We start from the raw sequence: 57,671 nt of genomic DNA, 5'->3' as shown, positions 1-57,671 counted from the left end.
ATGGCCAGAGCGGTGCCCTGGCTCTGAGTTTCGCGGCACTGGAGACCTATTACCAGGACCAGGGCCGTGACTGGGAGCGCTATGCCATGGTCAAGGCCCGTGTGGTGGCTGGCGACCAGAGGGCCGGCCAGGTTCTGATGGAGAGCCTGCGTCCTTTTGTCTATCGCAAGTACATCGATTTCAGCGCCTTCGAGTCCCTCCGTAGCATGAAAGCCATGATCGGTCGGGAGGTGCGCCGAAAGGGACTCGAAAATAACATCAAGCTTGGTAGCGGCGGTATCCGCGAAATTGAGTTTGTGGTACAGGCATTCCAGCTCATTCGTGGTGGGCGGGATCGGGAGCTTCAGCAGCGGGAACTGCTGGTCATCCTGAAGGAACTCGAGGAATTGGAGCTGTTGCCTTCATCGGTGGTGCGTGAGCTGCGCGAAGCCTATGTGTTCCTGAGGAACCTGGAGCATGCGCTTCAGGGTATGGAAGACAAGCAGACCCAACTTCTGCCGGAGGATGAGCTGTCCAGGGCACGGGTTGCCACAATCATGGGGTTCGAGACCTGGCAGGCGTGTGAGCAAAGTCTCACCGAGCACAGGGCACGCGTGGCCACCCATTTTGCCAATATCATCGCCACCGAGGATGAAGAGGATGACGGTGAGAAGTCGCTTGAAGAAGGCTGGTTCGAACTCTGGCTCGCTGAAATGGAAGAGGGCGCAGCCGCCGACTGGCTGAAATCCCGTGGCTATGAAGCCCCCGAGAATACGTTGGCGGAACTGGCGGAACTACGCGACAACCGGACCGTACAGAACCTTCAAACCCAGGGGAGAAGACGGCTCAATCAGTTCATGCCGATGCTGCTTGAGGCGCTCACCCAGGTCGATAACCCCTCCGAAACTCTGTCGAGGGTGTTGCAGCTGGTCGAGGCCATCCTCCGTCGAACCGCCTATATGGTGTTGCTGATTGAGAACCCGGGCGCCTGTACCCAGTTGGTCCGGTTGTGCAGTGAGAGCCCCTGGATCGCCCGGCAGCTGGCAGAAACGCCGCTGTTGCTGGATGAACTCCTTAACGCCGAGAGCCTTTACAGTCCGCCTGCAAAGGCAGAGTTGCAGGATGATCTGCGCCAGCAGATGCTGCGGATTCCGTTTGAGGATCTGGAAGAGCAGATGGAGTCGCTGCGGCATTTCAAGAAGGCCCACATTTTGCGGGTGGCGGCATCAGAGCTAAAAGGCACGTTGCCGTTGATGAAGGTCAGTGATTATCTGACCTGGATCGCAGAGGTTGTTCTGGACCACGTCGTGGACGTGGCCTTCGCCAATCTGGTCAGCCGCCATGGCTATCCAAGAAGGAAAGATGGTTCTGCCTGTGAGACCGATTTCGCCATCATTGGTTATGGCAAGTTGGGTGGGATTGAGCTTGGCTACACCTCCGACCTTGATCTGGTATTTGTGCATCAGGCTGATCCGGAGCTGGCGACCGATGGCGAAAAGCCCATCGATAACGCGGTCTTCTACACCCGGTTGGGTCAACGGATTGTTCACATCCTCAATACTCAGACTCCGTCAGGCCAACTCTACGAGGTTGATATGCGCTTGCGGCCCTCTGGCAACTCGGGGCTTCTGGTAAGCACATTACAGGCGTTTGAAAAATATCAGCGGGAAGATGCCTGGACCTGGGAGCATCAGGCGCTGGCACGCGCCCGGGGTGTCGCCGGCTGCAGTGAAACTCTCGAAGCCTTTGAATCCATCCGCCACGATATTCTTTGCCAATCCCGCGACCGTGAAAAGCTTCGCAAAGAGGTGGTCGACATGCGTGAGAAAATGCGCGCCAGCCTCGCCACACCCGAAAACCGGCAGGCCGAGGTGTTCCATATCAAGCACGATACTGGTGGTATCGTCGATATCGAGTTCATGGTCCAGTATATGATGCTGGCCTGGTGTGCCGAGCATCCGGAGCTGACCCAGTGGTCCGACAATATTCGCCAGATGGAAGAGCTCGGCCGTGCGGGTGTGATGGCTGTGGACGATGCCGAGAAGCTCCGGGAAACCTTCATCGCGCTTCGCTCGACCATCCATCGGAGGGCGCTTCAGAATCTCAATAGCCAGGTGGAAGGCGATGCCTTTACAGAGGAGCGTGACTACATCCGCGCCATGTGGAAAAAAGTGATGATTGATGCCTGAGGCAAATTCAATTCCGGCAGATTTTCCTGCTAGAATGCCGGTTCCCCCGAAAAACGCTTTTTTAGGAGCAATGAAGAATGTCGATGGCTGATCGCGATGGCGTTATCTGGCTGGATGGTGAAATGGTTCCCTGGCGGGAAGCCAAGACGCACGTCCTGACTCACACCCTGCATTACGGCCTTGGCTGTTTTGAAGGTGTGCGGGCCTACAATACCGCGAACGGTCCGGCTATTTTTCGCCTGAAAGAGCATACTGATCGACTGTTCCGTTCGGCTCACATTCTGAACATGAAAATGCCGTTCAGTAAGGACGAGCTGAACGCCGCCCAGTGTGCGGCAGTGCGGGAGAACAACCTGGATGAAGCCTATCTCCGCCCGATGGCGTTTCTGGGTTCCGAGGGCATGGGGCTGCGGGCCGATAACCTGAAAGTGCACGTGATGGTTGCAGCCTGGAGCTGGCCCTCCTACATGTCCCCGGAAGCAAAAGAAATGGGCATCAAGGTGCGCACATCGTCTTACACGCGCCACCATGTGAATATCACCATGTGTAAGGCCAAGGCCAACGGCAACTACATCAATTCCATGCTGGCGCTGAATGAGGCCATTTCCGGCGGGGCCGAGGAAGCGCTGCTGCTGGACAACGAAGGCTACGTTGCCGAGGGCTCCGGGGAAAACATCTTTATCATGCGTGATGGTGTGCTGCACACGCCGGAGCTCACCTCTTGCCTGGAAGGTATCACCCGCGCCACCATCCTGGACTTCGCCCGCGAGCTGAACATTCCGGTCAAGGAGCGCAGGATCACCCGTGATGAGGTCTATATCGCAGACGAAGCCTTCTTTACGGGCACCGCGGCCGAGGTATTGCCGATCCGCGAGCTGGATGGCCGAGTGATCGGCGCCGGCAAACGTGGCCCGGTGACCGAGAAGCTGCAGGGCATGTACTTTGATGCGGTCAAGGGCAAGCTGGCTGAGCACAGTGGCTGGCTGACTCACGTAAAAGGCTGATTCCAGAAAAAGTCGCAAGCCGCCGTTGACTGTTTCAGCCCGGCGGCTTTGTTATTTAACACACCCTGTTTACTGGCGGGACGAGCACATGGCAGACGTTATCAAGGTACCGGTGTCTTTCGGCGAGGTGCTGGACAAAATCACCATCCTCGAAATCAAATCCGAGCGCATCAAGGATGAAGCGAAGGTCAAGAACGTTCGTCTCGAACTGGACGAACTGAGCGCCACCTGGGACGAGGCGGTAAAGGACAAGGCTGCTGAAATTTCCGATCTTCGCAAGCAGCTGAAGGCGGTGAACGAAGAGCTGTGGGTGATTGAAGACGACATTCGTGATCAGGAGGCCGCCCAGGATTTTGGCCCGAAATTTATTGAACTGGCCCGCGCAGTGTACGTCACCAACGACAAGCGTGCTGCCATAAAGAAAGAGGTCAACCTGGCCCTGGGATCACGTTTCGTGGAAGAGAAGTCCTACCAGGACTACACCGCCCGTAAGTGAAGCCCGGGGCAGATTAGCGCTCAAAAACGGCGCCCGCGTCAGGTAGACTCGGGCCCCGTTTCTGGGTTGGGCGTTACGTGCGCTTCAACCCACCGATCCAGCATCTCCGTTGCATCCGCCACCGTAATCAGTTCCATTGCCCCCTCGAACTCTGCTTTGGCCCCCCATCGAGCCTGTTCCACCGTTTTACCAGTGAACTTTTCAAGTGCTTCTGGATACCGGTTCACACACCACTCAAGAGAATTGTAGGGGCCTGACCGGTACGGATTGCTGGCGGCAAACAACCCAAGCACATCGGTACCCACTGCACTGGCGATATGTGCCGGTCCGGTATCGGGGGCCACCACCAGGTCGGCGTGAGTCATCAGCGCTGTGAGCTGTTTGAGGGTGTCCTTGCCGCAGATGTTGTGGGCTTTCTCCTTCATCGCGGCTTCAATGGCAGCGCAATACTCGGCCTCGAACGGGGCAGGGCTTCCGACCAGGATCACCTTCATACCGTGCTTTTGAACTGCGTGATCGGCCAGCTGCGCGTAACGCTCGGCAGGCCAGTTACGAAGGGTGTGGCTGGCACAGGGGCTGATCACAAGGTTTCTGCGATCAGGCGCCAGTTGATCGCTGGCAAACTGGTGGTCTGATTCACTCAAGGGAATCTGCCAGCGCGGTGGTGCCGGGTCTAGCCCCAAAGGCTCCAGGAAGCTGGCCAGGCAGTCGCGAACATGCTGTTGCGGAGCCGGTTTGATTCGGCGGTTTATAAACAGACTGTGAAGATCCTTGCTGCGGGCCTTGTCATAACCAATTCTGGTGCGGGCGGGAATGCACGCGGCAGCGAGGTTGGCTCTGAATGCTACCTGCATATGCAGCAGTGCGTCGAATTTGCGCCCCTGCATCTGTCTGCGAAGCTCCGCGTACCCTTTGCGCCCGGCCTTCTTGTCGAAAACAATGAACTCAACGCCGGGCAGATCGCCAATCAGCTTGGCTTCGATCTTGCCGATAACCCAGGTGATCTTTACCCCGGGAAGCTGCTCCTGAAGGCTCAGCACAACAGGTATCACGTGGGTTACGTCACCGATGGCGGACAGGCGAAGAATGCAGATGGAGTTCATCAGATATTGATCCGGTTCAGGTTGTGGCCTGGGGCTGTGGAGCTTAGTCGGCAATCATTGGTAAACTGGCCGCCATTCTAACGCACTCGCGCGTGTCCGTCCTGGCGTGAGCGCGTAAGGTGTGTTCTTTCTGTTTCGGTGGCCGGGGACCCAGCATGGTGGAGTCTGAAATCTGTATTCGGGAAAGGGCTTCGGCAATGCTGATTCATCCCGATTATGAGGGCAGGGTTACCCAGGACTGGTTCAATGCCGCCACCTGGGGCGATCAGGCGAGGCCGGTGAGTAGCGGCGGTCGCGGCGGCGCCTGGTTCTTGCAGGCCGGAGAAGACAAGCTGGTGCTTCGCGAATATCGCAGGGGTGGTTTGGTGGCGAAATTTGCCCGATATGCCTATGCCTTCACTCGTGAGGCCGATGTGCGATCCTTTGCTGAATTCCGCCTGCTGAATGCAATGCTCAGCAAGGGGCTTCCCGTACCCCGTCCGGTGGCAGCCTGGTATCGGAAACTGTCACCGATTCAATACCGGGCCGCCATCATCATTGAGCGACTGGAGAACACTTCACCATTAGCTGATCTTATTGCCGAACTGGACGGTGATGCCTGGGAGTCCATCGGAGAAACGATTCGTCGATTTCACGACGCGGGTGTCATGCATGCTGACCTTAACTGCTTCAATGTACTGGTTCGGGGCGACGAATACTTTCTGATTGATTTCGACAAGAGCCGACTTACTGCAGACAGTGCGCCAGCCCGCTGGAAAGAGGCGAATCTTGATCGCTTCTCGCGGTCACTGGTGAAAGTCGCCGGAGAACACACCCGGGCGAAGGTCTGGAGTTATTTCATGAACGGATATAACAGGGGAATGGCCGCTTGACCAATCCACGACAGGGCGGATCGCTTCCGTCAATACTATGCCTTACGGATGCCTGCGATCGTCCGGAAACTGAACTTTTTATCGGACTCAGAAAAGCCGGATTTGACCTCGACGTCATGTGTAACCCCAAGGGCAGGAATTATCAGCGTCTTGTCGACGAGGGCATGGTTGCCAGTCCCATGGCCCTGAAGAGTCGCTTCGACAAAGGAGGCACCGAGGCCATCCGCCAACAACTGGCCAAGAAAAATTACGAGGTCATTCATGCCTATAATCCCCGGGCCCTGGCCTGCGGATTACGGGCTTCCCGGGGCACCGATATCAAGATCGTCGCCTATCGCGGTGTGATCGGTAATATCAGCTTTCTCAATCCGGAGTCCTGGATTACCTTCTTGCACCCACGCGTCAGCAAGATTGTCTGTGTCGCCGATGCCATCAAGGATTATCTGGCGAGCCTCCGGCTTTTGTGGATGCACATCCCTGAGCGCAAGCTTCAAAGAATCTACAAGGGGCACGATCTGGACTGGTATCAGTCGCCCAAGGCCGATCTCACCCAGTTTGGTGTTCCCGAAGGTGCCTTCGTGGTGTGCTGCACCGGACGGAATACCCCACGAAAAGGCTTCGATGACCTGATAGAAGCAGTCGACAAGCTGCCTGCGGATGTGAACGTAAATTTGCTGCTGGTCGGAGACGTCATTGATAACGAAGAGATTCAGGCGCAGGCCGCTGCCACCTCTCACCCCGAGCGGATCCACTTTACAGGCTACCGCACCGATGCTCCGGCCATCGCCGCCGCCAGTGACGTCTTTGTGCTTCCCTCCAAAGAAAGAGAAGGGCTGCCCCGGGCCGTTATTGAGGCCATGGTCTATGGTGTGACGCCGGTGGTGACCAGTGTCGGCGGCATGCCGGAACTGGTGGAAGACGGTGTCAGCGGTATTGTGGTTCCACCGAAAAATGCCACCGAGCTGTCGGCAGCTATCGAGCGGCTTTACCGCGACAGAGAGCTGTCGGCCAAGCTTGGGCAGGCAGCGCGGCAAAGGATCGCCCGGGATTTTCACACCTCACAGACCGTCAGCGAGACGGGTGAGCTATACAAAACACTCACGGGCAGGGCTTGAATGCGGCGGTATCTGTTTTTTGTCAATCAACCCTATTCCTATTCGATTCTGCGACCGCTGCAGGAAGAGATACTGCGCCGGGGTGACGAAGCGGCCTGGTTTGTCGCGGGTTGCTCAACGGCGCCGCTTCGGTCCGATGAGCGTCGTCTTGGCAGCGTAAAAGAGGTTATGGAATACAACGCCGATGCTACCTTTGTCCCCGGGGACTGGGTGCCCTATTTCTTCCCGGGGATCAAGGTCGAGGTATTCCATGGCATGGCTCGCAACAAGCGCGGCCATAGCAGCGAGGACGAAAGTGATCATTACCGCATTCGCGGATGGTTTGATCTCTACTGCACCCATGCCATGAAAGATACGGAAAAGTTCCGTGAGCTGGCGTCCCAATACCAGCATTTCGGGGTTGCCCACACTGGCTGGCCAAAGCTGGATCCTCTGCTATCGCAGCCTAGTGAGGGGAAGAGAAAGCGCTCGGAAAATGAGCTGCCTGTCGTATTTTTCGCCTCCACGTTCAGCCGCTCCGTTACGTCCGCTCCGGATCTGGTGGAGAAAATCGGCGAACTGTCCCGGAATGGTCGGTGGAAGTTCATTGTAACCCTGCACCCAAAGATGGATCCTGCGGTAGTGGATCAGTATCGCGAGCTGAGCGGCGATAACCTCCGTTTTGTCGAAAGCGATGAGGATCTGCTCCCCCTGCTTCCGCAGGCAGATGTGATGCTGTGTGATACTTCGTCCATCATGTTTGAATTCATGTTCCTTGATCGACCTGTAGTCACTTTCAGGACGAAAATGCCGGGCCCCTATCTGATCGATGTCCACGAAGTTGAGGACGTTGAGTCAGCCCTGGAAGAGGCAGTGCAGTATCCCGACACCCTGATGCAAGAAACACGAGCCCTTTGCGACCAGTTGCACAGCTTCAGGGATGGTCGCTCCAGCGGGCGGGTACTGGATGCGGTTGAGGATTTTCTGATCAACAAGCGAGGCGAACTGAAACGCAAGCCGATGAATCTGCTGCGCAAACTGAAAGTCAGGCGCCGTTTGCGCAAGGAACTTGCACGCATGGCACCGGAAAGCTCAGGATAGATTCTTCGAAGGTCCAAACCTGGAAACGAATGATTTGAGCAGCGCCGCCAGTCCTATTAACGTCTTTGTTGCGAGCACGCCCCTCCAACTGATCAGTTGCTCCGAGGCTCGCTATCATTATGGCTGCAGTGCTGAAACCACGCTTCTTGTCATTGCCAGGCCTGATAACCGGGAGACCGAGGGGCAAATGGCTTTTCTCGCCGAGGCCCTGGGCTGGCAGGGCATCGAAACCATCTATCTTAAGAAAAGTTCGTTTTATCTGCGTCTGGGGGCGGTCGCCAAGGGGCTTTCGCGACGCAAAATCGAAAGGTTGTTCATCGGGAACAAATCCAGCTGGATCCACGAAGTGTTTTATCGGGGATTCGACAGCGAGCAGCTGATTTTTGTGGATGACGGCCTGGCGACAGTAACCTACTACCATGCCATTCATGATGAGGGGATCGCCTCCCGGATCTCACCGGCCAAGAAACGGCTCCTCAGAACCATGGGTATCCGGATTCACCGCGTTGTTCCGGATGTGATCGCCTTCTTTACCTTCTTTCCGTTACCGAGCTCCGGGCTCGTTCAGGTGCAGGTTCACGATTTTCCGGTGTTTCGTAGAACCTTTAAAACATCAGCCCGTGACAGCAGCCAGACGCCCATGGTGGGGTTCCTTGGCCAGCCCTTTGGTGGTGAGGATCGGCTTGCGCAACTGAAACTGCAAATTCAGCATGTGGTGGAACGTCATCTTGATAGCCGCGTCGTGTACTTTATGCATCGAAAGGAAAGCCGGGAAGAGTTGGAGGCCTTGCTGGCGGAATTTCCGCTCGAGATACGGCAGGCCGGTCGTCCGATAGAGGTGGAGGTAGCCCTGTCCGGAGAAACGTATCTGGCGTTCTACAGCTTTGCTTCAACCGCTCTGTTTACCCTGAAAAAGATTTTTCCGGAGATCCGGGTGTTCCAGATTGATGACGCCGCACTGGGCGCGCGGCTACCCTATTACGAGGAAATACGGTGTATGTTCAGGAGCATCGGTGTGGAAACGACGCTCCTCCGGGGATCACGAGTCTTCAAAGCGGGCCGGCCGGTCCAGAGCCCATAACCCCGCATACTTATTGAAGGTTACCTGCGCATAGGTCACGGCCGTCAGATAACCCACAGCGCCATCCAGAAAACCGAACCGAATAAAGTACACCTGCACAAACGTCATGAGGCCCCGCAAAGTAGGGTAGATCATCGTTCGGGTTTTCTTGCCTTTACGATGCTTCTCCAGAGAGCCGAGCCACGCATATTTCGCGATTTTCTCCAGCGAATGGCCGAAATCCCGGTGCGTGTAGTGCGTGAGGCGGCCTCTGAGGGTTTTGATCTTGCGTCCTGAGGGAATCAGGATCCGTTCGTGTACCAGAGCGTCTGAAAAGCTAACGCCCTCACGACGGAACAGTCGGAGCGGCGCCCGCCCGCTGCGGCCGAAATCCAGACGGCTGCCGTAAATCGTTACCGCCCAGGGAAGCTTGTAGGCGTCCGCATCGGGATCTGCCAGGTGATCGTTGATCTCCCGTGCCAGCTCCGGTGTGACACGTTCATCGGCATCCAGTGACAGCACCCACTCTCCGGTCGCTTTCTCAAGAGCGCGCTGTTTCTGGATGCCAAAGCCCGGCCAGTCTGTCACTTCAACCACATCAGCCAACTCCCTGGCCAGTTCCACCGTCCGGTCAGTACTGCCGCTGTCCAGAACAATAATTTCGTCGGCAACCAGCCTTGCGGATTTCAGACAGTCGGTAATATGGTCTTCTTCGTTTTTAGTGATTATGGTCGCTGAAACCTTGCGGGCCCTGTTTCGAACGTAAGAGGCGCTTAATTCTGTGAACATGGCCGAGGCGATGGAAGCGATCGCAAGCAGGTAGAAGGTCAGGAACAGGGTTCGATTGAACGTGGCTTCTGTAAGCCCGAACAGGAAGTAGCCGATGGAGACCATGCAACCAGCCGCCGCAAGGTGGGCCGTGGCTGGGTGACGGCTGGCCAGGTTACGGGCAAAGATGGCCAAAGGAATGAAAATCAGCAGGGCCCAGCTGAGAATGCCCGGAATACCGCTGGTGGCAGCATTATTGAGCAGGTCGTTGTGAGCATGCCCGGTGCAACAGTCGAGGAAGTGCGCTGGCAGATTGCCGGCTGCCACTTCTGCCTCAATGCGGTGGGTATACCCCCCCAGACCTGCCCCGGACCAGGGGCTTTCTCCAAGCATGCTCAGTGCCTGTTCCCAGACCTCCAGACGGATTTCCATTCCCGAGTCCAGGTGGCCGTCATGGAGCAAGCCATTGAGCGAGTTCGACATGCGGTCGCTGGTAATAATGGCGCCGGCGACGAGAACTGGCACAACGATCAGTCCGGCAACGCGAAGCCTTTTTCTGAGTAGTGGTACTAGCGCAACCAGAAGAAATGGTAAGGCAACCAGGTTGCTGCGGGTCTCCGACAGCATCGAAATCAGGACGGCAGCCGTTCCACCGATAAAAAACAGTATCGCCAGGCCCAGCCGTTTGTCTCGGACGAAAAACATGGCGCCAACGATGGTTAACATCCCGCCCAGGAGGGCAAGATTTCCAAAGCTGATGGGGTTAATTCCGCCACCAAAACGGGAGTTCATCACCTGGCCAAGGGCACCCTGGCGGGCAGCGATGGTCACGAGAAATATCCCGATGACAGACATGGAAACCAGTCCGATGGCCGCAAACGTCGTGCGTGCGCCGACCCGCGCATAGCTGATGCCAATGATCAGAGGCCAGAACAGGATAAACCGGGCGTGCGTTCCAAACGTTTTTCCACCCTCATAATCAAAGCCTTCCAGGGCCCAGGACAGAAAGCTCACCAGTACGAAGAACCAGAAGGAAAAGTGCAGCAACCTGAGCTCTTTGGGCTTGTCCCAACCGGTTTTGTAAAGAGATTTCCTGGCACTGAGCACCATTCCAGCGATGGCGAGCAACAGAGTGGCGCCGGCCAGGATGCTCGACGACAGGAGCGCGCCGCCAAGCCCGATGATCAGCAGTGCATGGAGGGCCAGTGTCGGGTTCAACATACGCGATCCGGGTTATAGGGATTGATTTCGCCGGGTGGTCGATGGCGCATGCGTTTGTATTCCCACTGATATTGCTCCGGGATTTCCCGCACGCATTGCTCGATGGCGTGATTCATGGCTGTGGTTGCGGCAACAGGGTCTTTGTCTCCGAGGCCCGGGCCAGTCTCCCGAACGACAATCCGGAACCCGGAGGCATCGGGCAGGCGCTCGGCGTAGGTGATCAGCACGTTGGCGCCGGTACGCTGGATCAGCTTGGACACCAGCGTCATGGTTTTCACTTCCATGCCGAAGAAAGGCGCGAAGGCATTGCCTTTGCCCCGGGGTGACTGATCCGGCAGGATCCCTGCGACACCGCCTTCCCGCAGAATTGAGGCGAGCCGGGCCAGACCCCGACGGTCGCCCCTGACCAGTTCCGAGCCAAGGCGTCCGCGCACCTTGATCATGTAATCTTCGAACTCGGGCATATTCGGCGGGCTATAAAGGGCTGCCATTTTGTAACGGGATGAGAAAAACAAACCCGCCAGTTCCCAGTTGCCGAGGTGCGGCGCAAGGAGAATCAGGCCCTTGTCTCCAGCCATGGCGTCGTCGATCAGTTCCAGCCCCTCGGTTTCACGGATCAGGCCAAGGCATTTCTCCACTGGCCACTCCCACATCAAAGGGACCTCGAGCATGGTCATGCCGGTCTGGGCCAGCGAATTTTTCGACATAGCCGCCCGCTCGGTGTCTGAAAGCTCTGGGAGGCAGATGGACAGGTTAATATCGGTGACCTGACGCGACTTGGTGGGCAGTCGCCATACCAGATAACCCACGAACCGACCCACCCGCTGGGCGCCGGCAAGAGATAACCAGCCGGCAATCCTGAGCAGCCCGGCAATGACGAAATACTTGAGCTTGCTCATTTGCGGCCGTACCGATCCTCGTAGCGGACGATGTCATCCTCACCAAGGTAGGAACCCGACTGGACTTCGATCAGTTCCAGATCAATGACCCCCGGATTCTCCAGCGAATGCACCTGGCCAACCGGAATGTAGGTGGACTGGTTTTCGGTGACCAGATAGGTTTTCTCACCGTTGGTGACCCGGGCGGTGCCACTGACCACGATCCAGTGCTCGGCACGATGATGATGCATCTGCACGGAGAGCTTGGCGCCGGGTTTTACCGTGATGCGTTTGACCTGATAGCGGGCGCCGTTGTCGATGGAATCGTAAACACCCCAGGGCCGGTAGACTTCCCGATGGTTCATGTGTTCGTGGCGGCCATCGGTTTTAATCCGTTCCACCACGGTTTTGACGTCCTGGACACTGTCTTTGTGGGCAACCAGCAGGGCATCCTTGGTTTCGATAACTACCAGGTTGTCCACGCCAACGGTGGCCACCAGCCGGCTATCGGCACGGACCAGGGTGTTGGCTGTGTTGTGGGTAATCACGTCGCCGGTGAGGCTGTTGCCGTCGGCGTCCTTGTCACTGACTTCCCAGAGCGCGGACCAGGAGCCGATATCGCTCCAGCCGGCATCCAGTGATACCACCGCGGCCTTATTAGTCTTCTCCATGACAGCGTAGTCCACCGAGTCCGACGGGCATTCCGCGAAGCGCTCGGCATTGATCCGGGTGAAGTGAAGGTCATCGGCGGTATCTGCGATGGCAGCACGGCATGCGGCCAGGATATCCGGGCGATGGGTTTCCAGTTCCTCAAGATACTGGCGGGCACCGAACAGGAACATCCCGCTGTTCCAGAGGTACTCGCCGGAATCGAGGTAGCCATTGGCGGTCGCCTGGTCCGGCTTTTCGACAAATTTGTCCACCAGGTAGCTGTCAGGGCCCAGTTCGGCGCCCCGGTGGATATAGCCGTAGCCGGTTTCCGGATGGTTCGGGACAATGCCGAAGGTGACCAGTTTTCCTTCCCGCGCCAGCGGAATGGCTTTCTTCACCCCTTCCTGAAAGGCGGTCACGTCCTTGATCAGGTGGTCGGCTGCCAGGACCAGCATGAGTGGATCTTCGGCGTTGTTCTCCGCGGCCTCGGTCAGCTGCAGTGCTGCCAATGCAATGGCCGGCGCCGTGTTCCGGCCACAGGGCTCAAGAATGATCCGCGTCTCTTCGTGGCCGGATTGCCGCATTTGTTCAGCGGCCAGGAACCGGTGTTCCTCGTTGCAAATCAGAAGAGGGTTTGCTGCATCCATGCCCTCAAGCCGCGCAACGGTGGCCTGCAGCATCGACAGGGGGCCGTTGGTCAGTTTCAGGAACTGTTTCGGATTCAGCTGGCGCGACATTGGCCAAAGGCGTGAGCCGGTACCGCCAGCCATAATGACGGGGTGAATCATCTGTACACTCCGGGCTTGAGTTAAAGAATGCCAAGAAAAACATCAAAATCAGGCGCGTCATCTTATCATAAGGCAACCGTGATATTGTTCTGACCAGTCCGTAAACTGATTGCCTCGACACCAGGAATTCTGATGAAGCTACCGTTATCCGTTTATTACATCACCCAGGATGAAGAGCTCCGATTGCCGGAATCCCTTGCAAAGGTTTCCGGCTGGGTTGATGAGATTATCGTAGTCGATTCCGGGAGCACTGACCGAACCCGCGAAATCGCAGAAGCGGCCGGTGCAAGGTTCGTGCATAACGACTGGCAGGGATTTGCTTGCCAGAAGGCGTTTGCCGCCAGTCTTTGCCGGAATGACTGGGTGTTGGACCTGGATGCAGATGAGGTGTTGTCAGACGAACTTGTCGCCAACATCAAGGCCCTGTTTTCAAAGACGATCGACCCGGATGTTGCAGGGCTCCGTATGCGCTGGGTTCTGTCGCAGCCGGATCCACGGCATCCGTTCAGACATGATAAATCGAAGAAGATCCTCAGACTCTACAACCGCAACAAGGCGGTGATCGAGCCCGAAAAAGACAGCAACAATGACCGGCCGCAGGTGAAAGCTGGACGCGTTGTTGAGCTCAAGGGCGATGTGTTACATCGCACGCTGATTTCCTTGGAGCAGATGGAGCGAAAGTACTGCCAGTTGTCGACGGAGCAGGCCCGCTTTCTGGCCGCAAAGGGGCGACGAATTTCCAGTGCCCGCCTGTTCGCCGAGTTTCCCGTGAAGTTTCTGAAATATTATCTGCTTCATCGCCAGATCCTGAACGGCTGGTTCGGGCTTAGCGTTTCCATTACTGCAGCCAACAGGAACTTCATGCGCCTGGCCAAGGCTCGGGAGATGCAGATGCTGTCTGAATTCGAGAAGAAAAATACCCGCTAGGTCGCCATCGGGCATAGCCGCCATCAGTTCGCCCGGCCCTCGCCCATCGCCCTCAGGTAGAGCGATTCCGTTTGCTCTGCCATGGCATTGACCGTGAGTTTTTCGCGGGCAAATGCCATGGCCGGTTGCTGGCTCTGCTTCAGTGCCTCCAGATCAGCGAGCGCCCGCGCTATCAGCTCGGCAAGGTCCCGATCCCGATGGCCAGTGCTGAGAGACGTTTCTGGGAGAATGTCCCGTGGTCCAGATACCGGAGTTGAGACAACAGGGCAACCACCAAGAAGGGACTCCGCCAGCACATAGGGAAAACCTTCCCGCTCGGAACTGATTACCGTCAATTCGGCCCTGTCGTAGATGGGCGCCAGATTTTCCCGGAAACCTGCCAGAGTGATCGAGTTTTCCAGTTTCAGCTGGCGAATCAACTGTTCAAGCTGTGACTGCTGGCTGCCCTCGCCAAAAATAGTCAGATGACAGTGATCTGCGGTGCTGCCGAGCATGGCCCAGGCTCTGATCAGCGCATCAAAGCCTTTGACGGTTTCGAGTCGTCCCACGGCGATGACATTGGTGACTCCCGAGGGGAGCTTTGGGCCAGCGACGGTTTTCATTCGTTGGTCCCTGGGCTCCACACCGTTGTAGATCAGGTGTTTTCTGGGGTGTCGCAGGGACGCCAGAATCCGGGGGCTTACGGCAATGACTTCGTCGAGTCGATCAAATGCCTTGTGACTGGACTTGGTGCCGTGCACCGTACCGACCCATGCGCTGGCAAGTTTTCCGGTTTTGGCTACCAGTTGCGCAGCCTTGTTGCCCTGGGCGTGAACAATATCGGGTGACAGTTCGCGAAGGCGCCTTCGGAGGGCAAGCTGAAGCCAGAGATTCCGTCGCCCGAGTTGAACCGGCAGTGGATGAAACTGGACGCCGGCAGGGAATCTGTCCCGATAGGTTTTATGGCCGATCACATAGACGCTATGCCCACGGTCGGCCAGCGCTTTCGCCAGATCCGCAGTGTGCTTTTCCATGCCGCCCCAGGTTGTGCCGGGCGTGGCAATCAGCAGGGCAATCGTTAATCGGCGCGGTGACGTCATGATCGATCGGCGGCGCTCTTCAGAACCATCTCATAGACTTTCAGGCTCGCTTCGGTCTGTGCTTCCAGACGGAACCGGTAGGGGATCTCGATGACCGGAGGCTCGGTATCCAGCATACGCAAAACGGCCTGAGCGAATTCTTCGACGTTGTCTGGCGTCACCAGTCCATCCCTGAAGCACGCCTGCAGGGTTTCCGCCGCGCCGCCCCGGTTGTAGGCCACAACTGGTGTTCCTGAGGCCAGGGCTTCGGTCACTGTCCGGCCAAAGGGCTCGGGCTTGGTGCTCATATGGCAGACTACGTCGGAGAGCAGGTACAGGTTGGTCATGTCATTGCGCTGGCCCAGAAAGCTGACATTTTCGGTCAGGCCCAATCGCGACCGTTCCTTCTCCAGTTCATCAAGGAAATGCTCTTTGCCGGGTTCTGCGCCACCCACAATAATGCCGTGGCAATCAGGCCGCGCCTTCACCAGCTTCGCCATCATGGCCAGGAAGTCCAGCTGGCCTTTCCAGCGGGAAATCCGCCCCGGCATCATGATGATTTTTTTGCCGGCAAGCTGCGGATACTGACGGAACCAGCGGTCGAGCCATTGTTGTGGAAGCTCCCGCTGATGAAAGGCATCCACATCCACACCCCTCTGGATGACCGTCAGTTTTTCCTCGGGGACCGGGTAATTGTTCATCACGTAATCCCGCACGCACTGGGAGACTGCGATTATGTGATCGGCGCGGGTCATGATGGCGCTATAGGGTGTTACCGAGTACATGCCGTGGAAGGTTGAGACAACCGCCGGTCGCTCGTGCCTCGGGATGCTTTTCAGGGCCAGGAAGATAATCCAGGCGGGCATGCGGGAGCGAACATGAACAATGTCCGGCTTCAGTTCAATGAGCAGTTTTCGCATCGGCAGGATCTGCCCGAAGGAGGCGGGACTCTTCCTGTGTATCGGCATGAAAATATGCTTCGAACCTTGCCCCCGCAGTTGCTCGGCCATGGGGCCACCCTTGGAGACAACAAAGGATTCGTGGCCACGTTTGACGAGATCGGCGGCAAACTCAACGGTGCCTCGCTCCACCCCGCCACTGTACAGTGCCGGAAGTGCCTGAAGAATTCTCAAGGTTGGTTCCCCTTGTGCAGGCGTTGACTGGTTTTCTGGTTCTTTGCGAGCAATCCGTTTTCGATGACCCAACGCGCCGCGCGGTTGGCTTCCCAGAGCGACCGGTCGTGGTCGGCCCGGCCTGCCATAACGCTGGCGTGGTCGGTCCACTGGGCAACATACCCGCTCCGTACCAACCGTTCCACACCTTCCACAACGCGGCTCCCGGATCTGGCAGGCAACTCGAAAAGGCCCGTTGGTACCCCGGAGGTTGCCGCCTCACAAACCATGGACATGCTGTCCGGGGTGACCCAGACCGCTCGCGAGGCCGACAATTGATGGCTCAGCCAGTCCTCGTGGGTCTCGTCCGGATGAACAACGGTAATCCGCAGCCCGGCCATTTCGTCAAGGCGTTCCTGCATGGGCTCTGGTGTTCTCCGGGAGGTGCTGATGGTCCACCGCCAGTCGGGGTAATGACCGATCAGGTGGGATATCTGGCCGAGGACAACATCGTCGTCCCAATCGAAATGGGGGGAAGGCCCGCCAATCAGGAGTAGTGCTTCCCGTTTCTCGGTGATTCTGGCCAGGGGGGTGATGGTATTCAGAACGCCCTCGGTTAGCAGTACCCGCGGGCCTGGATGGACGCGATCATGGGCCGGAATCAGTGCGCCGCTGACCAGAGACAGCGGGAATGCGGGCTTCATGATGACTAGTGACCGGCTTCCACGAAGTTTTCGCAGCGCAAGCAATAGTCGATGCGTGCCGGATCCTGCCGCGACGACAAGATCGGGGCGCGGCAATGACTCCTGCATGCGCGGTGGCGATCCCAGGACGGCCCGCCAGAGCGGAATTTTCATGGCGGAGGCGTCGACCCAGTAGGTGCTTGCGCCGGTCAGGACGCGAAGCCGGTTGCCAAGCCCCTTCAGCTGGTTCCGGTGGCCAGGTTTGCTGTCTGTCAGAAGCCACACCACCGGTGTGGATGCATCCTGCGTTCTGGACTCTGATTTGGCCATGGTGTTCCGGCATGCACTGCCGGCCTCCGTATTGCCAGGGTTCTGGGTTACCGGCGTTTGTAGAAGCCAGGGTCGTTCTCGTCCGGACGGGTCTTGAATCGTCGATGCATCCAGAGATACTGATCAGGCGCTCGCCGCACCTCTCGCTCGATAGTCTGGTTGATCAGCGTTGCATCCTGAAGATCATCCCCACTGGGGAAGTTCTCAAGGGCCGGGTGGAAATATATGTCGTAACCCGGTCCATCGTCGCGCCGGAAATGACTGAACGGAACCACCTTGCATCCGCTGCGCTCCGCAATTCTGGATGTGGCGGTAATAGTGCCCGCCGGTATGCCAAAGAATGGAGCAAAAACAATATCCTTACGGCCATAATCCTGATCGGTGGCATACCAGACCGCACGGTTCTTCTTGAGGCTGCGGAACAACCCTCGGAGGTCTCTCGCGCCCAGCACAGTTCCGTATCGGCGTTCCCGGGCCCTCGTCATGACCGCGTTCATCAACGGATTGTTGTGATCCCGTTGCATAACGTCTGCTTCAATGAATTCGGTTACCAGGCTGCCGCCGAGATCCAAGGTGCTGTAATGCCCCCCCAGTAACAAAACGCCTTTGCCATGGGCCAGGGCTTCCTCGAAGTGTTCAAGGCCATGGACTCGGGTGATGCCCGTGAGTTTCGCCGGATCACGAAACCAGGCAATGCCAAGTTCCAGCAGGCCGATACCATTGGCGATAAAGGCATTGCGAACCAGCGCTGATTGCTGGGCGGCTGTAAGTTCCGGGAAGCACAGACGGATGTTCACCTGGGCGATGTGCCGACGACTGCCGGCAAGGCGGAGCGCCAACAGCCCCGCCAGTTTGCCCAGCCACCACTGAACGCGGATCGGGAGCCGTGACACACACCACATGAGGGATATGGCTATCCACGTGGGCCACCATCGGGGATGACGGTAGGCGGAGTAATCTGTGTTTCGCGGCAATTTGCGGTATTTCTTTTTCACGTAAAGAGGGTCCTGCCAGGTCTCAGTCGATCAACGGTGACACAATGGCCCAAGCGATCAATCGGAAGCAAATCAATAGGTTTTGCGCTATGATAGCGCACTGTTTTGCCCGGAGTCCTGTGTGCTGCAATTTATCTATTCCCAGCTTATTCGGCTGATTCTGCCGTTCATCCTGCTACGCCTGTGGTGGAACGGACGTCGAGCTCCGGATCTCAGGCGCAACTGGTACCAGCGCCTTGGCATTGTGCCCAGGGCAAGCGGAACGGTGGTGTGGGTTCATGCCGTTTCGGTAGGTGAAACCATCGCGGCTGCGCCAATGGTCCGACGTCTGCTGGTCCGGAACCCGGGTATCACCATCCTGATGACAGCCATGACTGACACAGGCCTGGCTCAGGCGCGCAAGATGTTCGGTGATCAGGTGCAGTACGCCTACGCACCCTATGACACGCCCGGTGCCATCCGACGCTTCCTCGACCGTGCCAATCCCCGGATTCTGGTTATTATGGAGACCGAAATCTGGCCGAACATGATTCGCCAGTGTCGAGCACGTCGGGTTCCCGTGTTTTTGATCAATGCCCGCCTGTCAGAGCGGTCCGCGCGGGGATACGAGCGTATTCGCGGCCTTGCCGCTCCTATCATGCGCAGTATCAGTTGGGTGGCGGCCCAGGCGGAGAAAGACGCTGAGAGGTTCCGGCGAATCGGCGTTGCACCGGCCAAAGTCGCTGTCACCGGTAGCGTGAAATTTGACGTTGATATTCCGGAGGACGTGCGGGCAGCTGCCAGGACGCTCCGGCAGAAGCTGGCGGGTAGACCGGTCTGGATTGCCGGCAGCACCCATGGCAACGAAAATGATCAACTGATTGCCGCCCATGTGAAAGTGTTGGAAAAGCATCCGGACGCGCTGCTTATCCTGGTACCGAGGCATCCCGATCGTTTTGAGCCCGTGGCGGAAAAGACCTTGAAGGAAGGACTGGTGCTGGCACGACGGTCGATGGGAGAAGACCCGGCCGGGGCTCAGGTCTACCTCGGTGATACCATGGGGGAGTTGATGATGCTCTACGGCGCCAGCGACCTGGCGTTTGTTGGCGGCTCGCTGATCGAGCGCGGTGGCCATAATCCACTGGAACCCGCCGGTTGGGGAATTCCCGTGTTTTCAGGTCCTCACTTCTTCAATTTCGAGACAATCTACCAGCGTCTGCTGGATGACCGGGGCGTAAAACTGGTTTCCGATGCAGACGATCTGGCCGCTCATGTGTCGTCGCTGTTTAGTGATCACCGGGAGCGCGAGGCGATTGGTCTTCGGGCATTGGAGGTTGTGAACAAGAACCGCGGGGCGCTCGACAAAGTGGTGGACGGGATTATTGAGCGGGTTTGACCCATTACCCATTGCTCAGATAGGAAGTTGGCGGGCCGGAGGGCCCGCCCTTAGTGTCACTGGGCCGGGTCGTTCAGGGTTTCTTCCTCATTTGCCAGGGCTTCGATCCCGGGTGCGGCCGCGCTCAGCCAGTTGTTCAGCTCAATCAGGTCTTGAGGGCTAAGGGTTCCTGCAGCCTGCTTCAACTGAAGCGAGTTGATCACATAGTCGTAGCGGGCGTTCGCATAGTCTCGCAGGGCAACGTAATAGGCTCGTTCGGCGTCCAGCACCTCCACGATGTTCCGTGTTCCTACCTCATAGCCTGCGCGGGTGGCATCAAGGGCGCTGCGCCGTGAAACGATGGTCTGCTCAAGTGCCGACGCGGTTTCAACGTTGTTGTTGACTGTCAGAAAAAGGCTTCGGGTGTTCACTCGGACATCGCGGCGAACGGTATTCAGTGACTGTTCCGCAACCGTTACCAATGAACGTTGCTGGCGAACGCCCGCCTGTGTGCCACCGCCATTATAGAGCGGCACATTCAGGGTCAGGCCGATGGTCCCGCGTGTGGTGGTGCCATCCTGCTGACTGGTGATGGGCGCGTTGGCGGCGTCAATGCCGCTGAGGTCTGTTTTCCCATAGGACGCATTCAAGTCGACCGTTGGGTAATGCCCGGCCTTGGCTTCCCGTAGACCCGCCTCACTGGCATTGAGCTCGAAGAGTGCAGACTGGATCGACCAGTTCTGCTCAAGGGCAGTTGCTTCCCAGGCTGACGGATCCATGGGATCCGGGCGGCCCAAGGGGAAGTTCTGGCGTAGATTGTCCAGCTCTTCAGCGTACTCGCCAGTCAGCCGGGCCAGTTGTTCCCGGGCAACATTCAGCTGGTTTTCGGCTGCGATGCGCTGGCTTTTGCTGTCGTCGTAGCTGGCGCGGGCCTCATAGACCTCTGTAATTGCAATCAGGCCGACATCAAAGCGTTCCTGCGCTTGCTCGTACTGGCGCTGGATGGCAGCTTCAGTTGCCCGGGCCGTGGTGACGGTATCCCGGGCCCTCAGCACATTGAAGTACGCAGTAGCAACATCCAGGATCAACTGTTGTTGGGCGAGATTGTATTCGGCCCGCGCCGATTCTGTCTGGAACTTGCTGGCGTCGTAACGGAACCAGGCGTCGGCCCGGAAAAGTGGCTGGGTAAGTTGTACGCCGTAGTTCAGTTCCCGGTAGCTGTTATCCTGGTTGGGACCATCCACATCGATGTAGTTGCCCTCACCGAAGGCGCCGATCTGGGGTAGCAATGCGCTTTGGCTGACATCGCTTGCTGCCTGCTGCGCTTCAAAGCTTGCCCTGGCAGCGGCAATACCGGAGTCGTAGGAAAGTGCTTTCTCATAGGTCTCGACCAGATCCATGGAAAGGACGGGCTGGGCCGCCATGAGGCCAATTAGTCCGGAAAGCAATCGCTTTTTCATTCTGTCTCCTGAATACGGTTACGCATCTTTGCCCGGTATCCGGGGCGCGTGTCGGGCTGGTAGACACGCTGCTTCGCCCCGATTGTTTCATGGGCCGACGGGTCTGGTTGGCCATTATGGACAATAAATGCCCGCAGCTCTACACTTGCAAATGGCACCCATTCTGGGTGTCATGCTTTACAGATTCGCGTCTTGACGGGGTGCTGGTCTGCTTTCTGAAGAATTGGAAGCAACCGGCTGAGATTGCATCGCAGAACCCGCGACCTGATCCGGATAATACCGGCGTAGGGATTTAAGACCACAGTGCTGACCGACCATAATTCCTCTGGTGAGGAAGAGTGTCCACGGCTCCGTCATACGCGACCCGAAATCCAAAAATTGTTCCGGGAGCGAATGATGAACGACTTGCCTGATTACCTCAGCGATTCCGCCCAGGTGGATTCCGCCGCGATCAAACCCCTGCCAAGTTCACGTAAAATTTACGTACAGGGTAGCCGACCCGATCTACGGGTGCCCATGCGGGAAATTACCGTGCAGGACACGCCCACTGAAATGGGCGGTGAAAAGAATCCGCCGGTGGTGGTGTACGACACCTCGGGCCCCTACACCGATCCGGAAGCCACCATTGACCTGCGCAAGGGCCTCAAGCCTCTGAGGGCCGAGTGGATTGCCGAGCGCGGTGATGTGGAGCAACTGCCCGGCTATTCTTCGGAATTCACCCGCCGTCGGATGAAAGATCCGCAGCTCGATCCGCTGCGGTTCATGGATGAGCGCAAACCGCTGCGTGCCAAACCCGGGCAGAACGTTTCCCAGATGCATTATGCCCGTCAAGGTATTATTACCCCGGAGATGGAGTACATCGCCATCCGGGAGAACATGAAACTGCAGGAGGCCCGGGAACAGGGGTTGCTGAAAGACCAGCATCCCGGTCAGTCCTTCGGCGCCAATCTGCCGCCGGAAATTACCCCAGAATTTGTCCGCGACGAAGTGGCCAGAGGGCGCGCGATTATCCCCGCCAATATCAACCACCCGGAAATCGAACCGATGATCATCGGCCGCAATTTCCTGGTGAAGATCAACGGTAATATCGGCAACTCCGCCGTCAGTTCTTCCATCGAAGAGGAAGTGGAGAAGCTGACCTGGGGCATCCGCTGGGGCGCCGACACCATCATGGATCTGTCCACCGGCAAGAATATCCACGAAACCCGGGAATGGATCATCCGCAACTCCCCGGTGCCCATCGGCACCGTGCCGATTTACCAGGCTCTGGAAAAAGTTGGCGGCGTGGCCGAAGACCTGACCTGGGAAATCTTCCGGGATACGCTGATTGAACAAGCGGAGCAGGGGGTGGATTACTTCACCATCCACGCGGGCGTACGCCTTCACCATGTGCCCATGACTGCAAAACGCACGACCGGCATCGTCTCCCGGGGCGGCTCTATCATGGCCAAGTGGTGCCTGGCTCACCACAGGGAAAGCTTCCTGTACGAGCACTTCGAAGACATCTGCGAAATCATGAAGGCCTACGATGTGTCATTCAGCCTTGGCGACGGTCTGCGGCCCGGCTCCATTGCCGATGCTAACGATGCGGCTCAGTTCGGCGAACTGGAAACCCTGGGTGAACTCACCAAAATCGCCTGGAAACACAATGTGCAGTGCATGATTGAGGGGCCGGGGCACGTGCCGATGCATCTGGTGAAGGAGAACATGGACAAGCAGCTCGAATGCTGCGACGAAGCGCCTTTCTACACCCTGGGGCCGTTGATCACTGACATCGCCCCCGGATACGACCACATCACCTCCGGCATCGGCGCCGCCATGATCGGTTGGTACGGCTGTGCCATGCTCTGCTATGTCACACCCAAGGAGCACCTGGGCCTGCCGAACAAGGACGACGTGAAAACCGGCATCATTACCTACAAGATCGCCGCCCATGCAGCCGACCTGGCCAAAGGGCATCCAGGCGCCCAGATTCGCGACAACGCCCTCTCCAAGGCCCGTTTCGAGTTCCGCTGGGAAGATCAGTTCAATCTGGGGCTGGATCCGGACACCGCCCGCGCCTACCACGACGAAACCTTGCCGAAGGAATCCGCGAAGGTGGCGCATTTCTGCTCCATGTGTGGTCCGAAGTTCTGCTCCATGCAGATTTCCCAGGAAGTTCGGGATTATGCAAAGGAACACGGCCTGGATGAAGTATCTGCGGTGGATGCCGGCATGCAGGAGAAATCCCGCGAGTTCGTGGAGTCTGGCAGTAAGCTGTACGACAAGGTTTGAGCTTGAAGTAATACCCAACTAAAGGCTATCGTTCCAAGTCGATTCAACGACCGGACAAAAAATGGCCAAACCGTTCCAGTTCAAAGCCAGCGACGTCAATGTCGAAAAACGTGAAACCGTCTTCCAGGGCTTTTTCCGAATGGATAAGCTCTGGTTGACCCATCCGCGTTTTGATGGCCGGGATATGCCCGTATTTACCCGCGAACTCTTTATTCGTGGCGATGCTACCTGCGTGCTCCCCTACGATCCGGAACGGGATGAAGTGGTTCTGCTGGAACAGTTTCGCCTGGGTGCACTGGGGCGCGACCAGTCCCCATGGTTGCTGGAGCTGGTGGCCGGCATGAACGAGGACGGTGAGAGCCCGGAAGAGGTGGCGCAGCGGGAAGGTCAGGAAGAGGCCGGGCTAACATTTGAACCGCTGGAAAAAATCTGCGATTACCTGGTGTCCCCGGGTGGCAGCACCGAGATGATTCACCTTTACTGTGGCCGAGTGAGCACCGAAGACGCTGGCGGGCTCTATGGTATGGAGCATGAGCACGAGGACATACGCGCCCATGTGGTATCTTCGGACGAAGCTATAGCGATGATCCACGATGGCCGTATCAACAACGCGGCCGCCATCATTGCTCTCCAGTGGCTCGAACTGAATCGGGCCCGTTTGAGGAAAAGGTGGCAGTAATGGGTGAATGGACCATGAAGCCCAAGCGGTACGTTCCGGATCTGAGGCAACTTGGTGCCCTGTGTGACGGGAACTATCAGCGGCTCCAGAAATTGCGGCAGCTGGAGGTAGACGGTAAGCCTGTCTGCGAGTTCGAGCTGCATCGGGAAAACCACTATCTGGGACGAGTCCGGATTCAGGTGCTCCAGACTGCAAGATTTACGGAAACTCTGTTGCTTGAGCAGGTTCACAATTCCGGGCGCTGGCTCAATAATCCTCAAATGACCGTGCGGGTCTACCACGATGCCAACATGGCCGAAGTGATCAGCTGTTACCGTGATCGCCAGATTGCCCCCGTCAATGACTACCCCAACCGCTTCATGCACCATCCCGACGAGAAGGTGCAGGTCAACGGTTTCCTGGCCGATTGGCTGGATTACTGTCTTCGGTTTGGACACCTGCCCATGGAACACGCGGCCTGGTCCGCCGGTGAAGGCGTCGACTGAGACGGTCTAAGTGCCTTATCCCGTACTAAAGTGGTGTGGCTATGGCGCGCCGATGTGCCATAGTTGTCAAAAATTGCAATATTTCGCCAAAGTCTGGCCAGAATGTGACTCCGGTTCGATTCCAATGTGATAAATCCGCCAACCGGCGTCGTACACTTGGGTGAATCCCACGCATTGCCAGTGAGTAGATCCAGAAAGCCATGACCACGAAGGAAGAAGCCCGCCCACTGCGGGTGCTGCAGCTGACTGATCCACACCTTATGGCGCGTGCCGATGGAGATCTGTTGGGCGTCAGAACCCGTGAAAGCCTGCAGGCGGTTATCGCGGAAGTGCTGAAGGTACACGGCCAGCCGGATCTGATTCTGGCTACCGGGGATCTTGCCCAGGATGGGTCCGTGGAGGCGTACCGCGTATTTGGCGAGAGCCTGAAGGTGTTTTCCTGTCCGTCAGTCTGGATCGCCGGTAATCATGATCACGCGGACAACCTGGCTAAAGTCGCCGGAAAATATGATGCCTGCGACCGGCATGTGATGCGGGGAGGGTGGCAGTTTGTCATGCTGGATTCCTCAGTGCCCGGCAAGGTTTTCGGGGCCCTGGCCGACTCAGAGCTGGACTTCCTGGCCGGAACCCTGGAACAGCATCCGGATCTTCCGGCAGTCGTTGCCTTGCATCACCACCCGGTAGATATCGGTTCTGACTGGATGGAAAAAATAGGGCTTACCAACCGGGATGCCTTTTGGCAGGTGGTTGATCGCTTTCCTCAGGTTCGGATCGTGCTTTGGGGACATATTCACCAGGAACATGAGCGCGAACGCAAAGGCGTGCGGCTGATGGCCACGCCGTCTACCTGTATCCAGTTTACCTCCGGTTCCAGCAAGTTCTCGGTCGAGGATCTTCCCCCCGGGTACCGTTGGTTCGAATTCCACGAATCCGGGAACTTCTCTTCGGAAGTTCGCCGGGCAAAAGATTTCCAGTTCGAACTGGATCAGAACAGTACCGGCTACTGAGTACCTTCAGCCAATTCCCAAGCGGCAGCGACGGTGCCCGTCAAGGCAGGAAAGCCTCTTCCTGTTGACCATATTTGGAGTGTCTATGATCGAGCGGAGCCACCTTGAGATTCTCAGGGCGGTCAATCAGCAGGGTTCGCTGACTGCGGCGGCGGAGAGCCTGCATCTTACCCAGTCTGCACTCAGTCATTCCATTCGTAAGCTGGAGCAGCAGCTGGGAACCGATATCTGGGTGCGGGAAGGGCGGCAGTTACGACTGACCCAGTCGGGAGAATACTTGCTGTCACTTGCCAACAGGCTGTTGCCGCAGATGGAGCATGCGGAGATGCTGATTGATCAGTTTGCCAAGGGACAAAGGGGTACGCTGCGTATCGGGATGGAATGCCACCCCTGCTACCAATGGCTGCTGAAAGTGGTCGGGCCCTATCTTGTGAGCTGGCCGGGCGTGGACGTGGACGTCAAACAGAAATTCCAGTTCGGTGGCATTGGAGCACTGTTTGGTCACGACATCGATATGCTGGTAACTCCGGACCCCCTGCACCGTCCGGGTCTGGTCTTCGAACCCGTGTTCGACTATGAGCAGGTGCTGGTAGTGGCTGAAGACCATGCTCTGGCGGGCAAGGCATGGGCGGAACCTGAGGATCTGGAGAAAGAAACCCTGATTACCTACCCGGTTGAGATCGAGCGTCTGGATATCTACACCCGGTTCCTGTTGCCGGCGCATGCCAGTCCGGCGCGGCATAAAACCATTGAGACCACCGACATCATGCTGCAGATGGTCGCCGCAGGCCGCGGTGTAGCGGCGCTTCCGCGGTGGCTGGTTGAAGATTACGGTGCCCGGATCCCGGTTCGAGCGGTACAACTGGGCGAGGCTGGAATTCCCAAGCAGATTTTCCTTGGGCTTCGGGAGCGTGATCGGGAGGTGGATTACCTGAATTCGTTCATGAAGCTGGCACGTGAGGTTCGCTGGAGTTAACGTCTTCAGTTAAACTGCGCAAAAAATTCGTTCAGGAAACCAGATTATGAGTGAGATACCCGCAGACCTGAAATACATTGAGACTCATCAATGGGTTCGCGTGTCTGATGACGGCACGGCGACGGTTGGCATTACCGATTTTGCCCAGGAGCAACTGGGTGATGTGGTCTATATCGGTGTTCCGGATGTGGGCGTCACCGTTAACGGTGGAGAGGAAGCTGGCGTAGCGGAGTCTGTGAAGTCGGCTTCGGACGTGTTCAGCCCGGTGACCGGAGAGGTGATCGAAGTGAATGAGAGCCTGGAAGATGAGCCGGAGAAGGTCAATGAGGATCCTTATGGCGACGGGTGGTTGTACAAGGTGAAGCTGGCGGATGCGGGCGAGCTGGATGGTCTGATGGACTCCGCCGCTTACGCGGAGCATGTGGCTGCCGAGGAATAATCCCTCGTTAATTCTTTCCCAGGTCATCTCTATGAATTTTCCGGTTCTGTATCTTCGAAAAGGCGCGGAGCGCCGTCTCCGTGCTGGCCATCTCTGGGTATACAGTAATGAAGTGGACACCCGTCGCAGCCCGCTGACGGATTTCGAGGCTGGTGTCCAGGCGGAGCTTCGGGCCTCCAATGACAAGCCTTTGGGGACGGTGTTCGTGAATCCCCATGCGCTGATTTGCGGCCGGCTGATCAGTCGGGACCCGGGCCATGGTATGACGCCGCAGCGGTTAACCCAGCGGATGGAAGCTGCGCTTGAGCTGCGGGAGCGGCTTTTCGACAAGCCATACTATCGCTGGGTGTTTGGCGACAGTGATGGTCTTTCAGGGCTGGTGGTCGACCGTTTTGATTCCAAGGTGGTGGTTCAGATCTCCACGGCTGGTATGGAGGCGATGAAGGACGCGGTTGTTCGGGCTATTCAGCGCCTGGCACATCCGGAGGCGATCATCCTCAAAAACGACGGCAAGATGCGCAAGGTCGAGGGGCTGGATACCTACGTGGAGCAGGCCCATGGTGTTGAAGTCAGTCTTCTGGAAGTGGAGGAGAACGGTGTCCGGTTCGAGGTACCTTTGGAAGGTGGCCAGAAAACGGGTTGGTTCTATGACCACCGGATGAATCGCGCCCGTTTGCAGGCCTACGCGCCGGGTAAGCGGGTTCTGGATGTGTTCAGTTATGTCGGGGGCTGGGGCATCCAGGCAGCCTGTGCTGGAGCCGCCCAGGTGACCTGTGTGGACAGCTCCGCGGGTGCCATTGATTCAGTGCACCACAATGCCAGGCTCAATGGCCTGGACAATGTGGAAACCATTGAGGGCGATGCCTTCGAGGCGCTGAAGGCGCTGGCTGATGAGAAGGAAAAGTTTGATGTGGTGGTTCTTGATCCGCCGGCACTGATCCCCCGGCGCAGGGACCAGAAGGCCGGGGAAGAGGCTTATGCCCGCCTGAACCAGTTGGGGCTGCGTTTGCTGGAGCGCGATGGAATTCTGGTAAGTGCCTCCTGCTCGATGCACCTGTCACAGGAAAAACTGATCGATATCATCCGGGGCAGCGGCCGGAAGATCGACCGCTTCGTCCAGTTGCTGGAGCAGGGGCATCAGGCGCCGGATCATCCCGTGATTCCGGGCATTCCCGAAACCGATTACATCAAATCCTGCTTTGTACGCTCCCTGACCGGGTTTTTCTGAGCAGTTGAAGTCGGGCTCAGATGAACTCTTTCATCTGAGCCTCTATTTACGTCTTAGCCCCGCAGAGACATCACTTTCCAGCCGGCATCCCGGGCATATTGCTCCAGGGTCGGGTCCGGATCGACGGCTACCGGGTTGTCCACTTTTTTCAGCAGCGGCAAGTCATTGTGGGAGTCGCTGTAGAACCAGGCCCCCTCAAGTGTCCTGTTATGGGCATTCAGCCAGTCATCCAGTCGCGTGACCTTGCCATCCTGAAAGCTCGGGGTGCCGGCCACTTCGCCTGTATAACGGCCGTTGACAAGCTCGGGCTCGGTGGCGATCAGATGTTCGATGCCGAGGGCCTCGGCAATGGGTTCAGTCACAAAACGGTTGGTGGCAGTAATGATCATCAGGGTGTGACCCTGCTCCCGGTGGCTGTCCAGCAGCGTATCTGCAGTGGCCTGCATCATGGGGCGCACTTTTTTCTCCATAAAGGCTTCCCGCCACGCGAGTAGCTCTTCCATGTTGTGACTGGCCAACGGCTGAAGGGCAAACCCCAGGTAGTGGAGGATGTCCAGCTCGCCGTTCAGGTATTCCTGATAAAACCGGTCGTTCGCCCGGCGGTATTCCTCGGCATCAACAATGCCTTCCTCTACCAGAAATTCGCCCCAGGCGTGGTCGCTGTCGCCGGCCAGAAGGGTGTTGTCCAGATCAAAAATTGCGAGCGTCAAGCGGTTACCTCCGGTGATCACAGGGCTTGCAGTAAAGGGCCAAGTCTATCATGACCTGTCCCCAACGGCTCCGTTTGCCGAACCCTTGGGATTCTGTAAGAATGAGAGCAACTTGGACAATTCCGACCGGTGAATTTTTGACCGGTCCACCGACTTTTGAGAGGACTGTGCCGTGATCGATTCAGACGGTTTCAGACCCAACGTCGGAATCATTCTGGCCAATCACAGAGGAGAAGTTCTCTGGGCAAGGCGAATAGGGCAGGACTCCTGGCAGTTCCCCCAGGGCGGAATCAAACATGATGAATCCCCCGAGGACGCACTGTACCGGGAGCTTGGAGAGGAAATCGGCCTGTGTGCAAACGATGTGGAAATCATCAGTTGCACCCGAGGCTGGCTGAGGTATCGACTCCCGAGGAGGATGGTACGCCAAAACTCCCACCCCGTCTGTGTGGGCCAAAAACAGAAATGGTTCCTGCTGAGGATGTTATCGCCGGACGCGCAGGTTTGCGTGGACGGTACGGATTCACCGGAGTTTGATGGCTGGCAATGGGTAAGTTACTGGTATCCATTGGGCCAGGTGGTCTCATTCAAGCGAGAAGTGTATCGACGCGCGCTGAGAGAGCTTGCCCCACGGCTGTTCTATAACATGGAGCAGTGGCACAGGGCGGAGCAGAGCCAGCGTTTACAGGAACACCAGAAATGACGGACTGACACCGCCATGCTGAGCATTCTGCGAAGTCTAGTACAAGAGGTAAACAGCGCCCGCGATCTGCAGGAGGCGCTGGATATCATTGTATCGAGGGTGCAGAAGGCCATGGGCACCGAGGTGTGTTCCGTTTACCTGTTGGATCCAGCCACCAACCGCTACATTCTGATGGCCACCGAAGGCCTGTACCGCAAGGCGGTTGGCCAGGTGAGCCTGGCCTATTCCGAGGGCCTCGTTGGCCTGGTTGGTTCCCGTGAGGAGCCGATCAATCTGGAAGACGCACCGTCTCATCCACGCTATCGCTATTTCCCGGAGACAGGGGAGGAGCGGTTTCGTTCTTTCCTCGGTGTTCCGATCATTCACCATCGCCGGGTATTGGGCGTTCTCGTTGTTCAGCAGCGGGAGAGTTCTCGGTGTTTTGATGAGGGTGAAGAGGCGTTCCTGGTAACCGTTTCCGCGCAGCTGGCAGGAGTTATCGCCCACAGTGAAGCCACCGGTGCCATCAGCGGTCTCTCCCTGACCGGTGAGGAGGCTCATGATGTCAGCTTCAATGGCGTTCCGGGTGCACCGGGGGTAGCCATCGGCAGTGGTGTTGTCGTTTATCCATCCGCGGACCTTGATGTGGTGCCTGAAAAGCCCACCGACGATATTGATCAGGAGCTGGCGCTTTTTGAAGCTTCGGTCAAAGCGGTCAGGGGGGATATTGAGCGGGTGGCAAAGCGTCTGGCTTCACAGCTACGTCCGGAAGAGCAGGCCCTGTTCGATGTCTACCTGAGAATGCTGGGTGACGATGCAATGCCCGGTGAGGTGGCAAACAAGATTCGGGAAGGTATCTGGGCCCAGGGTGCCCTGAAGCAGGTGGTTCAGCAATATATCCGTCACTTCGAGATGATGGATGATCATTATCTCCAGGAACGTGCTGTTGATATCCGGGATCTCGGCCGTCGCCTTCTGTCTCACCTGCAAGAAGGTGAACAGAAACACCTGAATTATCCTGAGCGCACAGTGCTGGTCAGCGAGGAGCTGACGCCTGCCATGCTTGGCGAGGTTCCGAAAGGGCAACTCGTCGGTCTGGTGTCGGTCAAAGGCTCCAGTAACTCCCATGTGGCTATCCTTGCCAGGGCCATGGGCGTTCCTACGGTTATGGGGCTGGTGGACATTCCGGTAAACCAGCTCGACGGCAAGGAACTGGTTGTCGACGGCTTTGAGGGCCAGATATTTGCCTCACCGTCTGCTGATCTCCGCTCCTATTATCAGGCGATCTGCGATGAAGAAGACGAGCTGATTCGGGGGCTTGAGGTACTCAAGGACAAGCCCTGTGAAACGACCGATCACCATCGGGTTTCACTTCTGGTGAACACCGGGCTGATGACCGACGTTGTCCGCTCACTTTCCCACGGCGCTGAGGGTATCGGTCTGTATCGGACTGAAGTGCCTTTCATGATCAAGGATCGGTTTCCCTCCGAGCAGGAGCAGCGGGAGTATTACCGTGAGCAGCTCGAGGCCTTCGCGCCCAGCCCGGTGACCATGCGCACGCTGGATATTGGCGGCGACAAGGCGCTGACTTATTTCCCCATCCAGGAGGAGAACCCGTTCCTCGGCTGGCGCGGGATACGGGTTACCCTGGACCATCCGGAAATCTTCCTGGTGCAGGTCCGGGCCATGCTCAAGGCCAGCGAGGGGCTGAACAACCTTCAGATCATGCTGCCGATGATCTCGAATATCTCGGAAGTGGAGGAGTCCCTGCACCTTATATATCGGGTGTACCACGAGGTTCGCGAAGAAGGCTACGACATTCATATGCCCAAAGTGGGTGTGATGGTTGAGATCCCAGCTGCCGTTTACCAGATTCGGGAGCTGGCGGACCGGGTGGACTTCCTGTCGGTTGGCTCCAACGACCTGACCCAATATTTGCTCGCGGTGGATCGCAACAATCCGCGGGTAGCCCAGCTCTATCACTCGTATCACCCGGCGGTACTTCAGGCGTTGGTTCGTATTGCCCAGGATGCGCATTCGGTCGGTAAACCAGTTGGCATCTGTGGCGAGTTGGCGGGTGATCCCGGTGGCGCGCTGCTGTTGATGGCCATGGGCTACGATTCCCTGTCCATGAACGCGGCCAGTCTGCCCAAGGTCAAGTCGGTGATTCGCAGTGTCAGTCGGGAGTGGGCCATCCAGTTGCTGGAAGATGTGCTATTGCTGGATTCGCCTCACGTTATCAAGAGCTGCGTTGATCTGGCGTTGAGGAATGCCGGTTTCGGCCGCTATCTGCGACCGGGGAAGTCGACGGCCATGGCGGTGTCGGAGGCCGCCGTCTCCTGATACAGGGGCAGGTTTCAGCAATATAGGGTGTGTACTCTAAATACCGTTGTTATCTTGAGTACTGATGTATCCGGCGGTCCACATAACGGGCCCGCATTCTTTATCCGGAAAAGGGAAGTCTATGAGCTCGCCAGCTGATCATAAACCCGCTCCCCGCATAGGGCTTGCCCTTGGTGGCGGTGGTCCTCTGGGCGGCATTTATGAAATCGGAGCGCTCCGGGCGCTGGATGAGGCGCTCGATGGTCTCGATTTCAACAACATCGATGTCTATGTCGGCGTTAACGGCGGCTCTTTTGTGGCGGCGAATCTCGCCAACCAGATGACCACGGCGCAACTTTGCCGGATTTTCGTGCGCAACGAGGCGGAAGTACACCCGTTCCATCCGGAAGTATTCTATCGCCCGGCTTTCCGGGAGATTGGCAGTCGATTGCTGGCAATTCCCGGGTTGGTTTCGACCGCAGTGAGTCGCTTCGTCAACAACCCCTACGATCAGAGTCTGCTGGAAGCCATGACCATCCTGGCCCAGGTAGCGCCGGCTGGATTGTTTGATAACGAGGGCTTGCACGAGTATCTCAAGCGGGCCTTCACCATGCTTGGGCGCACCAATGATTTCCGTCAGCTCAAGCGCAGCCTCTACATCGTGGCTGCCGATGTTGAGAGTACCGAAGCGGTCTGCTTTGGCGCTCCCGGTTTTGATCATGTGCCCATTTCCAAGGCTATTCAGGCAAGCACTGCCTCGCCGGGGTTGTATGTGCCAGTGGAAATCGATGGGCGGTATTATGTGGACGGTACACTGCGCAAGGGTTTGCACGCCTCCGTGGCTTTTGAAGACGGTGCCGACCTGGTTTTCGCCGTGAATCCCCAGGTGCCGATCGATGCCAGTGCGGCGGTCCGGGCCGGTTCCATGAAGCCGGGCGAACTGACCCGCTCAGGTATGCCAAACCTTCTGTCTCAGACCTTCAGGACCATGGTGTATTCCCGGATGCAGTCCGGCATTGCCCAGTATGCCCGGGACTATCCGGACAAGGACATTCTGCTGTTTGAACCCACCCGAGACGACGCCAAGCTGTTCTTCTCCAACGTATTCAGCTTCCAGTCCCGCAGGATGGTGTGTGAGCACGCTTATCAGATGACACGGCGGGATCTTTTGAATCGCGCAGACCAGTTGGAGCCCAAGCTGGCGAAATATGGCATCAAGCTTCGCCGGGATCGCCTTGAAGACGAGCAGAGGACGATTAGCACCAGTCTATACGGCGAAATGCTGCCGCTGTATGTGGCCAAGGGCAGAAAGAAAAAATCGGAGAAGGGCCGGCTGGCAGCCGGTCTGGACAACGTGTCGCACCTCTTTTCGAAGGCGCAGTAATATTGAGGGGCTGGATAGGGGTCAGATGATCGTTTCATCTGACCCCTTATTCACACTTACAGGATATACCGGCTCAGATCCTCGTCTTCGGACAACTCTCCAAGCTTTTCATCCACGTATTCGGCGGTTACCTCGAAGCCATCGGTCACCTTGTCGCCGGCATCGAAGGACAGTGTCTCAAGCAACCGCTCAAGGACAGTATGCAGCCGACGGGCACCGATGTTTTCTGTGCTCTCGTTTACCTTCCAGGCAACCTCGGCAATTCGGGCGATGGCATCTTCCCGGAAGGTCAGTTTAACACCTTCGGTCAGCATCAGCGCTTCGTACTGCTGCACCAGGGAGGCATCCGGTTCGGTCAGGATGCGTTTGAAGTCCTCGGGTGTCAGTGCCTGGAGTTCAACGCGGATCGGCAAGCGGCCCTGCAGCTCCGGAATGAGATCCGAGGGCTTGGACAGGTGGAACGCGCCGGAAGCAATAAACAGAATATGATCGGTTCGCACAGAGCCGTATTTCGTGCTCACGGTGCTGCCTTCGATCAGAGGAAGCAGATCGCGCTGAACGCCCTCGCGGGAGACATCTGACGAGGTGTTTTCGGACCGTTTGGCCACCTTGTCGATCTCATCCACGAACACGATGCCATTCTGTTCCACCGCCTGGATCGCTTTCTGTTTGATTTCTTCTTCGTTGACCAGCTTGGCAGCCTCTTCTTCTTTGGCCCGCTTCAGCGCGTCCGCAACCTTCATCTTTCGGGTCCTGCGCTTGTCGGAGGACAGGTTTGAGAACATGCTCTGCAGCTGATTAGTCATCTCCTCCATGCCTGGAGGTGCCATGATTTCCACCCCGGCGCTGGAGTTGCGCAGGTCGATCTCGATTTCCTTGTCATCCAGCTCGCCCTCGCGGAGTTTCTTACGGAATAGCTGGCGAGTGGAGGAATCAGAGCTGCGCTGGCTGTCCTCACCGAAATCCCGGGGCGGCGGAATCAATGCGTCCAGAATACGCTCTTCCGCGGCATCCAGTGCCCGTTCCTCGTGGCGTTTCATCTCTGCTTCGCGCAGCATTTTGACAGCCATATCCGCCAAATCACGAATGATGGATTCCACGTCACGGCCGACGTAGCCGACTTCGGTGAATTTGGTAGCCTCCACTTTCAGAAACGGGGCATCGGCCAATTTTGCGAGGCGCCGGGCGATCTCGGTCTTGCCCACACCCGTGGGACCGATCATCAGAATGTTCTTGGGTGTGATCTCATCGCGCAGGCTGCTGTCGAGCTGCATCCGGCGCCAGCGATTTCTCAGGGCGATGGCCACCGCCCGCTTGGCTTCTTCCTGGCCCACGATGTGTTTGTTGAGCTCGTGGACAATCTCACGGGGAGTCATTGCAGACATGGTCGCTCCGGATCAGTCGTTTTTGGAGAGCACTTCAAGGGTGCGATTGTGGTTGGTGTAGATACAGATGTCGGCGGCGATATCCAGACCTTTTTCAACAATCTCGTGTGCTGACAGGTCGGTGTTTTCCAGCAGGGCCCGGGCTGAGGCCTGGGCAAAGGGACCGCCCGAACCGATGGCAATTAGTCCCTGCTCCGGCTCGATCACATCGCCGTTGCCAGTGATGATCAGTGAGGCGGTTTTGTCCGCAACGGCCAGCAGGGCCTCGAGCCTTCGCAACGCCCGGTCTGTTCGCCAGTCTTTCGCCAACTCCACAGCGGCTCGGGTCAGGTTGCCCTGGTGCTTCTCAAGCTGGGCTTCAAAGCGCTCAAAAAGGGTAAACGCATCGGCGGTGCCGCCCGCAAAACCGGCGATCACCTTGCCGTTGTATAGACGGCGTACCTTCCGGGCATTGCCTTTCATTACGGTGTTGCCCAGGGAAACCTGGCCGTCGCCACCCATGGCAACTTCGTCATCGCGCCTGACGGAAAGAATGGTAGTCATTTGGGCTCCAATTGCCTGATTGAAATTGGTATCCCGTTGTTATGGTGGCTTGCGTGGCGAATTCAAGGTGTTCGTGCGCGGCCCGGAAAGATCAGCCTTCCTTGGGGATCTTCCGGACCAGTGGCTGGATATTCAGGGAAACCAGTTTGTCGATAGCGGAGTTCATCTGGCTTCGGGAGGTGAAGGGGCCAACATTGACGCGATACCAGACGGAGCCATTGTCCAGGTCAATCCTCTGGGTGCTTGCCCGCAAACCCTGGAAAGCGATCTGGGCCCGCTGTCGTTCCGCGTCTTCCTTGCTGCGGAAGGAGCCGGATTGAAGCAGATAATTGAAATCTGTTTGCGTTGGTCCGGGCGTGTATTCTTCGACTTTGGGCGGCACAACCTCGGACTCCGGCAGCATTTCGTAGAAGCGGAACCCGGGTTTATCCTCTGCTTTCCCGGTCTCTGCCGGCGTCTTCGCCGGGTTCTGGGCCGGCTTTTCGGTGACTGCCGGCTGCTGGGAATGAGGGCTCGTTGGCAAAGAGTTCAGGTAGACGATAAACCCGATAAAGCCGCCCACGGCTGCGAGGGACAGTATCCACTTGAGTGACAGGCCGCCGTGCTGGGAGCGGGCACTGGCCGCTGGCTTTGGCCGGGCGGCCTTCGGCTTTGCCTGTCTCGTAGGCTTTTTGCGCGAAGTGGCTGAGGCCTTGGAAGGTCTGTCCTTGCGGGCGTAATCTCGGGACATTCGTTTTACATCTCTTCCGGTGCGCTGACGCCCAGCAGGTCCAGACCGTTGGCGATGACCTGCCGGATGGCAAGGTAGAGGCTGACCCTTGCATCACGAACGGCGGTATCTTCAATCAATACCTTATGGGCGTTGTAATACGTGTGGAACTGGCCTGCCAGATCCCGCAGGTAGTGCGTGAGGTGGTGCGGCTCACGTTGGGCGGCAGAGTTGGCAATGAGCTCCGGATACTTGGCCAACTGGTTGGCCAGGTCCTTTTCCTCATCAAGGGTAAGCAGTGAAAGATCACCGATGCATTCGTTGCGGCCGCGCTGCACACCTTCCTCAGCCAGTTTTCGAAGCACGCTGCAAATGCGCGCGTGGGCATACTGCACGTAATAGACCGGGTTTTCATTGGTCTGGGAGCGAGCCAGATCGATATCGAAGGTCAACTGGGAATCCACCCGGCGCGCGGCCAGGAAGAACCGGGTCGCATCGCGGCCAACTTCATCAATCAGGTCCCGGACGGTCACGTAACTGCCGGCACGTTTGGAGATTTTTACCTCCTGGCCTGAGCGGGTCACCATCACCATCTGATGCAGTACGTAGTCCGGCCAGCCTTCCGGAATGCCGGCATTCAGCGCCTGCAAGCCTGCGCGAACGCGGGTAACGGTAGAGTGGTGATCGGCACCCTGTTCGTTGATAACGGTGGTAAAACCCCGTTGCCACTTGTCCAGGTGATAGGCAACATCCGGCAGAAAATAGGTGTAGCCGCCGTCCTTCTTGCGCATGACCCGATCTTTATCGTCGCCGAATTCTGTGGTTTTCAGCCACATGGCACCATCCTGCTCGTAGGTGTAGCCATTCTCCTGCAGCCGCTTGACCGTGGCTTCAACCTTGCCGTCCTGATACAGGGAGGATTCCAGGAAATAGACGTCGAACTGAACGCCAAAGGCTTTCAGATCCAGGTCCTGCTCCCGGCGCAGGTAGGCGACAGCGAATTCGCGGATGGCGTCGCGGTCTTCCGGGTCCGCCTTGGCGGTCACTTCCCGGTCGTCCGCGGTAACGGTGTCGCCCGCAAGGTAGGCCTTGGCAACATCAACGATGTAATCGCCCCGGTAGCCATCCGCCGGCCAGCTCTCGTCGTCCGGCGTCAGACCTTTCACCCGGGCCTGAACGGAGAGCGCCAGGTTATCAATCTGGGCGCCGGCATCGTTGTAGTAGAACTCCCGGGTGACATCGTACCCGTTGGCTTCCAGCAGCCGGCAGAGGCAGTCACCGATCGCCGCGCCACGCCCGTGACCAACGTGGAGGGGGCCGGTGGGATTGGCGGAAACAAACTCCACCTGAACTTTTTCGCCCTGGCCCTGATTGTTGCGGCCGAAGCGTTCACCCTCATCCAGTATGGTGTTGACCACTTCAAAAGCACTGGCAGTGCTCATAAAGAAGTTGATGAAACCGGGCCCGGCAATTTCCACTTTCTCCACCGCTTTGCTCTGCGGCAGTTTCCCGACAAGCGCCTCCGCCAGCTTTCGAGGCGGGCAGCCGGCGGCCTTTGAGGCAACCAGGGCAATATTGCAGGCATAGTCGCCATGGGACTTGTCCTTGGTATTGCCCACCTGTGGAGTGAAGGACTGGTCCGCAGGCAGGGTGCCATCGGCTTGGAGTGCTGCCAGTGCAGACTGGAGCAGATCGGAAACGGTCTCTTTCATGCTGTCAGATGACTCGGTTTACAGGAGAATTGGGTTCGGGGCAGGAGGCCCAGCAATTGAGGCGGTATTATCGCGGAAAGGGATAGTCTTCTCAAACTTATGGCCGCCCTGTAAGAACTCAGGGCGGCCATCAGCTTTAGTCGGTAAGAGTTGCCCGGAATATGAAGGCGTTTCCGGTAAATGGTGTTGGAGGAGTCACCTCGACGGTGAGTGTCCCGGTAGACGGTGTGTCATCAGCCTCTACCACGACACATTGTTCAACGGGGCTTTCCCTGTACGAGGTTGTTGTGGTGAAAGAAGTTGGGGCTACGATTGTACCGTTAGTTGATGAGAAGCTGACTTGCGTGCCTCCAGGTGGTGGCCCTTGTACTACATTACCCGAGCTGTCGGAGAAGACTCCGGCTATTTCAAAGCACACTTCACCTGGAGCCACAGGGGTTGTGGAGCTTATTAAAATGTTGTCGCTCGCCATAAAAATTTCAGCTGTTTGAGTGATCTCCAAGAGTGAGGTTGTGCAATTAACATTGGTGTCGTCGCAGGCTGTTCCGTTATAGATGGAATTTGCCGCGTCGTACTGGCCGTTATCGTTGTAATCAAAATACTCTTCGTTCGCATCGCGTGAGTTATTTCGATTACGGTCGAGAAAGGCCTCTCCTTTGTCATCATTCTGCACATCAAACTCGTCATCAGCCTGGGTATACTTTCCATCGCTGTTGAGGTCTCTAAAGCTCTCTTCCCCTACAGTGCGAGCAAGGACCAGAATAATTCCGTCTTCAGGTCTGGGGTCTTGGCTAATCCATTGGACGGCGCAGGCACCGTCTTGGAGAGTGCACTCGCTCTGGACAGAACCTGCATTGGTCACAAAGTTTACAACGGCGTCACTTATTCTGTTGTTGTTCCTATCTGCTGCCCTTATCGAAATAGGAACGGTTACCCCGTCGTAATTTCTTGCGTTTGGAAGAAAGTTATCTTCAACCGCAACAGAGAAGCTGTCTTGATCAGGAATGGTCGCGCTAATCGAAATTGGCGCTGATGTTGTCTGAATAGGCGTGCCGGAGTCAGGAGTATAGGTGGCGGTAACGCTTACAACGCTTGCGACTGTTCCTGCGTTAACTCGAGTTGTTGCCTCTCCCTGCTCATCCGTTTGTGTAGAGTTTTGAGAGAGTGAGATGCCTCCTACACTTGTTGAAAGTGAGAAAGTTATTTCTTCTCCAGAAGTGATAGGGTTGCCATTTTTATCCGTCAATCTGAATGCCACTTCTGAAACGCTGGGGCGAGTGCTGTTGGAGCTCCCACTCAGTGCAATCGAATCAGGGGTGGCGCTGGTAAATTCCAGTTCGCCCACTTCTGGCGCTGCAACAGTGATGTTGGCAATCGCTATTGCTCCGTTTGGTAATCTGGCCGTGATTGTGTCATCGCCGGCGCAACCAGCCTCATAAGTCGTGGTAAAGGACCCTGAGGATGTTGTGACAGAGCTGTCAAAATTCGCGCTTTGACACAAGGAGGTAATGCTAACTGAGGTCTCAGTGGCATTGAAAATGCTATTGCCAGCACTCGCGTTGACCACATTGAATTCCAGGCGAGTCGAGCCGCCTGCAGAAAGTGAAGTTGTTGATACGTTCATTTGTCCAGACTGAAACGAGGAGCCGCTCCCTGTGCCGAGCTCCAAAGTTACCTGCTGCTCTGTATCACCAGAGGAGTCGCCACCAGTTGAAGGTGATGTGCCGCCTCCACCCCCGCCACTACCTGCTAAGGGCGCTGAGTTGTCATCGCCACCACAGGCTGCGAGAAGAAGCGTTAGCGAAATTGCTGACGCGCGCGCAAGGAATTTCCCTGACATTTCCAATCTCCATTTTTCCATTTGGTTGTATAAAGCTATCCATAAAGCGGGTTTCCCGCACGAGAACCGCATATATGACTTCTGCAATTAAAAATTCTTTAATAGATGAATCGGATCTTAGCACAGGGTATGCGAATGCAAATTAACAGAACCCGGTTTTGTGTAAAAAACTGTGAAATGGGGGAGGGTTGCGTCGCAAACTAGCCGGTTTCCTGAGGATCAACATCAATCATCCATTTTGTGCCGGCAGGTAGCTTTCTCTGGTCCAACTCCTGGCAGATTCCGGTTAACAATTGATTCAGCTTTTTCCTGTTTCGGGCGTTGAGGACAAGCTGGGCGCGGTGCTTGTCGGCACGCCGGGCAATCATGGCGGGCAGTGGTCCCCAGGTTTCGATGCCTGCAGCGTTGGTGAGGGGCTTTATTGTGTCCAGTACCTGAAGGCTCTTCTCCATGCTATCGGCTTCTGCCCTGAAGATAGCCATAGCCCGGAACGGCGGAAACTGACCTTCTTCCCGCTCTTTCAGGAGTTGGTCGGCGATATCGAGATACCGGCCCTCGCAAAGCGTCCTCAGTAAGGGGTGGTCGCTGTGGCAGGTTTGTACCAGGACTTTGCCGGGCTTTGTGCCGCGGCCGGCGCGGCCGCTGACTTGCAAAAGGGTCTGAATTAGCTGTTCGGGTGCGCGAAAATCCACGCTGAAAAGTCCGCCGTCGGCGTTGATTACTACCACGAGTGTGACGTTCGGGAAGTCGTGTCCTTTGGCCAGCATCTGGGTACCGACGAGCACGCAGGGTTTACCGCTGTTCACCTGTTTCAGAATGCCCTGAATGCTGCCTTTGCGCTGAGTGCTGTCGCGATCCACCCGTACCACAGGAGTGTTCGGGAAAGCGCTGGCGAGTATGTCTTCGGTCCTTTCTGTGCCCTGGCCGACAGGTTTGAAGGCATCGCTGTGGCATTTCGGGCAGTGTTCTGTGGCAGCCGTTTGGTAGTCGCAGTGGTGGCATCGCATGGCCCGGTCCCGGCGGTGGTAGGTCAGGCGGGTATCGCACCGCGGGCACTCGACCATGTGGCCGCAGTCGAAGCACATCATCACCGGGGCAAAGCCCCGTCGATTGACAAAGACCAGCGCCTGCTCGCCTTTTGTAAGGGTCTGCTCTATGGCGGTCAGAGCAGGGCGGGACAGGCCGCCCTCCAGGGGGCGGCTTCGAATGTCCAGCAGACTGATGTCGGGTGGCGCCGCATTGCCGGCCCGTTCCTCAAGCCTCACCAGATGATATTTGGACTGCTCCGCGTTATGCACGGATTCCAGTGACGGAGTCGCCGATCCGAGGATGATGGGGCAGTTGTTCTGGTGGGCTCGATAGACTGCCAGGTCGCGACCGGAATAACGGAAACCTTCACCCTGTTTGTACGAACTGTCATGCTCCTCATCGACAATGATTGTGCGCAGATTAGTGAAGGGCAGCAAAACCGCCGATCGGGTGCCTACCAGGATAACCGGCTCACCGTTGCGGACCTTCAGCCAGGTTGTCAGGCGCTCACCGTCGTTGAGGGCCGAGTGCCATACGACAATTCGGCTGCCGAAGTAGTGTTGGAATCGAGCAACCGTTTGCGGGGTAAGATTGATCTCCGGAACCAGCACCAGGGCCTGGTCCCGGGCGTTGAGGTGTTCCTTTAAATAGTGCAGGTAGATCTCGGTTTTTCCGCTGCCGGTGATGCCGTATAAGAGTGAGACGCCAAACCCTTCATCGGGAACAGCCAGCTCTTCTGCGGCTGAAGCCTGGGCCGCGGACAGTTCGGGTCTTCGAGCATCAAGCTCAGAATCTTGTTCAAGTGAATTCGGCCGGGGCGGCAAAATCGGCTCAATCAGCTGCTTCTCGCGTAGTGCATTGAGTTGCGCCCGGGAGAAACCGGCCTGCAGGATATCCTTTGTCGGGGCACCCCTCGGGTGTTGGCGTAGCCAATCGAAAAGCGCCTTCTGTTTATGGGCTTTTGCAGGCAAGGTCGCAGTATGGTCACGTGTATGCCACCACTGCTCCGCTTTCTCTTCGGCGATTCGCCCCCGCCTGAGGGCGGGGGGCAGGGCGGTGAACAGGCATTCGCCCAAGGGGTGCTGATAATAGTCGCTCGCCCAGCTGAGAAGTTTGAACGTTTCTTGCGGTAATGCCGGCCACTCCTCGATTGCCGAGGACAGCGGCTTGAGCTTTATGCCAGGGGGCGGTTCAACCCCCACCTCTACAACCAGGCCCGTTGCCTGCTGTCGGCCAAAGGGGATTCGCACTCTCTGGCCCGGCGTCAACTCAAGGTCTTCTGGAATAATGTAATCAAAGAGTCGACGCAGAGGACGATTCAGGGCGATGCGTGCAATCAATGGCACTGAGCGCTCCACTGGATGAGAGGTGTCACGGTTTTTCCTTATCCTGTTTCAGTCGGCACTCAGCCGCGAAATCCGGAATGGGCGGGTCCGGAAGTCAGGGTGGTGCTTGCCTGCGACACTAATTGCAAGTAAGATTCGCGGTCTGTTTCCGGCTGGGCATGATTGTGCCCCGTCTTCTCAATTGATTCAAACGTGCGGTGCCTGGCGCCTGGGTAATCAAGATGCCCCGCGATCAGGTAGCGGCATGACCTAACGAGGTTCACCATGAAAGAAGGTATCCACCCCAAGTACGAAGAGATTACCGCTACCTGTTCCTGCGGTAACACGTTCAAGACTCGCTCTACCTACACCCATGATCTGCAGCTGGACGTATGTTCCCAGTGCCACCCTTTCTATACTGGCAAGCAGAAAGTTATGGATACCGGTGGTCGTATCGACCGTTTCCAGAAGCGTTTCGGTGGCCGCATCGGCGGCAAGAAAGACTGATCGCACTGGATGTAAAAGAAAGCGCCTTCGGGCGCTTTTTTTGTGCCCGAAGATCAGACTGTATTCATTGTATACATACGCAATTAGCACTATTGACTGTTCACAAAATGTTCATGGGCCACTTGTCGTTTCGGGTCTGGCGGGCCATAATGGCGCGCTCCGCTGGATGGGGAGGTTCCCTGGCTCCAGCGGTTCATTACCTTTAAACGTGACAAACGGAACAGTGGCAATGTCTCAAGATCTGAAAGAAGCAGCCCTTGAATATCACGCCAAGCCGCGGCCTGGTAAGCTGAGTGTTGAAATCACCAAGCCAACCAAGACTTCCCGCGACCTTTCCCTGGCGTATAGCCCCGGGGTTGCCGAACCGGTCCGCGAGATCGCAAAGGACCCGGAGAACGCATACAAGTACACCGCCAAGGGCAACCTGGTGGCTGTTATCTCCGACGGTTCTGCGATTCTTGGTCTGGGTAACCTGGGTCCGCTGGCAAGCAAGCCGGTTATGGAAGGCAAGGGCGTACTGTTCAAGCGCTTTGCCGGAATTGATGTTTTCGATATCGAGGTCAATTCCGAAAGCCCGCAGGCGTTTATTGAAACAGTTGAGCGGATTGCAGACACCTTTGGTGGCATCAATCTGGAAGACATCAAGGCGCCTGAGTGTTTTGAGGTTGAACGCGCGCTTATCGAGAAGTGCAACGTGCCGATCTTCCACGACGATCAACATGGTACTGCTATCGTAACTGCAGCCGGCATGATCAATGCCCTTGAGCTGCAGGGTAAAAAAATTGAAGAGGCGAAGGTGGTGTGCCTGGGTGCCGGTGCTGCCGCTATTGCCTGCATGAAGTTGCTGATCAGCTGCGGTATTCGCTCTGAGAACATCTTCATGCTCGACCGCAAGGGTGTGATCCACTCTGGTCGTGATGATCTGAATCAGTACAAGGCGATGTTTGCCAACGATACTGACAGGCGTACTCTGGATGACGCTATTGATGGTGCTGATGTATTTCTTGGCCTGTCTGGCCCGGATCTGCTGACTGCTGACCAGCTCAAGAAAATGGCTCCGAAGCCTATCGTGTTTGCCTGCTCCAACCCTGATCCGGAAATCAGTCCGGAAGTTGCCCTGGCAACCCGCGATGATCTGATCATGGCTACAGGCCGGTCCGATTATCCGAACCAGGTTAACAACGTATTAGGCTTCCCGTTCATTTTCCGTGGCGCGTTGGACGTTCGTGCAACTGCCATCAATGAGGAGATGAAGGTGGCGGCTGTCAATGCGATTCGTGAGCTGGCAAAAGAGCCGGTGCCTCAGGAAATCTGTGAGGCCTATGGCGTGGATAGCTTTGAGTTCGGAAAAGAGTACATCATTCCCAAGCCGATGGATGTACGCTTGCTTGAAGTGGTGCCCGCAGCCGTTGCTCGCGCTGCTGTAGATTCCGGGGTTGCCCGAAATGCATACCCTGCGCACTACCCGCTCAAATCCATGGACGACATTATCTGATCTGTTCCTCTGGATAATAGAAAAACCGGCGGTGATCCCGCCGGTTTTTTTGTGCCCGCTTCGCGTATCAGAAGATTCGGCGTGACAGATCGTCTTCCTCAGAGCCTCCGTTACGATCACCGTCGGTGTCTGACGTCAGCGGGGGTGGTGCGTCCTCTTCCCGGAAGACCTCAAAGACACCGTCCTCGCCAGGTCTGGCGCGCTGTCCAGTCTCGGGATTGATACGGATATTCACGATTCCGTTCGGGCGGGGCATCAGGGAAGAGGGCGCCCCTTCGAGTGCAACCTCCATGTAGTCCAGCCAGATTGGTAGCGCAGTGCTGGCGCCGAATTCACGCCTGCCAAGCGGTGCCGGCTGGTCGAATCCAACCCAGGTTGTCGTGGCAATATCGTGATTGAAACCGGCGAACCAGGTGTCCTTCTGCTCGTTGGTGGTGCCGGTCTTGCCAGCGATGTCGTCCCGGCCCAGAGCCAGCGCCCGCCGGCCAGTACCTCGGCGAATTACATCCTGCATCATCGAGTGCAGAATGAAGACGGCGCGCTCGTCCGCCAGTCTGGGCATCACGCGAACCTCCGGCGGCTCTCTGTTGTCTTGCGATGCATTTGCCGGCGTAGCGGCGTCGCTTTCGTCCGTTTCCGGGATCGCTTGTTCTGCAATCTCATTGCAGTTTTCATCGCACAGAATGGTTTTCGGGGCCTGGTAGATGATCTCGCCGTTGAAGTCGCTGATCGTCTCGATCAGGTAAGGTTCAACGTCATAACCGCCGTTAGCGATTACAGCCATGCCTCTGGCCAGTTCCATTGGAGTCAACTGGCCGCTGCCGAGCGACAATGACAGGTTGTCGGGCATGTTTTCGGTAGGGATTTCCAGTTGTGCGAGGTAATTGAGCGTTTTTTCAATACCCAAGTCTCGCAGGAGCCTGATAGAAACCAGGTTTCGTGAGCGATACAGCGCTTCGCGAAGCCGGGTCGGGCCATAAAACTGTCCGGAGGAGTTCTGCGGCCGCCATGCGGTCTCCAGTTCGGAGTCGTCGAACACGATGGGTGCATCGTTATAAATAGTGGCCGGCGTCATGCCGCTTTCAAGGGCGCTCAGGTAGAGGAACGGCTTGAAAGTCGAGCCCGGTTGCCTGCGCGCCTGAATGGCCCGGTTGTATTTGCTTTGACCGAAGCTGTAGCCCCCTGCCAGTGCCTGTATGGCACCGGTTTTGGCTTCCAGTGAAATCAGTGCGCCTTCTACCCTAGGAATCTGGGCAAGTGCCACGGTCGCAGCAGTAGGCTGCTCCGGATCGTCACCCTGCGGACTGCTTTCGTCGGCATCAACTTCTGGGGAAGCCTGGGCTGGCCCCTGGGCGCGCACATAGACAACGTCGCCGGGCGAAACAACATCTGAAGGTTTCTCGGGTTCTGGTCCTGTCAGATTTTCAGTTTTGTAGCGCCTCGCCCAGGTCATGGTTTCGAACGGCATAATGGCGGGGCCGACGACGCGTGCGTAAACACGTGCTTCGCCCGATTCGTCGTCAACCTCCTCGACGATTGCCGGTAGCAAGGACTCGACCCTGGGGTAATTCAGGATGACGTCGGATAATTCGCTCGTGGCGAGAGTGTCCTCGTCGATCTGCCCGATGGGACCGCGAAAACCGTGGCGTCGATCATAGGCTTTCAGGCCGTTCCTGAGCGCTTCGGTGGCAACCTGTTGCTTTTCGCCGTCAACCGTCAGAGTGACGGTATAGCCATCGGTGTAGGCGTCTTCGCCAAACCGCCGAACCATTTCAGATCGTGCCATTTCAGCAACATAGTCGGCGTCGACTTCCGTTTCCGTGCTGTTATAGCTGGCGGTGATGGGGGCAGAAACGGCAAGTTCATGGGCGTCCGGAGTGATGTACCCCAGGTCTCTCATGCGCCCGAGGATCCAGTTCCGGCGAATCATCGCACGGTCCGGGTTGGCCAGCGGGTTGAATGCCGAGGGCGCCTTGGGTAGGCCGGCCAGCATAGCCATCTGGGCCAGTGACAGCTCGGATACCGGCTTGTTGTAATAAACCTGTGCAGCTGCCGCTATGCCATAGGCCCGATTGCCCAGATAGATCTTGTTCAGGTAGAGCTCGAGAATGCGGTTTTTGTCCAGTTCACGTTCAATCTGAAGAGCCAGAAGTATCTCGTTGAACTTCCGGATAAAGGTTCTGTCCCGTGACAAAAAGTAATTTTTTGCAACCTGCATTGTGATGGTGCTGCCCCCGGACTGGATCTCGCCGGTTGAGACCAGTTCGATGGCAGCCCGCGCCAGGCCTTTGATGTCGACCCCAAAGTGCTCATAAAAACGCGCGTCTTCAGCGGCCATAAAGGCTTGTAACTGAATTGTTGGGATCTGTTCGATTGTGATGGGTGCCCTTCTCTTTTCACCGAATTCTGCTATTAATCTGTTGTCTTTGCTATAGACCCTTAATGGCGTCTGAAGCTTGATGTCCAGAAGCTGATGTACCGGCGGAAGGCCAGGGCGAAGGTAAAGATAAAAGCCTGAGGTTACGATAACGGCGACACTCAGTCCGGTAAGAAACAACCAGGCAAAAAGGCGAGATGTGCGCAACAAATGAGACATTTTTTTCTGACAACTGTTGGATATAGGTCTATCATTTGAGAAATTGCTTTAGGAAGGAAGAGTCGCTTCACCGTCGCAATGGTTCTCAATTAAAGAAGAACAGGCATTGTAGACGGAATGGTGAAGAAATTCTCTTAAATAAAAAACACATAAGTTACGTAACCGGGTGCATCTAACCAGGTATAGGGTGAGCGCGTGTTTGGATTAGGAAAGAAATCCAGTGCAGTGCTGGGCGTGGATATAAGCTCCAGCTCGGTCAAACTTCTGGAGCTGTCGAAGCAGGGCGACCGGTATAAGGTCGAGAGCTACGCGGTTGAGCCATTGCCGGCCAATGCCGTGGTGGAAAAGAACATTACCGACGTGGAAGCCGTGGGCGAAGTTATGAAGCGCGTGGCTTCCAAGTCCCGTTCCGGCGTCAAGCAGGTTGCCGTGGCGGTATCAGGCTCTGCAGTTATCACCAAGGTCATCCAGATGGACGGTGGCCTCAACGAATTCGAGATGGAAGATCAGATTGCCCTCGAGGCCGATCAGTATATTCCATACCCGCTGGATGAAGTGGCCATTGATTTCGAAGTTCAGGGACCTTCCGAAAGTAATCCCGATCAGGTAGATGTGCTTCTGGCAGCATGCCGAAAGGAAAATGTCGACATTCGGGAAGATGCACTCGAGATTGCTTCACTCACCACCAAGGTGGTTGATGTTGAGGCCTATGCCCTTGAACGCGCCTATGCATTGATTGAGCCTCAATTGGACTCGCAGGGTGAAGAGCTGGTGGTGGCAATTGTGGACATCGGTGCGACCATGACCACGCTGAGCGTGTTGGCTGGTGGCAAGACTGTATACACCCGTGAACAAATCTTTGGCGGCAAGCAACTGACCGAGGAGATTCAGCGTCGTTATGGTCTGTCTCTGGAAGAAGCTGGACTTGCCAAAAAGCAGGGCGGACTGCCCGATGACTACGAATCCGAAGTGCTGACCCCGTTTCGCGAGGCCGTGGTGCAGCAAGTGGCCCGAGCGCTTCAGTTCTTCTTTGGTGCCAGTCAGTACAATGCAGTCGACTATGTGGTCTTGGCAGGTGGTACTGCCTCGATTCAGGGGCTGACGGAAATGGTCGAAGAAAAAACGGGAACACCGACTATGGTCGCGAATCCTTTTGCAGACATGGCGGTCGGGTCACGGGTCAACGCATCGGCACTTAGTAACGATGCGCCGTCTCTGATGATTGCCTGCGGCCTGGCAATGAGGAGCTTCGACTGATGGCAAAAATTAACCTTCGACCGTGGCGCGAGGAACTTCGTGCCGAGAAACAGAAACAGTTTGTGGTTATGATCCTTGGCGCCGCGATCATCGCTGGTGGTTTGGTTTTCCTCTGGAAGACCGATATGGACAGCCGGATTGCGTACCAGCAATCCCGGAACGCCTATATCGAAACTGCCACTAAAAAGCTTGACCAGCAGATCAAGGAAATTGAGAACCTCAAGCGCAAGCGGGATGAGCTTCTTGCCAGGATGCAGGTCATTCAGGATCTCCAGGGGAAACGCCCCGTTATCGTGCGCGTGTTTGATGAGTTGGTAAGAACTTTGCCTGATGGCCTGTTCTATACAGACCTCAAGCGAACTGGTGAGCGCGTCGATATCGTTGGGATGGCTGAGTCTAATAGCCGGGTTTCTACTCTTATGCGGCAGTTTGAGGAGTCCGAATGGTTTACCGATCCCAACCTCTCCAATGTGTCAGCTGCTGACAGTCGCCGGGCCGGTTACAGCCAGTTCAATCTGTCGGTTAAACAGAAAACGCCCGAGCCCGAAGGGGAGGATAAGTAATGAGCCTCGCGGACTCTCTGAAAAGTCTCAATGAATTTGATATCAACGACCTTGATGTCAATAACGCGGGTATATGGCCTGCGCCCATTAAGTTCATCGTGATCCTGATTATCTTCGGGCTCATCGCTGGCGGCGGTTACTGGTTCTTTATCAAGGATCAGTACGCTCAGCTTGAGCGTGTAGAGCGTACTGAGCAGGATTTGCGCAAGACCTATGAAGAAAAGGCCTACCAGGTGGCAAATCTTGAGGTCTTCAAGGCCCAGATGGCTGAAATGGAAGAAACCTTTGGTGCCCTGGTAAGGCAGCTTCCGAGTGAGACCGAAGTGCCGGGTTTATTGGAAGACATTACGAATACCGCCCTGGGTAATGGCCTTGCGCTTCAGGAAGTGAAGCTGCAGCCGGAGCAGCGGCGGGATTTCTATTCCGAGCTTCCAATCAACATCCGGGTGTCTGGTTCCTACCACGAGCTGGCATCTTTTGTCAGCAGTGTGGCGAGCCTTCCTCGGATCGTGACACTGCACGACTTGACCATAAAACCAACTGGCGGAGACGGAGAACGGCTTGATATGCAGGTTGTAGCTCGTACTTACCGCTACCGGGCTGGAGAATGAGCATGACAGGAAAGCATGCGGTAAAAGCCTGGCTGGGTGTTTGTCTGGTGTCGCTCCTGACAGCCTGCTCCCAGGGCAGCGGATTTTCAGATCTTGATCAATTCATGGCCGAGACCAGGGCAAAACCGAGAGGGTATGTTGAGCCTTTGCCGGAGTTCAAAGCTTACGAGGCATTCAGTTACTCCGCGGCAGACCGGCGGGCGCCATTCGAGCCGCCTATCGACGTACAGCTCACTATGGTTGACGAGCAGCCGATCAGTGATGTTGAGCCGGATCTGGATCGGCCGAGGGAAGTTCTCGAGAACTTTGATCTGAAAACGCTTGAAATGGTCGGTACGCTTCAGGGGGCATCGGGTAACCTTTTCGCCCTTATCGAAGACGATACCGGTGGAATTCACAGGGTCCGTACCGGAAATTACATGGGGCAGAACTACGGTCGCATTGTGGGCGTCAGTGAAACCCGTGTCGAGCTTATTGAAATCGTTCCCAATGGCCGGGGTGGCTGGGTTGAGCGTCCTCGCTCCCTGACCCTGGAAGAGGGCGCAGGCTAAGGAGCGGCTGGATGAAAGTTGAAAGAAACATGCACGTACAAAAAAGTTTAGGGTCGAGGCTAGCGATGTTCAGAAAACTCAATGTATACGTCAGCGTGATTGCTTTTGGGTTGTTATCCGGCCTGGCCAACGCGGTCACGCTGGAAGACGTGTCGTTTTCCTCGCTACCGGGCGAGCGGCTTGAAGTCACACTGCAATTTGATGGGGCGCCACCGGAACCCTCTGGGTATACCATTGAGCGTCCTGCTCGCATTGCGGTTGACCTTCGAGACACGACCAGTGGCCTTGAAAGCCGGAGCGTTCCGCTCGGCTCAGGCAACGCCCAGAGTATGACGGTAGTAGAAACCAAGGATCGCACACGGTTGATTTTCAATCTGGTTGAGCTGGTGCCTTACGAAACGGTTCGCTCGGGCAACTCCCTGGTTATGACGATTGGCGGGCAAGCCGGGTCTGTTGCTACCACGTCCACCTCTTCTTCGGCTCAAAGCAGCTCAGCTACGGGCACGATGTCCTCCAACGCCCTTGCTGGGGTGGATTTTCGCCGTGGCAAGGATGGTGAAGGCCGTGTTCTTGTCGAGCTGGGCAGCTCCAGCACACCGGTGGACCTGACCGAGCGTGCTGGCAAAATCCGCTTGACGATGGACGGGCTTGAAGTCCCATCGAATCTGCGTCGCCGGCTCGACGTGACTGATTTCGCAACCCCGGTTACCCGTATCGACACGTTTGTTGAGGATGGTAATGCCGTGGTCGAGATCACCCCAGAGGGTAATTACGACTACATTGCTTACCAGTCCGGCAGTCAGTTTACTGTTAGTGTCGAGGAGCTGAGTCAGGAAGAGGCGGAGTCTCGCCGGGAAGAGAAGTTCCCGTACACCGGTGACAAGTTGTCCCTGAACTTCCAGGATATTGAAGTCCGGTCGGTCCTGCAGTTGATTGCCGACTTCACCGGTCTGAACCTCGTTGCAAGTGACACTGTCGGCGGCAGCATCACTCTCCGCTTGCAGAATGTTCCCTGGGATCAGGCCCTGGATCTGATTCTCAAGACCAAAGGCCTCGATAAACGTCAGATTGGCAACGTATTGCTGGTGGCGCCTGCCGATGAAATCGCGGCTCGCGAGAAGCTTGAGCTTGAAACGAACAAGCAAATCGCTGAACTGGCACCGGTCCGTCTCGACATTATTCAGGTTAATTACGCCAAGGCTGCTGATATTGTTGCGTTGATCAAGGAAGACGAAGAGCTGATTTCCGATCGCGGCTTTGTCTCCTCGGATGTGCGTACAAACACCATCAGCGTTCGTGAAACGGCCGAGAAACTTGACGAAATTCGCCGTCTGGTATCGACATGGGACGTTCCGGTACGGCAGGTTTCTATTGAGGCCCGTATTGTGCGTGCGCAAACCAACGTTGCCGAGAACCTCGGTGTCCGCTGGGGTGGCGCTGCTTACGATGTGAGCGGAGATAATGTATTTACCGTAGGTGGTTCGCAGCAATCTCTCCAGGAAGCGCGCGACGCAGCTGCCGGAAACAGCAACACCATCACCTTCCCGGGCGCCTTGGCGGTTGACCTCGGAGTGACAGGTGAGGGTGCATCGTCCTTCGCCATCGGCTGGGGCAGCGACGATTTCCTGGTAGATCTGGAGCTGTCAGCCCTTGAGAGTGATGGTCAAGCGGAAGTGGTTTCCCAGCCCAGGGTTGTGACTGCGGATCGTCAGACGGCGTCGATCAAGTCTGGTGAAGAGATTCCTTATCAGGAAGCTTCCTCCAGTGGCGCGACATCCGTTTCTTTTAAGGAGGCCGTGCTCTCCCTGGAAGTAACACCGCAGATTACACCTGATGACAAGATCATCATGGATCTTGTGGTCAACCAGGACTCTCGTGGTGAGGTGACTGCTGGTATTCCATCAATCAATACCAATGAAGTGACCACCCAAGTTCTGGTTGGCAATGGTGAGACGGTTGTTCTGGGCGGCATTTTCCAGTCGGAAGTGGCGACTCAGACTACCAAGACGCCGTTCCTTGGAGATATTCCCTACCTGGGGCGTATTTTCAAGCGTACCGAGCATATTGATGAGCGCAGCGAGTTGTTGATCTTCATTACGCCGAAGATCATCAAGAACGACCTGCTTCGTTAATCGGTGCAGTTCAAAAGCCGCCGCTTAAAACCGGCGGCTTTTTTGTGCCTGAAACAGTCTCGGGGGCGGTCCTGAACTTATGCAATCCCGGGGCCTGTGATATTCTCACCCGCCTGAACAAAACTGAGCGGAAGTTATGTCTTTGCCGAAACGCGTTGTCCTGGTTGGCCCAATGGGAGCAGGGAAAAGCACGATTGGCCGGATGCTCGCTAAAGAGCTCGGCTATCGTTTTCTTGATTCTGATCGCATCATCGAAGAGCGATGCGGGGCCAATATCCCGTGGATTTTCGACGTTGAGGGGGAGGATGGCTTCCGTTTGCGGGAGACGGCCATGCTGGACGAGTTATCCCACGAGGATCATACCGTGCTGGCCACGGGCGGCGGCGCGGTCATGCGAGAGGAAAACCATCCTATCCTTAAAAGGGATGCGACGGTGATCTATCTGAAGACCTCGATAGAGCAGCAGGTGGAGCGAACACGCAAGGACCGAAATCGCCCTTTGCTCCAGAACGATAACCCTGAGGCGGTTCTGCGGAACCTGTTCTCGATCCGGGATCCCCTGTATTCCAGTCTGGCAGACATCATCATGTTCACCGACAAGAAGAGCCCAAGGCTGGTCGTTCGCCAGCTGGTTAACCGGCTGAACCCGAAAACACCCCGTCATAAAAGGCAGGTCAGGAAGGAAGGTCGCAATCATGTCTAATCGGTATCGCGAACTCTCGGTGGAGCTCGGCGAACGCAGCTATCCCATTTTTATCGGCCAGGACCTTCTCGGCACTCAGGATCTGTCACCCTACGTCTCCGGTGCACAGGTCATGATCGTTACCAACGAGACGGTTGCACCGCTCTATCTTGATCGAGCGAACGCCTGTTTTCCCGGGAAGCGGGTCGATACCGTCGTGCTTCCCGATGGCGAGAAGTTCAAGGACTGGCAGACCCTTAATATGATCTTTGATGGTCTGCTTGAGCAGCGGCATACCCGGAAAACCACTCTGGTTGCGCTTGGTGGAGGCGTCGTTGGTGATATGGCCGGTTTTGCCGCAGCTTGCTACCAGCGTGGTGTTCCATTCATCCAGATTCCAACAACTCTGCTTTCCCAGGTAGATTCTTCTGTTGGTGGTAAAACAGGTATCAACCACCCCCTTGGCAAGAACATGATTGGTGCTTTTCATCAGCCGCAGGCCGTGTTGATAGACACCACAAGCCTGCAGACTCTGCCTCCCCGGGAAGTGTCAGCGGGCCTCGCAGAAGTAATCAAATATGGGCTGATTCGTGACGAGGACTTTCTTGCCTGGCTTGAAGATCACATGGATTCTCTGGTCAGCCTTGATCCGGAGGCACTGGCAGAAGCTATCTTCCGCTCCTGTGCTTGCAAGGCTGAGGTTGTAGCTCTGGACGAGCGCGAGGGAGGTCTGAGGGCGATACTGAATCTTGGTCACACCTTTGGACATGCGATCGAAACCTTTGCCGGTTACGGCAACTGGCTCCACGGAGAGGCAGTAGGCACTGGCATGCTCATGGCTGCCGAATTGTCTGCGCTTGAAGGTATGATCAGCCGTGACGATTGCGTCCGGATTAACCGACTTATCCTGCGGGCCGGATTGCCGGATAAACCTCCGATCGGAATGACCGCAGACGACTTTATGAGCTTGATGGCTGTCGATAAGAAAAACGTGGATGGCCTGCTCAGGCTGGTGCTGCTCCGATCGGTTGGCGATGCCGTCGTCACGTCCCAGGCAAAGCCTGAAAACCTGGCACTCACGTTTGCCCGTTTTTGCAGCTCAACATGATGTCGGCCCGAAGGCTTCAATAATTTGGTAACGGACCAGCGACCAAGGAAGACCCGTGACTGAAGAAAGCTTGAACAGTCTTGATGGCGGCGGCCTGTTTCCAAGGCTGCAACAACGCTACAGCCTCCGTGCCAACCCCCTGGAAATGGAAACACCGTTTTTCCCGGACGCCATGCGTCATCACGCCCTGGAGGCATTGCGCCATCTTTGCGGCTTTGGTGATATGGCTCTGCTGTTGACCGGTGCTGCGGGTGCGGGCAAAACCCGGATACTGGCGGAGCTGGTCCGCAGCGAGTCGTCCAGGCTTGATTTTCACCGGATACCGGCTGCAGCGTTGACCAGCGCTCAGGCGCTTGCCCGGGACCTGAAAGCCGTCACCCGCTCCAGTCTCGGCCAGGAAGACAGCCCGCGAGACCTGGTTTATCAGTTCTTCAGATGGTCGGAGTCCAGGGTTCGCAAGGGGCAGCGCATGGTCCTTTTGATTGACGATGCGGATAGAGCGCCGACGGAGTTGCTCAGACTGATTTTGTCTGCTTATCTGGCTTCAGAACGCGGGTCTTCTGCGGTTCCGGTGTTTGCGGGTACCGATAACCTGGTGCAGATGCTGGGCCTGGATAATTCAAGCACCAGCGTGCACCAGATTCATCTCCGCCCACTGACAAAAGACGAAATTGTGGCTTACCTTGAGCCAAGAGTTCATGCAGCTGGTGGTAAGACGGCCGAGCTTCTCAGTCCGGCGCGGGTTTCGAAAATTCATGCCTTGAGCCAGGGTAGTTTTTCGAGGCTTAAGCGGGTAACGCCAGGCGTCTGGTTGGATATGGTATCTGCGCCAAGCAGTGCCCGCTCTCGGGCATTGCCCTGGAAAAAGCTTCTCTGGCCGGGGTTCGCTCTGGTTCTGCTCGCGGGCTCGTGGTGGTTCGTGTCGCGCCAGTACGATGAGTCGGTTGCCGAGGAGGTCGTGAAAGCGCCGGAGCCGGTGCGAAAGAGCATTACCATTGGCCCGGAAACGGAGGAATCCGAGCCCGTCTCCGATGAGCCAATCGTGGCGGCTGAGCCCCTGTTGACCGAGTCGGTAACCGAGCCCGATCCTGTCCAGCCAGAGCCAGAGCCAGAGCCAGAGCCAGAGCCAGAGCCAGAGCCAGAAGCCGCGCCGGACTTCGTTCCTGCCGATCCGCAGTATTTTGCAGCCATCGACAAAATTCGGGCGCGAGGAGGCTGGACCATACAGCTGGTTGCCGGCAACCTGGAGCAGACCGCATTAAATGTCATATCCAGCTATCCAGAGCTTGGTGATCTGGTGTATACCCGAGGGGAAAGGCAGGGCCAGCCATGGTTTATGGTATTCTATGGTGAGTTCCCTACCCGGGAGGCGGCGAACGCCGCAGCGTCTGGTTTGCCGGAAGAGCTGGCTTCCCGGTCGCCCTGGGTGCGTCCAGTCGACAATTTATAGCGCCGTTCTTTTCGGCGCTAACTTGTTGTTCCGTAACCATGTCGATTGGTAATTCCGGTTTCGGCTTCCCACAATAACTTCACGCCGATTTGAGTACGTATTTCTACGTGTGTAAAATAGCCAGCCCCCATTTTCAGTGTCAAAGGGTGGTTGTATGGCCGTGCGCCCATTAACTCTTTGATTGAAAAGCATTTCTACGTGAGAGAACGCTTATGATGACAGGTTTGTATCATCCCGATGAATTCAGGGACAACTGTGGATTCGGTCTGATTGCCCATATGAAGGGCGAGGCCAGTCATAAGTTGTTGCAAACTGCCATCGAGTCTCTGACCTGCATGACCCACCGAGGTGGTATCGCTGCAGACGGAAAGACCGGCGATGGTTGTGGCCTGCTGATCCAGAGCCCGGATGGCTTTCTAAAGAAAGCTGCCAAGGCGGCGTTTGGCAAGGAGCCAGGCGACCTCTTTGCCGTGGGTCAAGTTTTCCTTAACCCCGACGAGAACAAGGCTGCCGCCGGTCGTACAGCAATTGAAAAACGGCTGACCGAACAGGGTCTGGAAATACTTGGCTGGCGTGAAGTGCCGGTGGATGACAGCTGCCTGGGCCCGATGGCGCTGGATTGCCTGCCCCGTATTGAGCAGGTTTTCGTGGTGCCAGCCGGCAAGGAAGAGCGTGACTTTGCAATCAGTCTGTTCGTGGGTCGCCGGCATGCTGAAAGCGACATGGCCGAAGATCCGGAATTCTATATCTGTAGCCTGTCTCACCGTACTCTGGCCTATAAGGGCCTCATGATGCCGGCGGACCTGGCCAACTTCTACAAGGATCTCGGTGATCCGGATCTTGAGACCGCTATCTGTGTATTCCACCAGCGGTTCTCCACTAACACCATGCCCCGGTGGCCGCTGGCACAGCCGTTCCGGTATCTGGCTCATAATGGTGAGATCAACACCATCGACGGCAACCGCAACTGGGCCATCGCTCGGGCCGCCAAATTCAGCTCCCCGGAACTGCCCGATCTGCAGACCCTTCAGCCACTGGTCAATCTCACTGGTTCCGACTCCTCGAGCATGGACAACATGCTGGAAGTCCTGCTTGCCGGTGGTGTAGACCTTTTCCGTGCCGTTCGCATGATGATTCCGCCGGCCTGGCAGAATGTCGACAGCATGGATTCCGAGTTGCGGGCGTTCTATGAGTACAACTCCATGCACATGGAGCCCTGGGATGGTCCCGCAGGTCTGGTGATGTCGGACGGTCGTTATGCGGTCTGTATGCTCGACCGAAACGGGCTGCGTCCCGCCCGGTGGGTTATTACCAAAGATGACTTCATCACGCTGGCTTCAGAGATCGGTACCTACGGGTACCAGCCCGACGACGTGGTTGCCAAAGGCCGTGTCGGGCCGGGGCAGATGCTGGCTATCGACACTGAATCTGGTGAAGTCCTGCATACCAAAGACATTGACCAGCGCCTGAAGACCGCGCAGCCCTACAAGCGCTGGCTGCGCGAGAACGCCTTGCGCGTGGAAACCACCCTGAATCAGGACACACCTGACTTCAGGCTGATGGACTCCGACGAGCTTCTGGTGCATCAAAAAATGTTCATGGTCTCCTTCGAAGAGCGTGACCAGGTCTTGCGTCCGCTGGCAGAGAACGGCCAGGAAGCGGTTGGGTCCATGGGTGACGATACCCCGATGGCCGTGCTCTCCAGCAAAGTGCGCCACGTAGCGGATTATTTCCGGCAGAAGTTCGCCCAGGTGACCAACCCGGCGATCGACCCCCTGCGTGAGGCAATCGTTATGTCTCTGGAGACCTGTCTGGGTGCCGAGCGTAACGTGTTCGAGGAAACCGCCGATCACGCGGATCGAATCATCCTGACCACGCCGGTACTTTCTCCGGCCAAGTTCCTGAAGATCGCCAACAACGAGCGCCCCGGGTTCGAGGTGGCGCGTATCTCCATGAGCTACCGCCCGGAGCAGGGTCTGGAGCAGGCGATTCGACAGGTTTGTGAGGAGGCGGAACAGGCTGTCCGGAATGGAAAGGTGCTTCTGATCCTCACAGACAAGGATTTGAAGGAAGGAGAGCTGCCGGTCAACGCCCTGATGGCAACCGGTGCCGTTCACCATCACTTGGTCCAGAAAGGGCTGCGCTGCGATTCCAACATCATTGTTGAAACCGGTTGGGCTCGTGATCCCCACCATTTTGCGGTGCTTTTCGGTTTTGGCGCGACAGCGGTGTATCCTTACCTCGCGTACCAGGTCCTGAACGATCTGATCCGCACCGGCGAATTGCTGATGGATCCGATTGACGCCAAGAACAACTACCGGAAGGGCATCAACAAGGGGCTGCTGAAGATCCTCTCCAAAATGGGGATCTCGACGATCACCTCCTACCGGGGCGCCCAGCTGTTCGAGGCGATCGGGCTGGCTGACGACGTCGTTGACCTGTGTTTCAAAGGTGTGCCGAGCCGGATCCAGGGGGCTGGCTTCTACGACTTCCAGCAGGACCAGGAGCAACTTGCTTCTGTGGCCTGGAAGCCGCGCAAGCCGATTGTCCAGGGTGGCTTGCTGAAGTATGTCCACGGCCAGGAGTACCACGCTTTCAACCCGGATGTCGTCGGAAAGCTGCAAGAAGCAGTAACCAGTGGCGACTACGGCCACTACAAGGAATACGCCGGTCTGGTCAATGAACGGCCGGTGGCAACCCTGCGTGATCTCCTTGGCTTCCGCAAGGACCTCAAACCGATTGATCTCTCGGAAGTTGAGCCGGTCGAGAATATTTTCCCGCGCTTCGATTCCGCGGCCATGTCCCTGGGTGCGCTGTCACCAGAGGCCCACGAGGCCCTGGCGGTCGCCATGAATACACTGGGTGGT

The 57,671-nt window shown here is 56.7% G+C and carries 47 protein-coding genes and 1 riboswitch (2 of these 48 cut by a window edge); of the genes, 30 read left to right on the top strand and 17 right to left on the bottom strand.

Going from position 1 to position 57,671, the window contains the following annotated elements; translation table 11 throughout:
* The 3 genes from glnE to WA411_RS16730 form a co-directional block, all read left to right on the top strand.
* Positions 1–2,168, top strand: partial view of a bifunctional [glutamate--ammonia ligase]-adenylyl-L-tyrosine phosphorylase/[glutamate--ammonia-ligase] adenylyltransferase gene (glnE, locus tag WA411_RS16740; RefSeq protein WP_291909301.1) — the 3' portion only. It extends 739 nt beyond the left edge of the window; the window shows 2,168 of its 2,907 coding nt (coding positions 740–2,907); its start codon lies beyond the left edge, outside the window; it ends in the stop codon at positions 2,166–2,168.
* Positions 2,169–2,245: 77 nt separating this feature from the next.
* Complete coding sequence (locus WA411_RS16735) at positions 2,246–3,172, top strand: branched-chain amino acid transaminase (protein ID WP_291909304.1); 927 nt, start codon at positions 2,246–2,248, stop codon at positions 3,170–3,172.
* 88 nt (positions 3,173–3,260) lie between these two features.
* A complete protein-coding gene (locus WA411_RS16730) occupies positions 3,261–3,668 on the top strand; it encodes a DUF6165 family protein (RefSeq protein ID WP_069185115.1) in 408 nt (135 codons plus the stop codon).
* Between the two features lie 38 nt (positions 3,669–3,706).
* On the opposite strand, the gene WA411_RS16725 is transcribed toward WA411_RS16730, so the two are convergent.
* Entirely contained in the window at positions 3,707–4,771 is a 1,065-nt protein-coding gene (locus WA411_RS16725) for a glycosyltransferase family 9 protein (RefSeq protein ID WP_069185116.1), read from the bottom strand.
* A gap of 155 nt (positions 4,772–4,926) precedes the next feature.
* Between WA411_RS16725 and WA411_RS16720 the strand changes: the two genes are divergently transcribed.
* The 4 genes from WA411_RS16720 to WA411_RS16705 are packed head-to-tail and all read left to right on the top strand — an operon-like array spanning position 4,927 to position 8,919.
* Positions 4,927–5,643: a 3-deoxy-D-manno-octulosonic acid kinase gene (locus tag WA411_RS16720; protein ID WP_153634790.1), complete on the top strand. Its 717-nt coding sequence runs from the start codon at positions 4,927–4,929 to the stop codon at positions 5,641–5,643.
* Positions 5,640–6,758, top strand: a complete 1,119-nt coding sequence (locus tag WA411_RS16715; protein WP_291909307.1) for a glycosyltransferase family 4 protein — start codon at positions 5,640–5,642, stop codon at positions 6,756–6,758. The genes WA411_RS16720 and WA411_RS16715 overlap by 4 nt, the downstream gene beginning before the upstream one ends.
* On the top strand, positions 6,759–7,838 hold the full coding sequence (locus WA411_RS16710) for a CDP-glycerol glycerophosphotransferase family protein (RefSeq protein WP_291909309.1): 1,080 nt from the start codon (positions 6,759–6,761) through the stop codon (positions 7,836–7,838).
* Between the two features lie 34 nt (positions 7,839–7,872).
* Positions 7,873–8,919, top strand: coding sequence for a polysialyltransferase family glycosyltransferase (locus WA411_RS16705; protein WP_291909311.1), 1,047 nt, complete (start codon positions 7,873–7,875; stop codon positions 8,917–8,919).
* Here WA411_RS16705 and WA411_RS16700 read toward each other — a convergent pair.
* From WA411_RS16700 to WA411_RS16690, 3 genes are read right to left on the bottom strand one after another with little or no spacing between them, the layout of a single operon-like run.
* The gene (locus WA411_RS16700; protein WP_291909312.1) at positions 8,878–10,887 is read right to left on the bottom strand and encodes a glycosyltransferase; all 2,010 of its coding nucleotides are present in this window, start codon (positions 10,885–10,887) and stop codon (positions 8,878–8,880) included. The two genes, WA411_RS16705 and WA411_RS16700, sit on opposite strands and share 42 nt — an antisense overlap.
* Positions 10,881–11,786, bottom strand: coding sequence for a lysophospholipid acyltransferase family protein (locus WA411_RS16695; protein WP_069185122.1), 906 nt, complete (start codon positions 11,784–11,786; stop codon positions 10,881–10,883). The genes WA411_RS16700 and WA411_RS16695 overlap by 7 nt, the downstream gene beginning before the upstream one ends.
* The gene (locus tag WA411_RS16690) at positions 11,783–13,204 is read right to left on the bottom strand and encodes a mannose-1-phosphate guanylyltransferase/mannose-6-phosphate isomerase (RefSeq protein ID WP_291909314.1); all 1,422 of its coding nucleotides are present in this window, start codon (positions 13,202–13,204) and stop codon (positions 11,783–11,785) included. The genes WA411_RS16695 and WA411_RS16690 overlap by 4 nt, the downstream gene beginning before the upstream one ends.
* A gap of 132 nt (positions 13,205–13,336) precedes the next feature.
* On the opposite strand from WA411_RS16690, the gene WA411_RS16685 reads away from it, so the two are divergent.
* Positions 13,337–14,131 carry a glycosyltransferase family 2 protein gene (locus tag WA411_RS16685; protein WP_291909316.1) on the top strand — a complete coding sequence of 265 codons (795 nt, stop codon included), beginning with the start codon at positions 13,337–13,339 and terminating at the stop codon, positions 14,129–14,131.
* Between the two features lie 23 nt (positions 14,132–14,154).
* On the opposite strand, the gene WA411_RS16680 is transcribed toward WA411_RS16685, so the two are convergent.
* The 4 genes from WA411_RS16680 to lpxL are packed head-to-tail and all read right to left on the bottom strand — an operon-like array spanning position 14,155 to position 18,309.
* Positions 14,155–15,210: a glycosyltransferase gene (locus tag WA411_RS16680; RefSeq protein WP_291909318.1), complete on the bottom strand. Its 1,056-nt coding sequence runs from the start codon at positions 15,208–15,210 to the stop codon at positions 14,155–14,157.
* Positions 15,207–16,322 (bottom strand): glycosyltransferase family 4 protein, encoded by a 1,116-nt coding sequence (locus tag WA411_RS16675; RefSeq protein WP_291909320.1) that lies wholly within the window; start codon positions 16,320–16,322, stop codon positions 15,207–15,209. The genes WA411_RS16680 and WA411_RS16675 overlap by 4 nt, the downstream gene beginning before the upstream one ends.
* Positions 16,319–17,314: a mitochondrial fission ELM1 family protein gene (locus WA411_RS16670; RefSeq protein WP_069185127.1), complete on the bottom strand. Its 996-nt coding sequence runs from the start codon at positions 17,312–17,314 to the stop codon at positions 16,319–16,321. Before WA411_RS16670 ends, WA411_RS16675 begins: the two co-directional genes overlap by 4 nt.
* Positions 17,315–17,361: 47 nt before the next feature.
* Complete coding sequence (gene lpxL, locus WA411_RS16665; RefSeq protein WP_083231882.1) at positions 17,362–18,309, bottom strand: LpxL/LpxP family Kdo(2)-lipid IV(A) lauroyl/palmitoleoyl acyltransferase; 948 nt, start codon at positions 18,307–18,309, stop codon at positions 17,362–17,364.
* A 121-nt stretch (positions 18,310–18,430) separates the two neighbouring features.
* On the opposite strand from lpxL, the gene waaA reads away from it, so the two are divergent.
* Positions 18,431–19,684 (top strand): lipid IV(A) 3-deoxy-D-manno-octulosonic acid transferase, encoded by a 1,254-nt coding sequence (gene waaA, locus WA411_RS16660; protein ID WP_222466538.1) that lies wholly within the window; start codon positions 18,431–18,433, stop codon positions 19,682–19,684.
* A gap of 56 nt (positions 19,685–19,740) precedes the next feature.
* On the opposite strand, the gene WA411_RS16655 is transcribed toward waaA, so the two are convergent.
* Positions 19,741–21,123 (bottom strand): TolC family outer membrane protein, encoded by a 1,383-nt coding sequence (locus WA411_RS16655; protein WP_291909326.1) that lies wholly within the window; start codon positions 21,121–21,123, stop codon positions 19,741–19,743.
* Between the two features lie 186 nt (positions 21,124–21,309).
* Positions 21,310–21,432: riboswitch (TPP riboswitch) on the top strand.
* An 87-nt stretch (positions 21,433–21,519) separates the two neighbouring features.
* Between WA411_RS16655 and thiC the strand changes: the two genes are divergently transcribed.
* The 7 genes from thiC (at position 21,520) to WA411_RS16620 (ending at position 28,211) form a co-directional block, all read left to right on the top strand.
* On the top strand, positions 21,520–23,397 hold the full coding sequence (thiC, locus tag WA411_RS16650; RefSeq protein ID WP_222466593.1) for a phosphomethylpyrimidine synthase ThiC: 1,878 nt from the start codon (positions 21,520–21,522) through the stop codon (positions 23,395–23,397).
* 61 nt (positions 23,398–23,458) lie between these two features.
* Complete coding sequence (locus tag WA411_RS16645) at positions 23,459–24,076, top strand: NUDIX domain-containing protein (RefSeq protein ID WP_291909328.1); 618 nt, start codon at positions 23,459–23,461, stop codon at positions 24,074–24,076.
* Complete coding sequence (locus WA411_RS16640; RefSeq protein ID WP_069185133.1) at positions 24,076–24,561, top strand: DUF1249 domain-containing protein; 486 nt, start codon at positions 24,076–24,078, stop codon at positions 24,559–24,561. Before WA411_RS16645 ends, WA411_RS16640 begins: the two co-directional genes overlap by 1 nt.
* 200 nt (positions 24,562–24,761) lie before the next feature.
* A complete protein-coding gene (gene cpdA / locus WA411_RS16635) occupies positions 24,762–25,568 on the top strand; it encodes a 3',5'-cyclic-AMP phosphodiesterase (protein ID WP_291909331.1) in 807 nt (268 codons plus the stop codon).
* A gap of 85 nt (positions 25,569–25,653) precedes the next feature.
* Positions 25,654–26,544, top strand: coding sequence for a LysR family transcriptional regulator (locus tag WA411_RS16630; protein WP_291909334.1), 891 nt, complete (start codon positions 25,654–25,656; stop codon positions 26,542–26,544).
* 46 nt (positions 26,545–26,590) lie between these two features.
* Entirely contained in the window at positions 26,591–26,983 is a 393-nt protein-coding gene (gene gcvH / locus WA411_RS16625) for a glycine cleavage system protein GcvH (protein ID WP_069185136.1), read from the top strand.
* Between the two features lie 31 nt (positions 26,984–27,014).
* Complete coding sequence (locus WA411_RS16620) at positions 27,015–28,211, top strand: class I SAM-dependent rRNA methyltransferase (protein WP_291909337.1); 1,197 nt, start codon at positions 27,015–27,017, stop codon at positions 28,209–28,211.
* Positions 28,212–28,264: 53 nt separating this feature from the next.
* Here WA411_RS16620 and WA411_RS16615 read toward each other — a convergent pair whose 3' ends face one another.
* On the bottom strand, positions 28,265–28,921 hold the full coding sequence (locus WA411_RS16615; protein WP_069185138.1) for an HAD family hydrolase: 657 nt from the start codon (positions 28,919–28,921) through the stop codon (positions 28,265–28,267).
* Positions 28,922–29,093: 172 nt separating this feature from the next.
* On the opposite strand from WA411_RS16615, the gene WA411_RS16610 reads away from it, so the two are divergent.
* The 3 genes from WA411_RS16610 (at position 29,094) to WA411_RS16600 (ending at position 33,309) form a co-directional block, all read left to right on the top strand.
* Positions 29,094–29,624 carry an RNA pyrophosphohydrolase gene (locus WA411_RS16610; RefSeq protein ID WP_136631244.1) on the top strand — a complete coding sequence of 177 codons (531 nt, stop codon included), beginning with the start codon at positions 29,094–29,096 and terminating at the stop codon, positions 29,622–29,624.
* Between the two features lie 15 nt (positions 29,625–29,639).
* Positions 29,640–31,946 carry a phosphoenolpyruvate--protein phosphotransferase gene (gene ptsP / locus WA411_RS16605; protein ID WP_153634776.1) on the top strand — a complete coding sequence of 769 codons (2,307 nt, stop codon included), beginning with the start codon at positions 29,640–29,642 and terminating at the stop codon, positions 31,944–31,946.
* A 121-nt stretch (positions 31,947–32,067) separates the two neighbouring features.
* On the top strand, positions 32,068–33,309 hold the full coding sequence (locus tag WA411_RS16600) for a patatin-like phospholipase family protein (RefSeq protein WP_291909341.1): 1,242 nt from the start codon (positions 32,068–32,070) through the stop codon (positions 33,307–33,309).
* 56 nt (positions 33,310–33,365) lie between these two features.
* On the opposite strand, the gene hslU is transcribed toward WA411_RS16600, so the two are convergent.
* The 6 genes from hslU to WA411_RS16570 form a co-directional block, all read right to left on the bottom strand.
* The gene (hslU, locus tag WA411_RS16595) at positions 33,366–34,694 is read right to left on the bottom strand and encodes an HslU--HslV peptidase ATPase subunit (RefSeq protein ID WP_291909342.1); all 1,329 of its coding nucleotides are present in this window, start codon (positions 34,692–34,694) and stop codon (positions 33,366–33,368) included.
* A gap of 12 nt (positions 34,695–34,706) precedes the next feature.
* Positions 34,707–35,237 (bottom strand): ATP-dependent protease subunit HslV, encoded by a 531-nt coding sequence (hslV, locus tag WA411_RS16590; RefSeq protein WP_048497819.1) that lies wholly within the window; start codon positions 35,235–35,237, stop codon positions 34,707–34,709.
* Positions 35,238–35,328: 91 nt separating this feature from the next.
* On the bottom strand, positions 35,329–35,967 hold the full coding sequence (locus tag WA411_RS16585) for an SPOR domain-containing protein (protein ID WP_291909348.1): 639 nt from the start codon (positions 35,965–35,967) through the stop codon (positions 35,329–35,331).
* Positions 35,968–35,972: 5 nt separating this feature from the next.
* Positions 35,973–37,658, bottom strand: a complete 1,686-nt coding sequence (argS, locus tag WA411_RS16580; protein ID WP_291909351.1) for an arginine--tRNA ligase — start codon at positions 37,656–37,658, stop codon at positions 35,973–35,975.
* Between the two features lie 136 nt (positions 37,659–37,794).
* The gene (locus WA411_RS16575) at positions 37,795–39,570 is read right to left on the bottom strand and encodes an Ig-like domain-containing protein (protein ID WP_291909354.1); all 1,776 of its coding nucleotides are present in this window, start codon (positions 39,568–39,570) and stop codon (positions 37,795–37,797) included.
* A 128-nt stretch (positions 39,571–39,698) separates the two neighbouring features.
* Positions 39,699–41,873 (bottom strand): primosomal protein N', encoded by a 2,175-nt coding sequence (locus WA411_RS16570; protein ID WP_291909356.1) that lies wholly within the window; start codon positions 41,871–41,873, stop codon positions 39,699–39,701.
* A gap of 264 nt (positions 41,874–42,137) precedes the next feature.
* Here WA411_RS16570 and rpmE point away from each other — a divergent pair, with 264 nt between their 5' ends.
* Complete coding sequence (gene rpmE / locus WA411_RS16565; RefSeq protein WP_064230272.1) at positions 42,138–42,359, top strand: 50S ribosomal protein L31; 222 nt, start codon at positions 42,138–42,140, stop codon at positions 42,357–42,359.
* Positions 42,360–42,588: 229 nt separating this feature from the next.
* On the top strand, positions 42,589–43,854 hold the full coding sequence (locus WA411_RS16560; protein WP_069185147.1) for a malic enzyme-like NAD(P)-binding protein: 1,266 nt from the start codon (positions 42,589–42,591) through the stop codon (positions 43,852–43,854).
* Between the two features lie 67 nt (positions 43,855–43,921).
* Here the strand turns inward: WA411_RS16560 and WA411_RS16555 are convergent, their stop codons facing one another.
* Entirely contained in the window at positions 43,922–46,450 is a 2,529-nt protein-coding gene (locus WA411_RS16555; RefSeq protein WP_291909362.1) for a penicillin-binding protein 1A, read from the bottom strand.
* 195 nt (positions 46,451–46,645) lie between these two features.
* Between WA411_RS16555 and WA411_RS16550 the strand changes: the two genes are divergently transcribed.
* The 9 genes from WA411_RS16550 to gltB all read left to right on the top strand — a co-directional run.
* Positions 46,646–47,707: a pilus assembly protein PilM gene (locus tag WA411_RS16550; RefSeq protein WP_008170799.1), complete on the top strand. Its 1,062-nt coding sequence runs from the start codon at positions 46,646–46,648 to the stop codon at positions 47,705–47,707.
* The gene (locus WA411_RS16545) at positions 47,707–48,270 is read left to right on the top strand and encodes a PilN domain-containing protein (protein ID WP_088829301.1); all 564 of its coding nucleotides are present in this window, start codon (positions 47,707–47,709) and stop codon (positions 48,268–48,270) included. Before WA411_RS16550 ends, WA411_RS16545 begins: the two co-directional genes overlap by 1 nt.
* Positions 48,270–48,881: a type 4a pilus biogenesis protein PilO gene (locus tag WA411_RS16540; protein ID WP_222466552.1), complete on the top strand. Its 612-nt coding sequence runs from the start codon at positions 48,270–48,272 to the stop codon at positions 48,879–48,881. Before WA411_RS16545 ends, WA411_RS16540 begins: the two co-directional genes overlap by 1 nt.
* 2 nt (positions 48,882–48,883) lie before the next feature.
* Positions 48,884–49,432: a pilus assembly protein PilP gene (locus WA411_RS16535; RefSeq protein ID WP_222466553.1), complete on the top strand. Its 549-nt coding sequence runs from the start codon at positions 48,884–48,886 to the stop codon at positions 49,430–49,432.
* 65 nt (positions 49,433–49,497) lie between these two features.
* The gene (gene pilQ, locus WA411_RS16530) at positions 49,498–51,564 is read left to right on the top strand and encodes a type IV pilus secretin PilQ (RefSeq protein ID WP_291909369.1); all 2,067 of its coding nucleotides are present in this window, start codon (positions 49,498–49,500) and stop codon (positions 51,562–51,564) included.
* 136 nt (positions 51,565–51,700) lie between these two features.
* On the top strand, positions 51,701–52,267 hold the full coding sequence (gene aroK, locus WA411_RS16525) for a shikimate kinase AroK (RefSeq protein WP_069185154.1): 567 nt from the start codon (positions 51,701–51,703) through the stop codon (positions 52,265–52,267).
* A complete protein-coding gene (gene aroB / locus WA411_RS16520) occupies positions 52,260–53,354 on the top strand; it encodes a 3-dehydroquinate synthase (protein WP_291909370.1) in 1,095 nt (364 codons plus the stop codon). The genes aroK and aroB overlap by 8 nt, the downstream gene beginning before the upstream one ends.
* 55 nt (positions 53,355–53,409) lie before the next feature.
* Positions 53,410–54,804 carry an AAA family ATPase gene (locus WA411_RS16515; RefSeq protein ID WP_291909371.1) on the top strand — a complete coding sequence of 465 codons (1,395 nt, stop codon included), beginning with the start codon at positions 53,410–53,412 and terminating at the stop codon, positions 54,802–54,804.
* Positions 54,805–55,016: 212 nt separating this feature from the next.
* Positions 55,017–57,671: the 5' portion of a glutamate synthase large subunit gene (gene gltB, locus WA411_RS16510; protein WP_291909372.1), read on the top strand. The gene runs 1,794 nt beyond the window's last position; 2,655 of the gene's 4,449 nt are visible here — the first part of the coding sequence; its start codon is at positions 55,017–55,019; its stop codon lies beyond the right edge, outside the window.

The organism is Marinobacter sp. CH_CUG1437-1 (genome assembly GCF_037029655.1).
GTDB classification, from domain to species: Bacteria; Pseudomonadota; Gammaproteobacteria; order Pseudomonadales; family Oleiphilaceae; genus Marinobacter; species Marinobacter salsuginis.
Note: the sequence above shows the minus strand (reverse complement) of the source record. Positions and strands in the feature narration are given on the sequence as shown.

Excerpts from the sequence above, each read along its gene's own strand:
- WA411_RS16735 (WP_291909304.1), top strand. The coding sequence starts at position 2,246 with ATGTCGATGGCTGATCGCGATGGCGTTATCTGGCTGGATGGTGAAATG.
- WA411_RS16730 (WP_069185115.1), top strand. The coding sequence starts at position 3,261 with ATGGCAGACGTTATCAAGGTACCGGTGTCTTTCGGCGAGGTGCTGGAC.
- WA411_RS16725 (WP_069185116.1), bottom strand. The coding sequence starts at position 4,771 with ATGAACTCCATCTGCATTCTTCGCCTGTCCGCCATCGGTGACGTAACC.
- WA411_RS16720 (WP_153634790.1), top strand. The coding sequence starts at position 4,927 with ATGGTGGAGTCTGAAATCTGTATTCGGGAAAGGGCTTCGGCAATGCTG.
- WA411_RS16710 (WP_291909309.1), top strand. The coding sequence starts at position 6,759 with ATGCGGCGGTATCTGTTTTTTGTCAATCAACCCTATTCCTATTCGATT.
- WA411_RS16700 (WP_291909312.1), bottom strand. The coding sequence starts at position 10,887 with ATGTTGAACCCGACACTGGCCCTCCATGCACTGCTGATCATCGGGCTT.
- WA411_RS16695 (WP_069185122.1), bottom strand. The coding sequence starts at position 11,786 with ATGAGCAAGCTCAAGTATTTCGTCATTGCCGGGCTGCTCAGGATTGCC.
- WA411_RS16690 (WP_291909314.1), bottom strand. The coding sequence starts at position 13,204 with ATGATTCACCCCGTCATTATGGCTGGCGGTACCGGCTCACGCCTTTGG.
- WA411_RS16685 (WP_291909316.1), top strand. The coding sequence starts at position 13,337 with ATGAAGCTACCGTTATCCGTTTATTACATCACCCAGGATGAAGAGCTC.
- WA411_RS16680 (WP_291909318.1), bottom strand. The coding sequence starts at position 15,210 with ATGACGTCACCGCGCCGATTAACGATTGCCCTGCTGATTGCCACGCCC.
- WA411_RS16670 (WP_069185127.1), bottom strand. The coding sequence starts at position 17,314 with ATGGCCAAATCAGAGTCCAGAACGCAGGATGCATCCACACCGGTGGTG.
- WA411_RS16655 (WP_291909326.1), bottom strand. The coding sequence starts at position 21,123 with ATGAAAAAGCGATTGCTTTCCGGACTAATTGGCCTCATGGCGGCCCAG.
- thiC (WP_222466593.1), top strand. The coding sequence starts at position 21,520 with ATGAACGACTTGCCTGATTACCTCAGCGATTCCGCCCAGGTGGATTCC.
- WA411_RS16645 (WP_291909328.1), top strand. The coding sequence starts at position 23,459 with ATGGCCAAACCGTTCCAGTTCAAAGCCAGCGACGTCAATGTCGAAAAA.
- WA411_RS16640 (WP_069185133.1), top strand. The coding sequence starts at position 24,076 with ATGGGTGAATGGACCATGAAGCCCAAGCGGTACGTTCCGGATCTGAGG.
- cpdA (WP_291909331.1), top strand. The coding sequence starts at position 24,762 with ATGACCACGAAGGAAGAAGCCCGCCCACTGCGGGTGCTGCAGCTGACT.
- WA411_RS16630 (WP_291909334.1), top strand. The coding sequence starts at position 25,654 with ATGATCGAGCGGAGCCACCTTGAGATTCTCAGGGCGGTCAATCAGCAG.
- gcvH (WP_069185136.1), top strand. The coding sequence starts at position 26,591 with ATGAGTGAGATACCCGCAGACCTGAAATACATTGAGACTCATCAATGG.
- WA411_RS16620 (WP_291909337.1), top strand. The coding sequence starts at position 27,015 with ATGAATTTTCCGGTTCTGTATCTTCGAAAAGGCGCGGAGCGCCGTCTC.
- ptsP (WP_153634776.1), top strand. The coding sequence starts at position 29,640 with ATGCTGAGCATTCTGCGAAGTCTAGTACAAGAGGTAAACAGCGCCCGC.
- WA411_RS16600 (WP_291909341.1), top strand. The coding sequence starts at position 32,068 with ATGAGCTCGCCAGCTGATCATAAACCCGCTCCCCGCATAGGGCTTGCC.
- hslU (WP_291909342.1), bottom strand. The coding sequence starts at position 34,694 with ATGTCTGCAATGACTCCCCGTGAGATTGTCCACGAGCTCAACAAACAC.
- hslV (WP_048497819.1), bottom strand. The coding sequence starts at position 35,237 with ATGACTACCATTCTTTCCGTCAGGCGCGATGACGAAGTTGCCATGGGT.
- WA411_RS16585 (WP_291909348.1), bottom strand. The coding sequence starts at position 35,967 with ATGTCCCGAGATTACGCCCGCAAGGACAGACCTTCCAAGGCCTCAGCC.
- argS (WP_291909351.1), bottom strand. The coding sequence starts at position 37,658 with ATGAAAGAGACCGTTTCCGATCTGCTCCAGTCTGCACTGGCAGCACTC.
- WA411_RS16575 (WP_291909354.1), bottom strand. The coding sequence starts at position 39,570 with ATGCGGTTCTCGTGCGGGAAACCCGCTTTATGGATAGCTTTATACAAC.
- rpmE (WP_064230272.1), top strand. The coding sequence starts at position 42,138 with ATGAAAGAAGGTATCCACCCCAAGTACGAAGAGATTACCGCTACCTGT.
- WA411_RS16560 (WP_069185147.1), top strand. The coding sequence starts at position 42,589 with ATGTCTCAAGATCTGAAAGAAGCAGCCCTTGAATATCACGCCAAGCCG.
- WA411_RS16555 (WP_291909362.1), bottom strand. The coding sequence starts at position 46,450 with ATGTCTCATTTGTTGCGCACATCTCGCCTTTTTGCCTGGTTGTTTCTT.
- WA411_RS16545 (WP_088829301.1), top strand. The coding sequence starts at position 47,707 with ATGGCAAAAATTAACCTTCGACCGTGGCGCGAGGAACTTCGTGCCGAG.
- WA411_RS16540 (WP_222466552.1), top strand. The coding sequence starts at position 48,270 with ATGAGCCTCGCGGACTCTCTGAAAAGTCTCAATGAATTTGATATCAAC.
- WA411_RS16535 (WP_222466553.1), top strand. The coding sequence starts at position 48,884 with ATGACAGGAAAGCATGCGGTAAAAGCCTGGCTGGGTGTTTGTCTGGTG.
- pilQ (WP_291909369.1), top strand. The coding sequence starts at position 49,498 with ATGTTCAGAAAACTCAATGTATACGTCAGCGTGATTGCTTTTGGGTTG.
- aroK (WP_069185154.1), top strand. The coding sequence starts at position 51,701 with ATGTCTTTGCCGAAACGCGTTGTCCTGGTTGGCCCAATGGGAGCAGGG.
- aroB (WP_291909370.1), top strand. The coding sequence starts at position 52,260 with ATGTCTAATCGGTATCGCGAACTCTCGGTGGAGCTCGGCGAACGCAGC.